The sequence below is a fragment of the Companilactobacillus paralimentarius genome, from assembly GCF_963227125.1.
In the GTDB taxonomy this organism is placed as follows: domain Bacteria; phylum Bacillota; class Bacilli; order Lactobacillales; family Lactobacillaceae; genus Companilactobacillus; species Companilactobacillus paralimentarius.
On sequence record NZ_OY724131.1, the window covers coordinates 2,076,174 to 2,130,478 of the forward strand.

A 54,305-nucleotide genomic window follows, 5' to 3' on the forward strand; every position below is an offset into this window, starting at 1 on the left:
TCAAAAGGAACAGTTAGTTCTAAATAAATAATCAGAGGGACTTCAACCTTGTAAACCTTGGTCGGGGTTCTTTTTGTATATACAGGAGTGATTCCCTTATGGATAAAATTCAAAAGAAACTACAAACGAAATCCAAAGCCACTTTTCAAGACTACTTTGGCAAGGGAATTTGTTATCTATGCATCGGTTTAATCATTTTACTAGTTACATGTATCCTCTATTTTATTGCTTCTAAGGGTTTAGCCACCTTTACCAAGGATAAGGTTAATGTTTTTGATTTTTTAACAAAGACCAATTGGAATCCTGGTGCTTTGGATAACAAAGGACGACCTGATATTGGTGCTTTACCAATGATTGTTACCTCATTCAGCGTGACACTTTTGGCCGCCCTAATTGCTACCCCTTTCGCCATTGGTGTAGCAATCTTTATGTCAGAATTTTCTAGTAAGAACGGTAGTAAAATTTTACAACCCGTCATTGAATTATTGGTCGGTATTCCTTCAGTTGTTTATGGTTTCATCGGTCTATCTGTCATTGTTCCTTTTATTAGAAGAATTTTTGGAGGAACTGGATTTGGTATTTTCTCAGGTACATTGGTTTTATTCGTAATGATTCTGCCAACGATTACTTCCTTATCCGTAGATAGTCTCAAGTCGGTTCCTATGTATTATCGTCAAGCCTCTTTGGCCTTAGGAGCTACTAGATGGCAAACCATTTACAAAGTAGTACTACGTGCTGCTATTCCTGGATTATTGGCAGCTATCATCTTTGGAATAGCTCGTGCTTTTGGTGAAGCTTTAGCCGTTCAAATGGTTATTGGTAATGCGGCTTTAATGCCCAAAAATTTAATTTCACCTGCTTCTACCCTGACAAGTAAATTGACCACTGATATTGGCAATACTGTTATGGGAACTCTTCCCAACAATGCTTTGTGGTCATTAGCTTTGATTCTTCTATTAATGTCGTTGATTCTTAATTTGATTGTCAAATTCATTGGAAAGAGAGGTCGTTTCTAAATGAATGCTAAAAAAATCGACCGTATCGCCAGTTTTATTATTTACACCATCGTTGCTGCCGTAATTTTATTGTTGATTGCCATTCTAGGATATATTCTTTTTAATGGTGTTCCCGACATCTCTTGGCACTTCTTAACTTCGTCTGCTCAATCTTTTAGTGCTGGTGGTGGTATTCGCGATCAGTTATTCAATTCCCTCTATCTATTAGTATTAACAATTATTGTTTCTTTACCTATTGGTTTAGGCGCCGGTATTTACTTATCTGAATATGCCTCTGACAATTGGTTTACCGATTTAATCAGAACTAGTGTCGAAGTTTTAAGTTCACTGCCTTCAGTTGTTGTTGGTTTGTTTGGATATTTACTATTCGTTATCAAATTAAAGCTAGGATTCTCCATCCTATCTGGTGCCATTGCGTTAACCTTCTTTAATCTACCTTTATTGACTAGAAATATTGAAGAATCGCTACATAATGTTCCTAATTTACAAAGAGAGGCCGGTATGTCACTAGGTTTATCTAATTGGAAAACTACTACTAAAATCATTTTGCCTGCCGCATTACCTGGAATCCTTACTGGATTGATTTTGAGTGCCGGTAGAATTTTCGGTGAAGCCGCTGCTTTAATTTATACTGCTGGTCAAAGTGCTCCGACTGTCGATTACAGTAATTGGAATATTTTCTCCACTAATAGTTTTTTAAACCCAATGCGTCCCGCTGAAACCTTAGCTGTCCATATTTGGAAAGTTAACACCGAAAGCGTCACGCCAGATGCAAATTTAATTTCTAGTGCTTCATCTGCCGTACTGATCATCGTTATTCTTCTTTTTAACCTAGGGGCTCGTTTCTTGGGTAATAAATTGTACAAAAAAATTACTGCCACGAAATGAGGTACCAAATATGAATGAATATAACTTAAACGAATCTTATATAACAGATATTAAGGAAAAACTGGCCCTCTCTACGCAGAACGTTCAAGTCTATTATGGTAAGAGTCAAGCAATCTTTGACGCAAATCTAAATTTTCCAAGATACAAAATCACAGCTTTGATCGGAGCTTCTGGTTCAGGAAAATCAACTTTTCTACGTTGTTTAAATCGCATGAATGACAAAATTGCTACGGTTGATGGAGAAATCTCTTATCGTGGAGTCAATATAAATTCACCGTCAACTAATGTTTATGAAGTACGTAAACATATTGGAATGGTTTTTCAAAGACCTAATCCTTTTGCCAAGTCAATTAGTGAAAACATTACTTTTGCTCTAAAGAATGCTGGAATGAAGAAAAAACAAGATTTAGAGGAGCGTTTGGAGCAAAGTTTGAAGGGAGCCGCCCTTTGGGATGAAGTTAAAGATGATCTCGATAAAAGTGCCCTAGCTCTTTCAGGTGGTCAACAACAGCGTCTCTGCATTGCTAGATCAATTGCCATGCATCCAGACATCTTACTTCTAGATGAACCAGCCAGTGCACTAGATCCCATTTCAACTTCTAAGATTGAAGAAACTTTAAAAAATTTAAGTAAAGACTATTCCATTATTATCGTTACTCATAATCTCCAACAAGCATCACGTATTAGTGATTACACTGCTTTCTTACATTTAGGACATGTAATTGAATATAACTCAACCGTCAATATTTTTACTAACCCTCAAATGCAGGCAACCGAAGATTATGTTTCCGGTAATTTTGGTTAAAAAAAAACGATCATTCTATAAAATGGTCGTTTTTTATTTTTTTAGAATTAACTGATATTTTTCAGCCTGTTCAGTTTTTTTTATAACATACTGTGTAGAAATCAAATGTTGAAGATCTTCACGTTCTTTTTTATCCTGACTCATAAATAGGCGGTGTATCTTATGATTAAATCCAGTAACTAGTGCCATCCAACCGTTGGTTGCTGCTATCGACCAATCAGAACCGCTGCCAAATACCTGCGCCTGATGTACTTGATCACAGAATTCAAAGGCTGAGCCTGTAACTTCAAACCCATCTCCCTTAGATTGAACTAATTTTTTTAAATCCCTTAAATTATCAACTGACATACAATTCCCTCATTTTAATAAAAATAAAAAGACGAGATAAATTTTATCCCGTCTTTTATTTTACTTGTTTATCAAATAATTATATAGACCGTACATTGTAGAATCTTTCAAAGGTAATTTTCGATTATCTTCGGTTGCCTGAATAATTTTGACATAATCTTCAAAGTCAGGTACTTCCAATTGCTGAATGGCTACGAACTGATCACCATTTTTATACTCCTTTGTCTTCTCCACCTTGCCATCTAAATAATCTATTTTTAACATTACTGATTGTCTCCTTGAGCTCTCAAAATTTCTCCGAGTGAAGGTTGTTCCTTAACATCGATATGATACTTCTTTGCATAGGCATCAACTGCATCTTGACCATACAATTTAGGATCCAAAGGCATAAAGGCCGTTGCTATTGGATCATCTTGTTTAATCACTGCATTAACGACGATTGGTTTCTTGTTTCCAGAAGCCTGTAGCTCTTTAATCTTATCGAATGTTTCATTAACATCCTTAATTGATTTAACAGTAAATCCAATTCCGCCAAGGCCTTCGGCCACTTTAGCCCAGTCAGCACCTGTCAAATCAACTCCGTACAAGTGTTGTTTTGATGCAACTTGTTCATAGTAGATAAAGCCTAATCTTTCATTTGAAAGAATGACATTAACAACTGGCAATCCATATCTAGCTTCGGTAATTAAATCAGGCGCTACCATTGAGAAACCACCATCACCTGAAAGCGTCCAAGCTTGACCTTCAGGAACACTCAAAGCACCAGCTAATCCGGCTGGTAATCCAAAGCCCATTGTTGCAAACAAGCCTGACAAGGCAAAACGTTGATTGTGATTCATTGGTAATCCACGAACACCAAATTCGGTTACATTACCAGTATCAACACCATATGTATCATTAGGACCCGCCATTTCGGCAATCTTACTTGTAACTGTTTCTGGATTCAATCCTTCACTGTCATCTTTAGCAAGTTTATCTAACCATTTGTCCCAGTTAGCTTTATTTTCTTGGTTAGCTTTCAACCAAACACCAGCTGGTAAAGTTTCTTTGGTGTCGATCAAAGCTTGCAAATAACTCTTCGCATCGGCTATAACTGCATAATCAACATCAACTGTTTTACCAATATCGTAAGGATTATTGTTTACATCGATAATCTTGACATTTTCTGGCCAGAATCTAGCAAATGGAAATTCCGATCCAATGAATAAAATTAAATCAGTATGCTGTAACGCTTCAAATCCTGACTTGCTTCCTAAACGCCCAAATGTACCAATGAAATTAGGATGATCAGTGCTGATAACACCAGATGCTGGAACTGTATTCATGACTGGAATATTAAATTGTTCTGAAAACTTAGTCAAAACATCTCTTGCTCCCAATAAACCACGTCCAGCATATACAAGTGGATGTTTAGCTTCTTTTAACATCTTCAAAGTATTTTGAACATCGTCTGGATTGATTGTTTGAGAATAAGTATTCTTTACAATCTTTGGAGTTTTAGCAGGTGTATAATCAATTTCTTTAGTTGTTAAATCTTCTGGCAAAATAACAACTGCTACACCATTTTGACGATATGCTTCACGAATAGCTTGATTAATTACATAAGGGATTTGTTCAGCTGTTGTAACAGTACGATTATAAACTGCCACATCACTAAACATTGGTCCCTCATCCATTTCTTGGAAGTAATTAGTATTCATATTTTCTTGTGGTACTTGACCTACTAAAGCCAAAACAGGAACGTGATCCATCTTGGCATCATACAATCCATTGAATAAATGTGTAGCACCAGGGCCGGCAGAACCAAAAGCGACACCAATCTTACCAGTAAACTTAGCATCAGCTGAAGCAGCAATGGCACCTACTTCTTCATGACGTACTTGAATATATTTAACTTTATCTTTTTCTAAATAAAGCCCCTCAACTGTATGATTGATTGAACCACCAGGTACTCCATAAATGTGGTCAACACCCCAATCCTCAAGAACTTTTACTAAAGCTTGTCCAGCTATCATTTTTGTCATATTTACACTTTCCTTTCGAAAACCTCAACTAACATTTATGCATAACTATATAAGTTGCCTGCAAACGCTATCATCGAATACTTTAGTAAAAAAATCAAATAATTAATCTCGATACATTTTTAATTTATGGTAGATTGCAACAATTAATCGAATTTTTCGGACAAGTCACCAAAGAAGACTTGGAGTGGCGTTTTCCACCCTAAACATTTCCGGGGACGCCAGTTTAAGTACTTTGAGATCATAGTCAGCTCTTCGTCCGTAACGTTCTCAATTGGCTGGTTCTTTGGAATGTGTAGCCGAATCTCGCGGTTCAACCGTTCGTTGGTTCCGCGTTCATGTGGCGCATACGGGTGGGCAAAATAATGGGCAATTCCGCAGGCTTCAATTTCCTTGAAGCCTGCGAATTCCTTACCGTGATCACTGGTGATTGACTTGACCAAGCCGCGCAACTCCTCGTTAAGCTCTAGGATTGCCTTAGTCATAGCTTTACTATCACGTCCCGGTAAACGACGAATAATCATTAGTCGGGACTTACGATCAGTAAAGGTAGCTAGGACCTCGCCCCTGGTTTTTCCTGATAGGATGGTATCGACTTCAAAATGACCAATCTCTTGACGCAGGTTAGCCTCGTCCGGGCGTTGGTTGATAAACTTCGCCCCACGTGTGTACTGACCACGACCGTCGTGGCTCTTTCGGTACCGCACACCGTGGTCTGGAAGGACCTCGCGTTTGATGTCCAACCAGCCCTTGTCCAGCCAGTTATAGAGGGTTTTGAATGGCATTTGGAGAATATGCGCGATGACTTCAAAACTCCACCGCTGTTCGAGAATGATCCCACGGACGAATTCTCTTAAATTCTCTGTTAGAAGAGTTTTCCGCCCCCGGTGAGTTAGCTTCTTTTCGCGGTCTTCCTGAGCTTGATCAGCGTCATAGTATCCCTTAGGACAGCGCTTTAGTTCATAGTTGATGGTTGAAGGAACTACACCAACTTCTTCAGCAATTTGTTTTTGTGAGTAACCAACCTTAAGCAGCGTTTGGATGACAGTTCTATCCGATAATGTTAAAATGTGACTCATGGGTAATGGACTCCTATTGTTTATAGTTTTGTCACTTAAAACAATACCGGGTCCATTGCCCTTTTTCTATCCAAATTTTTCGTCTGGGTAGAATTCTATTTAATCTTACAATCTACCTTATATAAAAACTTTTAATCCATAAAAAAAGCAGGGTAAGCACCCTGCTTTGTAATTTCATTAATTGTTGAAAAATTGTGATATAACTAGGAAAACTATTCCACCAACAATTACCCCAATACCAATAATAAGATAATTCCACAATCCCAATACCCCTAACAGAATTAGGATAATACCAATTATTGGATGATGTAACAATGCAATTCCCGTCTTGATAAATAACCAAATAATTACAAGAATTGCCACCCCAATAGCAATCAATATCGGTGCCGAGCTACTAGTCGTGCTGGCTGCCATTAATGTAAGCATTTTAAGCCTCCTTTTGTAGATTAGATTATATCATTAATGGCTTTAGATAGTGTATTATTTTGTATAATTAAATATCTTTTAAAAAAGTATGGAATTTACTGTAAATATTATGAAAATAATATTACAATCAAAGCTTAAAGCAATTACGGGTGCGTATATTTATCTTTTTGATCCAAAGGAGTTTTATTTTGATATTTAAATCAAATAATCACAGAAAATGGCTTTCTTTAGTCTATATAATTATCTTCTTTTTACTAGAGATCATGATTGTTAGCAATAATTCATTCATTTTAGAATTTGATCACTCTATTCAAAATATTCTAGGTAGTATGGTCTCGCCTATTAATACTAAAGTATTTTCTACAATCACATTTTTAGGTAGCCCTATGATGGACATTATTTATCTATTATTAATTATGTTTATTCTTTTCAAAAGGGGTAAAAAGGATTCTAGTTTGTGGATTGGCTTTGTTCTGATTAGTGGGAATATTATTGCTTTCCTTGTAAAAATGACTGTCAGACGTCAAAGACCTTTAGGAAAAATCATTCCTGCTTCTGGATACAGTTTTCCAAGTGGACATGTCTTCGGAACTACCCTAGTTATTCTGACATTGATTTTTCTGATTCTACCGACTATCAAAAATATAGCTACTAGAAAAACTATTACAGTATTACTAATAACCTGGCTTATCATTGTTGCCATCTCAAGAGTATATTTAAGAGGACATTTTCCTAGTGATGCAATTGGAAGTGCTTTACTGGCTGGCACCTGGTGGGAATGTTGTGAATTATTATATTTAAGATACTATGATTCAATCACTCATCTATTTGATCATAGAAACTAAAAAACACTCAATCGACTCTAACAGTCGACTGAGTGTTTTTTTATCTATCAACGATTTCTTTAACAGCTAATAATAATTTTGTAATGTCCTCATCGTAAACTTCTCCAATATTACCAATTCTAAATGTCGGTACTTGAGAAATTTTTCCAGGATAAATAACAAAACCATCTTCCTTTAATTCTTGATAAAACTTATGAAAATCAAAATCATCACTTGGATAAATAAATGATGTGATAATTGGTGATTGGAATTTTCTATCTATTAAAACCTTAAAACCAAGTTCTTCCATACCAGCAGCTAAATGCTTTTGATTATTCACATAACGTTGATGACGGGCCACTACGCCGCCTTCTTCATTCAACTCTTTTAGAGCTTCTGCAAAAGCATGAACAACATGAGTAGGTGAAGTAAATCTCCACTTACCATTATTGCGTTCCATTTCAGCATATTGATCATATAGATCAAGTGACAGTGTTCTAGCAATTCCTTTAGCGGCTTCTAAAATACTTCTTCTAGCAATAACAAATGAGAATCCAGGTACACCTTGAATACATTTATTAGAGCTACTAATCAAGAAATCAATTTTATTAGCTTTCATGTCAATTGGAACTCCACCAAAACTACTCATTGCATCGACAATTGTAATTACTCCACGATCACTAACTTTGGGAATAATTTCTTCAATTGGATTTAGAATTCCAGTTGTTGTTTCACAATGAATCATTGCAAAATGAGTTACATCTGGATTTTCATCCAAAACTTTTGTGACCTGTTCCAAAGTAATTGGTTGTCTTTCATCAACAACTAAATCAACATGCTTAATACCATAAACGTCAGCCATTTCACTGATACGTTTACCATAAGCGCCATTAATAGCAATAAACAATTTATCGTTGTCAGAAATAGTCGAACTAATTACCGATTCAACCCCATATGTCCCACTACCTTGAATCGGTACAGCTGAATATTCTTTTTCACTGACTTGTGCTAAATCTAATAACGAATGACGAAATGACTGTGTTATTCGTTTATAATCATCATCCCAAGTACAGTAGTCAAAATCCATTGCACCTTTTACTTTTTCACTGGTGGTTAATGGTCCGGGTGTTAGAAGCAAATATTTTTTTACCATTTTTTATCCATCGATTCATTTAAATATTCAATAATTTGAACCAAGTCATAAATACTGTCAATTATAAAATCAGCATTAACAGATTCAAATTTGCGTTTCACTTCATTACGTTTAGCAATTTGTTGCTCGTTATCCAATTCATCAAATTCAACCTGTGATAATCCCATTAAACTACTGCCTTCGACTATCCCAACTGTTTTGACACCAGCATTACGACCTTCTTCAATATCTACTAAAGTATCCCCTACTTTAAGTACCTTCTTGGAATCATCAATATTAAATTTTCTCATAATCAATTGGATCATTGCTGGAGAAGGACGCCCTTGATTATTAACATCTTCTGATGTCACAACCAGATCAGGGGTATAACCATATTCTGCAGCTTTATATTCAACAATTTTCATCATTTCCGCAGTATAACCAGTAGTAGTTGCAACTTTAATGCCGTAATCCTTCAAATAATTAAAAGTCTTCAATACGCCTGATTTCAACTCTGTATATTCTTTCAAATAATGAATCAATGATTGTTGAAAACCGGCGTAGATTTTCTTACGGTCATCATTGTTGGGTAATGCTGAATATTTTTCTTGCCACTGCTGCTTAACATCATCAAGATTAAGAATTTTGCCAATGTGATCCCACTTAGCCATTCCCATATCTCGACGAATTTCTTCATCACTTAATTCTATTCCGGCATCCTTAAATGCTTTTTTGAATGCGATGACTGGTGCTAAACTTCCATAGTCAACGGTTGTTCCCGCCCAGTCGAAAATAACTGCTTCAATCATAAAAATTCTCTCCCTAACTTAACGATCTAAATAGAAATGTCTTATTTTGACCGCAATAAACTCAAGCAAAAATGTTACTAAAATAATTAAGTAAACGATAAATCCTACTTCGTGGAAATCAAAACTCATACCACTAGCAACGAATAATTGATATCCAATTCCTCCGGCACCAGCGGCTGCACCAACGGCAATTGCATTAGCAAAGTTAATCTCTAAACGAATAAATGTCCATGAGACAAACGAGGCCATGATGGTTGGCCAAATAGCTTGAAATACAATCACCCAAAATTTACTTCCCGTAACTTCCAGCGATTCAATAGTAGATTTATCAATTCCTTCAATACTCTCTGAATAAGCTTTTGTTAAGTAGGCCACACTGTGGAAACTTAAGCCTAAAATAGCTGCAGTTGATCCTAATCCGCAGACAATGGAAAAGATCAAAGCCCAGATAATTGTTGGAATAGCTCTTACAACGGCCATAACAACTCTAATTATTGTTCCTAGATAAACATTGGTTAGATTCTTGGAAGCCAGAACAGCAAAGAAGAATCCAAATACAGCTCCAATAATGGTTGTCATAATTGAAATGAGTAAACTCATCCCTAAACCTTGTAATAATTCTCCTAATCCATCACTACCAGTACTAGGTTGTAAAAACATTTGGTGGAGTGTTGATGTTAACTCTTTAACTGCTGCATTTAACTGCACGTTAGCAGTATCCAAATGCGTCAGTGTAAAACCTGTGATCAACAATAATGAGACAAATACTAGTAAAATCATTACTCGGGATAAACTAGTCTCATGTAGTTTAATGTTGGGTGAACTTGGTAACTGAGGTTTTTTAATAACCCTATCTTCGCTATCTATCATAAGATCACCTTTCTAATTTGATTTGAAATTAATTCCAGTCCAATTACCACAATAATAATGGACAAGACAGTCATTCCAGCAGCATCAAATCTAAAACTCTTGTAATACAAATCGAAAATGAATCCAATTCCTGTACCTGTCAAAATCCCAACCAACGTAGCATCACGAACATTATTTTCTATCATATAAAGAATCCAACTTAGAACACTTGGCAAGATTTGTGGCAAAACAGCTTGAAAGATAACTTGGAAGTAGCTTGCTCCTGTAGCCTTCAAAGCCAACATTGTCTCACTCGCCTCATCTTCAATAATCTCCATAAAAGCACGAATTAAAAACCCAATGGACATTAATAGCAAAGCTAAGAATCCAGTAAAATCACTTTGTTTAAATGAAAATAATAAAATCATTGACCAAGCAACTAATGGAATATTTCTAAAGAAAGAAGCTATTCCACGTACAATCAATTGAACAAAGCCATTTATACCAGTGACTTTAGAACCAATTAGAGCTACAAAGATGGAAATAATGGCAGCCACTACTGTTGAAGAAATGGCCAACAACACCGTTTGCATCAATTTTTGCCAAATTTTGGGTAGATACTCTACTGACTTAGCTGTAGGTTGAAAGTTTATGCCTAGCCACCCAAAGGCTCTGGGAACTGCCATTAGTCCGCTTAAATTATCAAAGTTTAGAATCCAACTACCTAATATATAGGTACCGCCAATAATTGCGATTATCGCGGTTTGATACCAACCTTTGCGTGTTAAATATTTTGCAGAAGATTGCATTATTCAAGCTCCTTTGTAATGTCTTGATCATAGAGCGTCCTCAAAATATCTTCTGATAACAAATCAGCGGCCTCATCAAAGACCAGTTGTCCTTTACGAATGCCAATAATTTGATCAGCATATTTTTTTGCCATATTTATTTGATGTAAATTAGCAACACAAATCAAATTGTATTCTTCAGTTAAATCTTTAAGTAATTGCATTACAGTTTGTGCAGATGCTGGATCAAGTGAGGCAATCGGTTCATCACACAAAATGACTTTTGGATGTTGAATCAAAGAACGGGCAATCCCAACTCGTTGTTTTTGACCACCGCTTAATTCAGAACATCTTTGTAATGCAAAGTCTTCCAAACCAACCTTTTTCAATAAAGACATGGCCTCTTCTTTTTCAGCTTGAGTATATCGGCCGAAAACACCTGCCAAAGTTGATTTATAGCCTAAACGTCCATGTAAAACATTTTCAATAACAGTCAATCGCTCAACCAAATTGTAATTTTGGAAAACCATTCCAATCTGACGACGATATTTTCTTAATTGAGCTTTATTAGCTGAACGAATATTACTACCATCAAGAAGAATTTCTCCATTGTCATCTTTAATCAATTGATTCAAGCTTCTCAAAATTGTAGTTTTACCTGCACCAGATGGTCCAATAATAGCCACAAATGTCCCTGGCTTAACACTGAAGGATATGTTTGTTAGAGCTGGATGATCTTTTTGGTAACTTTTGTCTAAATTCTTAACTTCTAACATAGGCCGCCTCTTTATTTACCAACTAGTTCATGAGTAGGTTTGTACCATTCATCATCAACTTTTAGAAGAACAGTTTTGTCTGTTTTCTTTTGCCATAGAGTTGGTGTTTTACCTTTTCCGTCAGAAAATAGGTCTTTATTATTTGTAATATCTTTTGATGTAAAGTGTTTTGCGATTGCGTCAATATCATCTTTACTTAGAGCTTTTGAATTTACAACGAAAGGTCCATTTTGTACTGGCAATACTGAAAGGTTAACTAATTCCTTACCTTTGAATTCTGCGAATGGTGCATCAGCATCACTTCTTACAGTAAATGTTGAACCAACCTTGTCATAACTACCGGATATAACTTTTAGGAATGGTGTAAGATCACCATCGTCAAATGCAGCAACGTCGGCATCACCTTTTAGTAAGTTAATAGCTGAACCTGGGTGAGTACTACCGTAAAGAACTTTATCGAAGAATTTGCCACCTTCTGATAATTGGTCTTTGTTTTTTAATTTAAAATGCTTTTGAATTTCATCTGTTGGTACGGCGAAACCTGAAGTTGAACTTGTTGAAACAAATGATGCTTTCTTACCTTTAATGTTATCAATACTGTACTTGCCGTCTTTTTTGTATTGGTCTGCTTTATCTTTTTGAACCATCAAATATGAACGGTAACTGGCACCCTTAGTTGTACCATCAGGACCTGATTGGAGAAGCAATGGAACAACTTTTTCATTCTTAGCATGTGCTTGAATATAACCATCCGCACCCATAAATGCTAATTGAGCCTTACCTGAAGCAATAGCTTCAATGGCAATATTGTAATCTGTAGTTGTTTGAATATTAATTTTCTTACCAGTTGCCTTGTGTAATTCTTCCTTCAATGCTTTTCTTGAAGCACTGAAGTTTTTAGCTGATTCATTTGGATAGAAAACCATTGTGATTTCCTTGCTGCTGTTACTACCAGCTTTTGGTGAAGCTGAACTCTTTGAAGAACAACCAGCTAAGACACCGGTTAATAATAAAAATACCCCTAGAAAAGCGGTTAATAATCGCCCTTTTTTCATAACTAACTCCCAACTTTCTATTTCATTTTTTCGAACAATCTTAGATTAACAAAGCAATGTAAATTAACGATTAACTTTCTGTAAAATATACTTTTATAAAATTTACATGTTTTAAACAATTTATATACAAATGAAGAACTTCCGCTGTTACCAAGTCAGCGCTATAATGAATTTGAAAAATGGGAGGTAAATTTATGGCAACAAATATTCCTTATATTGAATTAACAAATGGTGTTACAATCCCTCAAGTCGGCCTAGGTGTATTCCAAATGAGCGACGATGAAGTTCTTAATAGTGTTAAGTGGGCTATTGAGAGTGGCTACAGACATATTGATACCGCAAGTTTTTATGACAACGAAGAAGCTGTTGGCAAGGCAATTAAGACAACAGGAATTGATCGTAAATATCTTTTTATAACTACTAAAGTTTGGAATGATGTCCGCGGATATGATGAAACTATTGCTCAATTCAATAAGTCATTGAAAAAGTTAGATATGGACTATCTAGATTTATACTTAATTCATTGGCCAGCACCTGGTTTTGAAGAAAACTGGCGGGCTATGGAAGACTTATATAAACAAGGCAAGATTAAGGCTATTGGTGTTTCAAACTTCAAGGCTCATCATATTGAACAGTTAATGAAGACGGCCACGATTGCTCCAATGGTTGATCAGATTGAAACTCATCCTTATTTCCAAGAAAATGAACTTCATAAATACTTAAAGGATCATCACATTGCCCATGAATCATGGAGTCCACTTGGTGGTGGCGTCAACAAGGTTATTGCCGATCCAGTTATTAAACAAATTGCTGAGAATCATCAAAAATCACCAGCACAAGTAGTCTTACGTTGGCATATTCAACGTGGTGAGATCATCATCCCTAAATCAATTCATGAGAATCGTATTAAAGAAAATATTCAATTATTTGACTATCATTTCAATTTAACCCCTGAAGAAATGGAACAAATTTCTCAATTGGACAGTAATAAACGTGTTGGATCCGATCCTGATGATACTGAATTCTTAAAAAAATCATCAACCTATTCAACTCAAAATCACTAATAAGCATAAAAAAAAAGACCATCCTTCCGGATGATCTTTTTTATATCCTAACGAACCGTCTCAATCCAACGTTTCATCAAATAAATATTAATAACACTAAAGAGTACTATCCAAACACAGGCAATGCCTGAACCAATCCACAAAGTTGAATTCAATTGTCTAACGGTATCAATTTGGAAACCATTTTGATAGAACGCTGTAAAAATATTGAACATAACATAATTAAAAGCCCATAGTGATAAGCCAATGACAACTAAATAAACTAAGAACAAAACAAATTTTTGTCGACCAAATGGTAAAAAGCCACTGACCAAATTAACAATAAAATGAATCAAAGTAATACCAGACCAAATTACGATAGTAGCTAAAGCCATAAATAATAAAAATTGAATTGCTGCCATAATATCTTGGGAACTTACGTTGCCATTTAACTGTTTATATTTAGAGTATTTAATTGTTATAGCGATTAAATCTACTAAACCGTTTATAACAGTTTCCACAATCCATAGATAAACAGTTGCCAAAAATGTTGTCAATATATTGCTTAAATATAATTTCGTATCAGAAATAGGGATCAAACGATAATTACTACTTGTCAGGACACGTTCATTAACACGTGCCAACATAACAACACTAACAAGATTAACGATCATTATGCTTGAAACAAATAATACTGGAATAAGTTCAAAGCTACTATATCCCATTTTAAAAAGATTGATGAAAAAAATAACTACAATGGCTATTGCGTCAATTACTAAAATCCAATTCATCAATTTGAATTTATTCCACATTAGGTTTTTGCTTACTCCCCAAAAATTACTCATCGGGCTAATCCCCCTTCATAAACCTTTTCGTAATATTCTTCGATTCCTAAATGATATTTCATTTGAATATTTTCTACAGAATCGACTTCATAAACCGTCTGATCCTTGATGATCACAATATCATCCAACAAACTAGCGATTTCGGTCACATAGTGATCACTGATAATAATTGTTGAATCTTCAGTCTTCCAACGAATGATACTACTGATGATCTTCTTACGTGACATACTATCGATACCATTTAAAGGTTCGTCCAAAAGATACAACTTAGTTTCTCTTGATAAAGCTAAAGCTATTACTAACTTCCCTCGAGTACCTGTTGACAATGATGACAAACGCTTAGAAGCGTCTAAATTCAAATACTCAGAAATTTCTTTATATTTTTCATCGGAGAAGTCGCTATAAGCATTACGATAAAATCTAACGATATCATCAATTCTTGAACTTCTAGCGAAACCATCTAAATAATCACTCAAACTAACTTGAGATTTAATTTTAGATTTCTGTGTCATGCCATTAACCGCAATATTCTTTTCACTACTAGCATTAACTCCCGCAATCAAACGCATTAAAGTAGTTTTACCAGATCCATTCTCACCTAATAAACCAATAATCTTTCCACTATCTAGGCTCAAATTAATATGATTGAGAATTGTCTTACTATTTTTTCGATAACTAAGATTATCAATCTCCAGAATTTTACTCATGGTCATCATCCCTCTGTTTAACATAGTTGATAAAACTATCGATTATTTCGTCATTACTCATTTTTAAAGCGTGTAATTTATCATATGTTTCATCCAATGTACTCTTCACAATACGATCCCTCAATTCCCCAATAATTATCTCGTCGCTCGTTATGAAATTACCTTTACCTCGTTGAGCTGCAATAATATGCTCTTCAGTCATTTCCTTTAAAGCTTTTTGAACGGTATTAGAATTAGCTGTAAACTGAACTGCCAATTGTCGTACCGACGGTAATTGCGAACCTGGTTCATACTCATGTGCAATAATCTTATGATATAAAGTTTCTTTGATCTGCAAATATATCGGAATGTTATCAATATATTCCATTGTTTCTCCTCCATGCTGTCCTGCTACACTAATACGGTACATCCTAAATAAATAAAAATCAACTATTTTATTTATTTGGTAGATTGTAAGATTAAATAGAATTCTACCCAGACGAAAAATTTGGATAGAAAAAGGGCAATGGACCCGGTATTGTTTTAAGTGACAAAACTATAAACAATAGGAGTCCATTACCCATGAGTCACATTTTAACATTATCGGATAGAACTGTCATCCAAACGCTGCTTAAGGTTGGTTACTCACAAAAACAAATTGCTGAAGAAGTTGGTGTAGTTCCTTCAACCATCAACTATGAACTAAAGCGCTGTCCTAAGGGATACTATGACGCTGATCAAGCTCAGGAAGACTGCGAAAAGAAGCTAACTCACCGGGGGCGGAAAACTCTTCTAACAGAGAATTTAAGAGAATTCGTCCGTGGGATCATTCTCGAACAGCGGTGGAGTTTTGAAGTCATCGCGCATATTCTCCAAATGCCATTCAAAACCCTCTATAACTGGCTGGACAAGGGCTGGTTGGACATCAAACGCGAGGTCCTTCCAGACCACGGTGTGCGGTACCGAAAGAGCCACGACGGTCGTGGTCAGTACACACGTGGGGCGAAGTTTATCAACCAACGCCCGGACGAGGCTAACCTGCGTCAAGAGATTGGTCATTTTGAAGTCGATACCATCCTATCAGGAAAAACCAGGGGCGAGGTCCTAGCTACCTTTACTGATCGTAAGTCCCGACTAATGATTATTCGTCGTTTACCGGGACGTGATAGTAAAGCTATGACTAAGGCAATCCTAGAGCTTAACGAGGAGTTGCGCGGCTTGGTCAAGTCAATCACCAGTGATCACGGTAAGGAATTCGCAGGCTTCAAGGAAATTGAAGCCTGCGGAATTGCCCATTATTTTGCACACCCGTATGCGCCACATGAACGCGGAACCAACGAACGGTTGAACCGCGAGATTCGGCTACACATTCCAAAGAACCAGCCAATTGAGAGCGTTACGGACGAAGAGCTGACTATGATCTCAAAGTACTTAAACTGGCGTCCCCGGAAATGTTTAGGGTGGAAAACGCCACTCCAAGTCTTCTTTGGTGACTTGTCCGAAAAATTCGATTAATTGTTGCAATCTACCATTTACATAAAAAAATAGATACCTGTTTAAAATAACTGATATCTAAAATTCTAATCTTGAGCCAATGATTTTTTCAAAGTTTGCTTCAATAACAACGGTGAAATCAAAGTCACTAAAATAATAACTAAGATAATGGCTGAATAATCGGTATTATTCAATAAACCGGCTTGGTGCCCAATTTGTGCGGTAATCAAGCCCATCTCACCACGAGCTATCATCCCCGTTCCAATGACTGAGCTACTCAAGTTATCAAAACCACTGAACTTAGCGCCTAATCCACAACCAAGCCACTTGGTTAAAGCAGCTAAAATAACTAATACGATGACCAACATCAAATTTCTCAAAAAATGATTTAAAGTCATATTCAAACCAACACTTACAAAGAAAACAGGTATAAAAATCGAATTTCCTAGGGGCTCAACATGATCGGCCAAAATACTCTTATATGGTGTATTAGCCACGGCGATTCCGGCAAAGAAAGCACCAATAGCACCACTCAAACCGACTATATTAGCTAACCAAGCCATACTCAAACAGATAATCATCGACATGATTGTAACGCTTGATGGCACAATTAGACGTTCACCCAAATGCATCAAATATGGCGCAATCCATTTTACCAGTAAAAAGGTTCCACAGAAGAAAGCTAACTGTTCCAAAAGAATAATCAAAATTCCCGGCTGATGTCCACCCGCATGAATCCCTTGACTAGCCAACAAACTGATCATCAATGACAATAATAAAACACCAATAATATCATCTGCTACCGCAGCACCTAAAATAGTAGCTCCCTCACGAGTCGACAAAGCCTTATATTGTTTTAGTACAGCTACTGAAATGGAGACAGAAGTAGCCGAGAAGACAACTCCGATAAATAGAGATTCGAGGAAGGAAAAACCGAACAAATAAGTCACGCCACCCATGATTAAAACTGGCAAGATGACCCCAGAAATGGCCACAATAATGGCAGGACGCAAATATTTCCGTAATAATTTCAAATCACTTTCTAATCCACCTAAAAACATCAGAATAACAACCCCAATGTCGGAGAAAGCATTAACTAGCCCATCTAATTTTATCCAGTCAAGTATCGCTGGTCCTAATGCGATTCCTACCAACAGTTCACCAATAACAGCAGGTATCCCAATACGATTGGCAAAATGGCCGGCTATTGTAGTTGTAATTAAAATTAAACATAACGGCCCTATAAAATCCATTTAATCCCCCCTTGTTAAACACTAAATATAATTTTATTAAATTTGTTAATATCCATTCTACTACATCATTAAATCAAAAAAAATGTAACAAAAATTGTTTACTTAGATTTTGATTCTTCTCCACACTTTTTGTTATCACAACATATCAATAGAAAAAGAACACACATATCAACCAAGGTATTCCATACGGTTGATATGTGTGTTCTTCTTTAATTTAAGTATTTAAAAACTTGTTGTCCTGCTTGCCGACCAAAGACTACTGTTTCTGCAATCGAATTACCACCAATTCGATTATTTCCATGTAAACCACCGACTACTTCTCCTGCTGCAAACAAGCCTTCAATGACCTGATTATCAGTATTCAAAACTTGTGTATTATGATTAATTGCTACACCACCCATTGTGTAATGAACAGCCGGTGCAATATGGATTGCAAAGAACGGTCCTTGAGAAATGGTTCTTTCCATTCCTGTACTACGATTGAATTCACTATCTTTATTAGCTTCAACGGCTTTATTCCATTTTTCTACTGTTGCCTGCAAATTCTCTGGATTCAAATTCGTCTTCTCTGCCAATTCAGTTAAATCTTTTCCGCTTTCTACTAAACCGACATGATCATAAAACTCAATGGCTTTAACTCGTTGACGGATACTTGTATCTAAAATTAAATAGGCTCCGGTCCCACCTAAGTCATCAATAGCTTGGGTGACATTTTTACGTGTGTCCAGTTCATTAACAAAGCGTCTGCCCTCATTGTTAACTAGAATTGCTCCTTCACCACGAACAGCCTCACCGATTAAAAAGGCATGCGGTGTATCTTGTTGAACAGTCGGATGAACTTGAACTTGATCCATATCAACTAATTTAGCACCAATATTTTGAGCTAATTTAATTCCATCACCAGTAGCCCCCGGTTGATTAGTTGTCTTTAAACTGGTCAAATCTTTACGATACTTAGCTAAAAGATCCTTACCTGCACCGAATCCACCAGTAGCCAAAATAACAGCCTTCGCATGAATTTCAATTTTCTTATCTGCTGATGCCTTCACACCAACAATTCGATCATTCTTCATCAATAATTGATCAACTTTAATATTATCAAACAAAGGAATTTGATATTTATCCACTAACTTCAACAATTCTGTTACTAAGTAACCACCAATTGGTGCCAAGGAACTAGGACGGTGTGTACGCATCGTTTTCATCCCACCAGTAATTGTTAGATCATCCAGCTCAATTCCATGTTGTGCCAACCAATCAATTGCTAAAGCTCCATGCTCAGTGAAAAATTTTAACAGTTCAGGATTATTTTGTTTTCCCCCACCGATAAAGGTCTCGTCGTAGAAATCTTGAAAACTATCCACAATTTTATGATTCAACTGAACAAAAGTTTCGGCAGCGTTCATACCTGAAGAAGCACGAGTCGTGTTACCACCAAGCTTATCCATTTTTTCTAAGATAACCGGAGAAAGTCCCAACTCATAAGCTTGAATAGCACTTGTCAGACCAGCGCCACCAGAACCAATAATTATCACATCATAACTATCTTTCAATTGGTCGATTTTAGTTGGTGTAAAAATAAATTTTTCTGCCATTTTATTTCTCCTCGATATTAGTCATGTCAATCGGTACAACCCATTTATCAAATTGTTCTTCTGTCACTAGACCTGACTTAATAGCGGCCTCTTTCAAAGTTGTACCATCAGTTTGAGCTTTTTGAGCAATTTCTGCACTTTGGTGATAACCAATATGTGGAGATAAAGCCGTAACTGTCATAAGCGAGCGGTCAACCAATTCTGTCATACGCTCTTTATTAACAGTCAAACCAGCAATCATTTTATCAGCAAAACCATACATTGTTCCTGTCAATAATTCAGCGGACTCTAAGAAGGTACTGATCAAAACTGGTTTATAGACATTCATTTCAAAGTTACCTTGACTAGAAGCCATTGTAACAACAACATCATTTCCCATCACACGTACAGCAGCCATCGTGATAGCTTCAGCCTGGGTAGGATTAACTTTTCCTGGCATGATTGATGATCCCGGTTCATTAGCAGGAATATTTAATTCACCATAACCCGATCTAGGGCCACTTGCTAAAAATCTAACATCATTAGCTATTTTCATTAAATCACTAGCCAAGGTCTTAATAGCACCGTGCACGACATTCAAGCCAGAATGAGCAGCTAAGCCATAAAATTTATTGGTATCAGCGGTAAACGGATGATTGTAAACTTGACTCATCTGTTCAGCAATTTTATCAGCAAATCCTGGTGCTGCGTTTAATCCTGTTCCAACGGCAGTTCCGCCCATTGCCAATTCACTAAGTGTTTGATTGAGATTCTTTAAATATGAGAGATCATGTTCCAACATACTGACCCAACCACTAACTTCCTGACCAAAAGTTAACGGAGTAGCATCTTGTAAATGTGTACGACCAATCTTAACTACTTTCCAATATTTTTCTTGTTTTTGTTTCAATTCATCAATTAAATGTTCTGTTGATTCTTCTAATTTATCCACAGCCAAAGCTGCCGTGATATTCATTGCTGTAGGAAAAATATCATTTGAACTTTGACCATGGTTAACATCGTCATTTGGTAAAATTTCTAATTTGGCATCAATTTTTTGAGCAACATGTGAAACTACTTCATTCACATTCATATTAGTTTGTGTACCAGAGCCTGTTTGGTATACCACCAATGGAAAATCTTTTTGAAGATCTTCATCATTTAAACTCAATAGTTGATCAATACTCTTCACAATCAAATTAGCTTTTTCCGTACTGATTGCATGAGCTTCTTTATTGGCAATTGCGGCAGCCTTCTTAATCTGTAAAAGGGCCTTAATGATTTCCAAAGGCATCTTTGCACCTGTGGAAAAGTTATTACGGCTACGCTCTGTTTGTGGTCCCCAGAGAGCTTTTTGAGGTATCTTTACTGCACCTAAAGTGTCTTCTTCAATTCTATAGTCTGCCATCAAATTCCTCCAAATAATTTAATACACCAATTATAACGAAGTTATCTTTAGATAAAAATAAATCCGATTATGAAGTGCAATAAAAAAGTTAGACATTTTTATAAGTTTTAAAAAATCATGGATTGTTCCCTGTATTCTACAGGGGACAATCCATTTTTGTTTAAAGAAATACGTTTATTGTTGTACCAATTGATATATTTAGCGACTATGTTCTTTAATTCGGTTAGGTCATCGATATTATACCTATAAAGACATTCTCTTTTGAGCAGATTAAAAAAACTCTCAATTGGGGCGTTGTCGTGACAATTGCCTTTTCGAGACATACTTTGTTCAATACCCATTGTTTTTAGGGTATCTCGATAATATTTGAGCTGATAATGCCATCCTTGATCAGAGTGAAGGATTGGTTTTAAAGAGGGAACTATATTTTGCTTCAATTTTTCTAGAGTATCTAATATTAGTAATTTATTAGGGCTCAAACTTATTGAATAAGATAATATTTCGCCGCTGGCCTGGTCCAGCACGGCGGATATATAGCCCCATTTGTCTTTACGCAAACGTATTTGAGTTACATCTGTATGTAATACTTTTAAAGGTTCTGTCTCAGTAAATTTCTGTTTGATTGTATTAGGAACTATTTTTCCAAGGTTACCTCTATAGGAACAGTAACCGGATGTGTGTTTTGAAAAAATAACTACTTTTAATTTAAGTTTGGTCATTAAATGCCGAATTGTTTCTGGAGAATTTTTGAATCCGACCTTGAGAGACTCTTTCCAGATTCGACGATAACCGTAGGTTGAGTTTGAATCGTGATATGTTTTAACAATAAAATCTTTTAGTTGAGCGTATTTATCTGTTTTATCAGTTTTACTAAGGCGTTCATAATAAGTTGATCTTGGTAGATCGACCTTAGTTAATAACTCATTCAACTTGTATTTTTTAAGTAATGATTTGACTAATTTTGCTTTTTCGAGTTGTGATCGTTTTCTCGCAAGGTCTTTAGTGCTTTTAAAATATCACGGTCCATTTCGGCATCATGTAGTTTAGCTTTTAGATCAAGAATTTCCTGTTTATATTTCTCTTCTTTTGTGGAATTTAAACGTGTTTGTTTCTTCTTTTTCTTGGCCATTAACGGTCGTCTCCCTCTGGGACGACGCCTTAATCCAATAACACCATATTGATTATATTTATAGATCCATGAATCAACTTGACTAGGTGATATCTTGAAATAAATTGCAGTATCAAGGCGACTGATCTCATGTAATTTATAATATTCTATCACGGATAATTTGAAATCTTGAGAATATTCTTTATGGGATTTCTTACTTATCAAATAATCAAGTCCATTCGCCTCCGCTTGATGGATCCAGCGATAAATCGGTGATTTACTGGGCATTCCATATTTTTTCGATAATCCAAGTATAGAAATTTGTCCATCAAGGTATTCATTTACTAATTTAGCTTTGAAATCTGAAGAGTATTTGGTCATAAAAAAAGTGCTCCTAAAGTTGTTAGATTATGTCTAACAATTTTAGGGCACTTCATTAAAAATACCTTTTATTATTTAACTTAAAAAACTAAAACAGCGACTATTCAGGATGTTTATTCTGAATAGTCGCTGTTCATTTTTATCTCTTTTTACTATCTTTAATCACACGCAAAGCACGCTTACGTGTCTTGATATTAGGACTCTTTAATTGTCTATACGCTGTAGCAGTTTTTACTTGTTCCATAATTTCTCCTTACCAGCTAGCTTTTTGAACACCAGGGATTTTACCCTCATGTGCTAACTTACGAAAATTCAAACGTGACATTCCAAATTTACGCATATAAGCGTGTGGACGTCCGTCTAGTGAATCACGGTTCTTAATTCTGACAGGACTTGAATCTCTAGGTAACTTAGACAAGGCAATATAGTCACCTTGAGCCTTTAATTGCTTACGAATTTCAGCATATCTTGCTACCAATTCTGCTTGTCTCTTATTCTTTTCAATCTTTGATTTTTTAGCCATTATTTTACCTCTTTAAAAATTTCTCTTTGTTTTTATTTTGGTGAATATTTTTTTAATTCTAAACGTTCTGGGTTATTTTGTTTATTCTTGCTTGTTAGATAGAGTCGTTCGTTAGTCCTACTACACTCTAATATAATATTCTGACGCATATTTCCCTCACATATATAAATGATAATTTTTACTGTTTGTATTCTAGAGATTTTAATTATTAAAGTCAACTATTTTGTTTCAATCGAAAATTTCAATAACAAGTTAGCCACTTGGACAAAATAAATTGAATCCAAGTGATATCAGTATTTGAAGTTTATAAATATGTCTTTAAGCGCCACAGGAACTAGCAAAGAGTTCTTGTGGCGTTTTATAGTTCAATAACTTTCTAGGCATATTGTTGAGCTTAAATTCTATGTCTCTTATTACTTTTGGGCTGACTGTATCCAGTGACAGCCCTTTGGGCAAGTCACGACGTATCATTCGATTATGTACTTCATTTGTTCCACGTTCACAAGATGTATATGGGTGTGTGAAGTAAACATCCGCAACGCCAGCCATATCAGATGATAGATTAGAGAACTCAGGGCCATTGTCTGCAGTGATTGAATTGATAAGATCACCATAGTTCTTTATGATCTCTTTCATAGCATAATCTACAGAGTCGGCATCTCTACCGTCAATAAGTCTCATTATTTCAAAGCGTGTCTTACGCTCTATGAGCGTTAAGACGACACTCTCATGGCCATTTCTTTTGCCCACAATCGTGTCTATCTCAAAGTCCCCAAAGGATTCTCTGCTATCAACACTTTTAGGGCGTTTCTCAATACTACGACCAAGTAGACGCTTATGCTTTTTTGAAGTATGTTGCTTAGTCGGTCTAGTTGACTTTTCTACCAGATCAATATTCCGGATTTCAAGTCGTTGTTCATCAATATATTTGTAAAGTGTAGTAGTACAAACCATTTCATCTACTAAGAATAATTCTTCGTTCTTAGCTCGTCCAACGGCCGTATCAGGTGACCATCCATTATCTATGAACTGGCTTACAAAGAAGCCTAAAAAGGCTGTGACTTGGTCGAATTTAGAAGGACGATGGCAAAGCTTACGGTTCTTTACATACTTTTGATGTGCAGTGTCAGGAAAGTAGCAATTCAAGTGTTGAACTTTACCATTAACTTTCTTGATCTGCTCAACAGTACCTCTGTTAATTTCATTATTAATAGTCTGAGGTGAAACGCCGATAGCTTTAGCTATCTGGCGATTCGAGTAGCCAATTGAATGAAAGGAAGCAATCTTTCCACGTTCAATTTCAGTTAAATGATGTCCTTTAGGACGATTTATGATATTCTGTTCTAGCACCAAGACGAAAAACCTCTTTCATTGTTTGTGTGAGAACTCCAATGATACCTGATTTTTACGTCTTGGTGTTTTTATTTTGTCATTTTTCTAAAGTGGCTAACTTGATTATAAAATTCGCCATTTTGTTTCAATATAATTTTTAGAAATAAATCGTTGACAATGATTCGGTACCGAACTATAATTCATCCTCGTAATAAAGTTCGGTACCGAATCAATTGAAAAAGAAATGAGGAATATAAATTATGAGCAAACTTACAGATGATTTAATGAAACAATTACGTTTTATTGGAGAAGCAGGAAACTACTTCATGAGCCAAAAGAAACAAAAATTAACTGGTCAACAACGCGTTTTGGCCATTTTGAAGCTAGAGGATGGCTTAACTCAAAATTATTTGGCCAATGTTCTAGATCTTAGACCTAGTTCTCTAGCTGAATTGATGAAGAAAATGGAAACTAAAGGTCTCATCAATCGTCAAGAAGATCCTGAAGATAAGCGTAGCAAACATGTCTACTTAACTGATGAAGGACGTCAAAAAGCCGAAGAAAACGCGGCTTTGAAGAACGAAAGTTATAGTGAGACTTTCTTAGCCGGTCTAACTGATGATGAGAAACAACAATTTAGTACTTACCTTCAAAAGATTTCTGATGGTTGGGACGATGATTTCAAAAAGAACTCCGAAAAGTTTGTCGATCCAACTGATCGTTTTAAGGCTATGTTGAACATGCGTGATCAAATGATGGAGATGCATCAGAACATGGATCCTGAAGAAATTGATCGTATGCGTGATGAAATGAGAAAAAATATGCACAACATGCCATTTGACAGACGTCATATGTCGGGATTTGATTTTAGACGTGATCACAACAATCATGATAACCACGGTCACAGACCAGACTTTCATAATAACTTTTGGCGTGGCAACGAATTTTAATTTAGTGAGGATATAAAGATATACGTGATGGAACAATGATGAGACGCGATTTACCTAAAAGAACTGGTACCTTCAAATTCAAAGATTTTCTACAGTTGATTAACAGCGTCAATCCGAAAAAGGCTCTTTTCCTGTTAGGAATGCTTTTAAGTTTAGTAACTAGTGGTGCCAGTTTGGTTGTACCCCAATTAACCAAAAAGTTGGTTGATACCAGTGGCCTATCAAAGATAGATAGTAAAATGTTAGTCGTTTTAATCCTAGCATTTGTGATTCAATTAGGTTTTGGAACAATTGGCGGTTACATTCTGAGATATGTCGGCGAAAGTTCAGTCAAAACTTTACGTGAGAAACTCTGGGCTCATCTTTTAAGATTACCCGTTGACTACTTCGATGATCACAAGTCAGGTGAAAGCAGTTCCCGTCTAGTTAACGATACTAGCGTTATCAAAGATTTAATTACTGCTCAATTCCCTAACTTCATAACCGGAGCCATTCAATTAATTGGTTCAATGGTCATTCTTTTCTTTATGGATTGGAAAATAGCTTCATTAATGTTTGGCGTTGTTCCAATTATTGTTTTGATCTTACTTCCTATTGGAAAGATAATGTCTCGTTTAGGCCGCAAACTTCAAGCCGCAACAGCTGATTTCAATGCCGATGCCAGCGAAAAACTTTCCGAAGTTCGTTTGATCAAGTCAAGTAACGGTGAAATATTTGAAAAAGAGACCGGCGGAACTTTGATTGATCGTATCTTCAAAGTCGGTATTAAAGATGCAAAAGTTGAAGCTGTTTTGCAGCCAATCATGACAACCGTTATGTTAGGAATCTTTGTCGGCATTCTTGGCTATGGTGCTGTTAGAATTCAACAAGGTACACTAACAAGTGGTTCATTAGTTGCTTTTCTACTATATTTATTTAACATCATTACTCCTGTAGCCAGCTTTGCTACTTTCTTCTCCCAAGTTCAAAAAGCCATGGGTTCAACTGAAAGAATTCAAGAAATCCTAAGTACCAAGCCTGAAACAACTACTGGTCAAGATATTGATGTTGAAGGAAAAACAATTACAGCTGATCACTTGAATTTCAGCTATGACAAAGATCATCCCATTTTGCATGATGTTTCCTTCGAAGCAAAACCCAATACAGTCATTGCTTTTGCTGGACCTTCTGGTGGTGGTAAATCAACTATCTTCGCTCTATTAGAAAGATTCTACCAACCTGATTCTGGTACGATCAAAGTAGATCAGCAAGAAATCAGCGATATCAGTCTAGCTAATTGGCGTTCTCAAATTGGTTACGTATCTCAAGATAGTGCCGTTTTTGCTGGCAGTATTCGTGACAATCTTCAATACGGTTTAAATCATCAATTGACTGACAAAGAACTTTGGCACGGACTTCAATTGGCTTATGCAGATGAATTCGTAAAGAATTTTCCAGAACAATTAGAAACCCAAATTGGCGAACGTGGTGTCAAACTATCTGGTGGTCAAAAACAAAGAATTGCCATTGCTAGAGCTTTCCTACGTGATCCAAAAATTCTAATGTTAGATGAAGCTACTGCCAGCCTCGATTCTGAGTCCGAAGAAAAGGTTCAACGAGCTTTAGATCAATTAATGATTGGCCGTACTACTTTAGTAATAGCACATCGACTTTCAACCATCGTTGATGCAGATCAAATTTACTTTATCGAAAAAGGTACAGTAACTGGTCACGGGAGTCACCAAGAATTAATGAAAGATCATAAACTTTATGCCCAATATGTTAACGAACAGATGGTTAACTAAAAAAGCGACCCGAAGGTCGTTTTTTTTATGCAAATGGATACCAACCTGCCAAAGCAAATCCCAAGAGAGCTACTACAATGCAGAAAACTAATACTGCCCAAATTAATGGACGATTTAAACTCTTTTGAGCCTTTCGGGCAAAGGCTATTTCAACTAAAGCGATAAAAATCAAAGCCACAATAATTTTAACAATCAATAAGGTTGGTTCTACTGACCAAGCCCTAATTGCTAACTTTATTCCCGTCGCAATGATGACTATATAACCAACTCTTGTAACCATTTCATAAATTTTAGTATGTGTATTAGTAAATAACGCCAACAGGATCATAATTGCCATAACAATCCATGTTATCAAATGAGTCCATAACCAAATCATAATCTTTCCTCCTAATGCTTTCCATCATAGCATTAAGTTTAGAAAATGGTTGGAACTAGACCACCATCAACACGTAATGCTTCACCTGAAAATGACGAAGCATCTGGACTAGCGACAAAGGCTGTAAAACGACCAATCTCTTCAGGTCTGATTAGACGTTGAATTTGTGAACGAGAACGATGATTCTTCATGAAATCCTTTTCCCACTTATCTTTAGGTAAATCACTATCCTTGTACATGTCGTCTAACATCTTTTGTACGCCTTCAGTCAAAGTAGAACCAGGCATAATTGTATTAACCGTAACATGTGTATCAACTGTCAACATTGATAAACTCTTTGCTAAAGATAAATTCATTGATTTAGTCATACTGTATTGAGGCATTTCACCTGATGGCATAACTGCTTCTTCACTAGCAATGAAGATAATTCTGCCAAAATCTTGCTCCAACATTTTAGGTAAATAAAATTTAGCCAAAGCATTTCCAGCCAAAACATTTACTCTATAAAATTTTTCCCAAGTGGCATCATCAATATCAAAATAATCCATTGGTTGAAAAATTCCCATATTGTTAACTAGAATATCAATCACAGGAATTTCTTGAAATAACTTCTCACGATCAGTTTCATTAGCTAGATCTGCTGCTATTCCTTGTGGTTGTGTTTTAGGAAAATTATCCTTAATTTCCGCTACAACTTTATCAACTTCTGGTTGTTTTCTACCATTAATAATGACATTGGTTCCTTCTTTTGCCATTTCCATTGCAATTGCTTTACCGATTCCCTTAGTAGAACCTGTAATTAAAGCTTTTTTATTTGTTAAATGAAGATCCATAATGTTCCTCCGTTAATTATCGTTTAATTTGTATTCTTAATATAGAACGAAATGATCTTTTTGCCTAGTACGCACTTTAAAGTCTGGTAGGCACTTTTTAGTACCTGCCACAAAAAAAGTCTGAATAGAATTTTGAATATATTTAAATTTTCATCTTCGATAGTGTTATAACTTTTTGTTGAATTACATTCTTAACTAACCCAAGAAGATACTAATCCTCTTCTAAAATACTCTTTGCTATTTTCTCAGTTCGATCATCAAAGGCTACCAAAAAAGCCTCTGTATCGACTTGAGATTCCTGAATTGTTTTGATAGCAATCCAAATTGCTTCATACAAAGGATATCCATATACACCGGTACTTAAGAAGGGGACAGCAATCGTCCATAAATGTAACTTTTGAGTCAATAACATTACTGATTTATAGGCACTAGTTAGCAACGCTTCCTCTCCTGAGTGTCCGTCAACATATCTTGGACCAACTGCATGAATGACGTAATCAGCATTCAAATTATAAGCTCTTGTATAAACCGCTGTTCCGGTAGGAGTGCCTTTAAAAGCCAACATATCTTTTTTTAAACTAGATCCCGCTTTGGCATTTAATGCACCATCAACTCCACCACCAGGAATTAGAGCACTATTAGCCGCATTGACTATCCCACCAACACGAAATGGTAAATTGGCAATATCCGCTTTAATAACTGTAACCTTAGACATTTTTTTACCTCTTTAATACGTACTTTTCAATTGCATATGAGACTCCATTCTCATTATTACTTTTAGTCACAAAATTGGCATGAGTTTTAACATCGACTGGTGCATTATCCATAGCTACTCCGACTTCAGCCAAATTTAGCATAGGTACATCATTGAAGTTGTCACCCAAAGTCATAGTGTTATTCAACTTTATATGATAATAATCAGCTAATTCTCGTAAAACATGTTCTTTAGATACCCTACTAGCAGTTATTTCTAAATAATTATCCTTCGATAGGTAAAAAGAACTATTTTCAAGGTTTACATTCTGTAAATACTTCATTGCTTTACTTATTTCTGATGATTCACCAATCAGAAGTAACTTATGAATTGGAATCTCAAGTTTATCCACCAATTGATTCAAGTCAGTAGCAATTGGTGTCATATTAGTAATATCTGCTTCAATCTTAACCCATTTATCAAGATTTTCCACATACCAATCTGCTCCTGAATACAAATTAATTGAAATTTCAGGAAATTTTTTTTGCAAAATTTGAAATATTTGTTTTACCTCTAGTAAATTCAATCCATGACTCAAAATAGTCGTATAATCACTGTCTTGTAGGTCCTTTACTACCAAGGCACCATTATAACAAGCAATCGGATTATCCATTACACCTAATTCTTTAGCCAAAGTTATCATCCCTCTAGGAGACCGAGCCGAAGCCAAAATGAACGGTATCTTGCGATGATTCAATTTGACAATATTCTCTTTCAAGTCACTATCAACAACGTTCTTATCATTCAAAATCGTTCCATCAATATCACTCAAGATCAGTTTTATATCAGCCATACTCCACCTCTAATTTCAGAATAACATCTCTCTACATTTTATTCGACTCAAAATTTTTATAATTGTGAATGCTTATCCACAAAACAAATTTCCGGCTATGATAAAATTAATTTGATTGTATGGGAATATATATCATTCATAAATCTAAGAGAGGTGATTTTATGAATAGCTTAGAACCGTACGTCAACGTTTTGCAAAAAATTTCAGTTTACTGGGGATTAGCTACTTTAATTATGTTAGGAATCTTTTTATTCCTTTGGTTAAGAGAACCACGACGCTTAATCAACGGAATTACTTTTTCTATCTTTTTCTTTAGCTTTTTAGCCGAATTGGCGGTTTTAATATTCAGTACTGGTAATTTACCATTCGTTGTCGTTATGGGAACGCTCTTCTTACTTATTATCGGTTTAATCTTTATTACCATGATTTCGATGTGGCTTCTACTACTGTGGAACGCTTTTATCGTTTGGAAACGAGAGAGTCATACATTATCTAATATGCTGACTTTGTTGTTGGGGATCTTCCTCGTTGTACTCTGGTTTGCCAATATTTTCTTATCAGCCCACGCTAAATTCCTACCGGACTGGCTAGATGTCTTGATTTCCGGTCTACCAATTGTTGGTGCTTACTTGATCTTGTGTTCATACAATTTTTTGGTCAACGTTTTGCTCTATCAATTCTTCCCTAAACAATATAAAGCCAATTATTTAATCGTTTTGGGAGCTGGATTAATCAATGGCGATACTGTTTCTCGCTTACTTGGCAACCGAATCGATGCCGCTATCAAATTTGCTAACAAGCAGATTAAAAAGGGTCGTCCTACTCCAAAAATTGTTTTTTCTGGTGGTCAAGGTAATGATGAGAAATTATCTGAGGCTCAAGCAATGGCTAATTATGCTATTGAGCATGGTTGGGATAAGGACCAAATCATTTTAGAAGATCAATCGAAGAATACTTTGCAGAATATGCAGTTTTCGAAGAAGATTATTCAAGATGATTATGGCAGTAATAAAGCATATATCAAATTTTTCAGTAATAATTATCACATTTTTAGAGCTGGCCTCTATGCAAGAATGGCCGGCTTAGCAGCCAATGGTGTTGGTGCTCCAACAAGATTCTATTTTCTACCCAACGCTTTGATCCGTGAATTTGTCGCTATTCTGATCATGAACAAGAAACGTCATATTATTATGATTTCCATTATTGGATTCTTCGTTTTATTATCAATGCTAGTGACGCTTTACGTCGATTTTAAAACCAAATAAATAAAAGGTGTTCATATTTTGCAGAATATGAACACCTTTTTATTATTGATTACTTTTTAGTATAAACATTCAGATTTCGATCAAGATATTTTTCAATCCAATCGTGACGCTTCTTTTCTCGTTCAGCCACAACATCAACAACTGTTTTTATAGTGGCCTCTTTTGTATCATCCTGTGCCATAGTAAATTCTCTCTTTTTATTTTATTCTAACAATTATATTTTTAAATCAAAAATTTATATGCACACATAATACACAACGTCTATTACAATAATCGTCCCATCACAATAGCTGTATATCCGGGTTCTTGGGCCTCATTACCAGTTTCAAAGAAGCCATTCTTTACCCAGAAATGTTTACTCTGTTTATTACCTTTAGCATAAGCTAATTCAATCTGTTTCAAGCCTGATTTCTTTAAAGCTGACATAATATCATTAAAGATTTCTGTTCCAATACCCTTCCCCTGATATTGGCTATCAACCATAAATAATCCGACCCATGCTGTTATTTCATCTGGATATTTTACAATCAAATCTAACATGGCAATCAATTTATCACCGTCAAAGAAACCAACATAATACTTATCATCCGTCGTTTTATGTGGTGGTACGACAGTCATATCGTGACGAATAACTGGACGTGTAATCACAGGTGGACAATATTTATAAAATATAGGATTGCTTAAACTTAATTTGAGAATCTCCTCAGTGTCACTAGTCACTAACCGTCTAACTTTATATTTACTAGAAAGATCCGCTAAATCCATAATTCTTCCTCCACTTAAATCTTTCGAATCAAATAATCCCGTAATTTTTGATTATTTCCATTCTCTATTACGTAATTTAATACATCTTGTTTCTGCCAAATCGGCTTCAAAACTTCTTCATCTAACTTTTCCATTATATCAATCGTATTTATAGATTCGGACCTTTTGATCTCAAGCAGTAACTTTGCATCCCGTTGTTTTCGAAGTGCTTCCCCCTGTGGATAACCAGTATTCATTGGACCATCGAATAACTTTGCCAGTGTATAACTTATATTTAATTCTCCAGCCCAGCCAAAATTCAATCCTAAGGGTAATGAAACACAGTTGCCATAGTTTATTCGTCCAAACAAATAAGCGTCACTAGGCGTTGGTATATAGCCACTGAGGACATTTGGCATTGTATTACATGCTACATTCATCCCATTCCCAGAACTACACCCCGTTATCACAAAATCAATCGCATCAGAATTAATTAACAATCCTACGAGTAAAGCTACCCGAAAATACGACAAAGTTTCTTCTTGTGGATAAACTCCAAAATTAATTACCTCATCATCCTTTTCCACAGCCGACCTAGTTAGCATCATACAAAAGTTGGTTTCTCTTAATCTGACTACTGGCTTGAATGACTGCTACCTTCATAATATTATCTCATCCCATCAATGAACTTTTTTGATCATAAATAATTTTGCCTGTTGATAATTATAATATTGTTTTGAAAAGGCCAATAATTCACCATTAGCCAAATATGATTCATCTCTAATCAACAAGCTCGGTGATCCCGCTGGCATCTCCATAAATTCACTGGCTTCATCTGGTAGAGGTTCGCTCATAATCGTTTGATCAATAAAACCAATCTGGGTCTTACGACTTTGCTCAAAATACTTAAATAGTGATCCATACAACGCTTCTTCCGGAATACTATCAATCACTGACTGCAAATAATAAGACTGTTCCATCAAATAGGGTTTATCATCCAATAATCGAAAGCGACGAACTTGAATCAATTTGTCGTCATTCTGAAAATGATGAGTCTTTGGTAAAAAGAGTGCCTCTGATACGGGAATAATTTTTTCACTAGCAGTTTTAGTCGTTAACTTACGACCGATTCGCTCCATTTCAGCAGACAATCCACCTTCATGTTCTAAAGCCACTGAATCCACAGTCTGTTGGTGACGAACAAACGTCCCTACTCCATGGACTTGATAAGTATAACCCATAACACTCAACTGTTTTAATGCTTGGCGCAAGGTGTAGCGGGTTACTTCGTAGCGTGACATCAGATTAGGCTCTGCTGGAAGTTTTAAATCTTGATCAACTAATTCACCAGACTGAATTTCAGTAATAATCTTCTTAACCAAAACATTTGTATCCATTTTTTTTGGCATTTCTAGATTCTCCTCCAAAACAAAAACGTATTCCATTATCAAGCGCTAGGAATACGTTTTCTAATCATTTATTATCATACCTCATTAAGAAAGGTCTGTACCATTTGTTTCGATCACTTTATGGAACCATTCAAAAGAATCCTTCTTAGAACGATCCAAAGTACCCTCTCCAGCATCATTCTTATCTACATAAATCATACCGTAACGCTTGTCCATTTGACCAGTTCCAGCTGAAACTAAGTCAATAAAGCCCCATGGAGTGTAACCCATTAAGTCAACACCATCGACATCAACTGCTAAACGCATCTGTTCAATATGTTTTCTCAAATAATCAATACGGTAATCATCATGAATCTTACCATCCTCAGTCACTTTATCAAAAGCTCCTAGTCCATTTTCTACAATAAACAATGGTAAATCATAACGGTCACTGAACCAATTTAAGGCATATCTCAAACCGATTGGATCAATTTCCCATCCCCAATCAGAACGTACTAACGCTGGATTCTTAACCTCATGGTTCTTTGTTGGTGTCATGTAATCATCCGGTTCATTCTTATCTGCTTTAATAACATGAGAAGCGTAATAGGAGAAACCAATATAATCAACAACACCTGCCTTGATAACATCTAAGTCAGCTAATGTGATATCCAAATTAAAGTCTTTACGCTCAAAGTAACGTTTCAACCAATTTGGATACTTACCCTTACATTGAACATCGGCAAACCAATAGTTTGCTTCCATTGCACGTTGAGCTTTCAAAACATCTTTAGGATCTGGTGAAGCTGGATAAGTTGGCCCCATAGCTAACATACAACCAATTTCAAATTTAGGATTGATTGCATGACCAATTTGCACTGCCATTGCACTGGCAACTGACTCATAGTGTCCAGCTTGATACATAACCTTTTCAGCATCTTCGCCTGGCTTTACTAGGATACCCGAATTAGTGAATAATCCCCATTCATTCAACCCAGTTTGATTATTGATTTCATTGAAAGTCATCCAATACTTAACTTTATCTTTATAACGTTTAAAGACCACCTCAGCAAATTTTACGAAGAAGTCGATCAATTTACGATTACGCCAACCACCATATTCTTTAACTAAATGGTAAGGCATTTCAAAATGAGACAAAGTAATTACTGGTTCAATATTATATTTAAGCAATTCATCAAAAAGATCATCATAAAACTTTAATCCTGCCTCATTAGGTTCATCTTCATCGCCATTCGGAAAAATTCTTGTCCAAGCGATACTAGTTCTGAAACACTTTAAACCTAACTCAGAAAACAACTTAACATCCTCTTTATAATGACCATAAAAATCAATTGCTTCATGATTAGGATAGTTTTTACCGGGAATTATTCCATCAGTAATTTCACGAGCTGTCTCGTTATCACCAGCTGTCATCACATCAGCAATACTAACACCTTTATTGCCGGCGTCCCAACCACCTTCTAGTTGATGAGCAGCCACAGCACCGCCCCATAAAAATCCCTTTGGAAATCCAGTCATAAATATATCCTCCTACATTTTAAGTTTTCCACTCATTCGAACGAGTTAATAATATCAAAGAAGTAGAATTTTGTAAACGTTTTCGAATACTTAAATATAAATAAATTTTCCACAACAAAAAAACACCCCTCGAAATGAGAGATGTTTTTTGATCCAAAACTGAAAATATAAATATTAACGTTTTGAGAATTGTGAAGCCTTACGGGCTTTCTTAAGACCTGGTTTCTTACGTTCCTTCATACGAGGGTCACGTGTTAAGAAGCCGGCTGACTTAAGTGTAGGTCTAAAATCAGGATCTACGTCAAGTAAAGCTCTAGCAATACCATGTCTAATTGCTCCAGCTTGTCCTGAGAAGCCTCCACCGTTAACGTTAGCAATAACGTCATAGCTTTCTGCTGTTTCAGTTACATCTAGAGGTTGTTTCATATCAGCAATCAAATTGTCAAAAGGAATGTAATCTTTGACATCACGTTTGTTGATAGTAATCTTTCCGTTTCCAGGAACTAAGCGTACACGAGCAACTGAATCCTTGCGACGACCTGTTCCGGCGTATGATACTTGTGCCAAATTCTTTTCCTCCTTAAATTAGTTTGTTGATATCCAATTTTTCTGGATTTTGTGCTTGGTGGTTGTGTTCTGAACCTGCATAAACATGCAATTTCTTGATTTCTAGACGACCAAGAGTGTTCTTAGGTAGCATACCGCGAACAGAATCTTCAATGAATCTGTCAGGCTTTTCAGCTTGTTTTTGACCGGCACTAATGCTCTTCAACCCACCTGGGTGATCTGAATGAGAATAGTAAATCTTATTCTTTGCTTTTCTACCTGTTAATCTAACTTTATCTGCATTGATGACAATAACATTATCACCTGTATCAACGTTAGGTGTGTAAGTAGGTTTGTTTTTACCTCTAAGAATAGAAGCAACAACAGATGAAAGTCTACCTAAGACAACATCTTCACCATCAATTACATACCATTTACGTTCAACTTCACTTGCTTTTGCTAATGGTGTTGTACGCACTTTAAATTCCTCCAGTTTCTACGTCTGTTTGACAACTCAATAAGTTTCCGGGGCTTATCGTGGGGCAAACAATACCAGCTACAATGATACTTTGATTCTCACATTAAGTCAATATTTATCCACAGATTTTTTAATAAAAAACCTCTTTCAAATATAGACCACTCGCTTGTGCTGTCCCTCTAGCTTCCTGGCGATCCTTTACTTCATATAAGCGTAAAAAGTCATGAACATCTCTGCGACCATTACCGATCTCTAACAGAGTTGCCACAAGAATTCTAACCATATTATATAAGAATCCATTACCTGTAAACTCAAAAACTAATTCATTGTTCTCTTTATTATACTCAACTGTAGCCGAATAGATAGTTCTAACTTTATTTTCAATCACGCCACCAGCTGCTGCAAAGCTAGTAAAATCATGTTCTCCAATTAAATCCTTAATTGCAATTTTTATTTTATCTACATCCAAAGGATAAGGATAGTGACCTGTATAAAAACGCTTGAACGGATCAGTATAATGACCTAAATCTACACGGTACATATATGTTTTCTTTTTAACATTAAAACGTGCATGAAAGTTTTCATCCACGATCTCTGATTTCTTAACTAATACATCCAAAGGCATCAACGTATTAATAGCTCTCATCATACTATCAGCCGGGATAAATCTTGGATAATCAAAATGCACAACTTGTGCTAAAGCGTGAACTCCAGCATCCGTCCTACCCGAAGCAAAGACTTTGATCTCCTCTCCGTTAGCAATTCTTGAAATGGCTTTTTCTAATACACCTTCGACCGTTCTTAATTGTTTTTGTTTTTGAAAGCCATGAAACTTGGTTCCATCATAGGCGATAGTTAATTTGTATCTTATTGTCATAAATTAATAACTCCGAATAAATAATAATATGATAGTTACAGCCAACATAACCAAAAACGTAACATTATCACGCTTGCTCCATTTTAGTACCCGATACTTGCTGCGGCCTTCGCCATCTTTGTAGCCACGTGATTCCATAGCAATTGCCAAATCATACGCAATTGAAAAACTACTGACAAAAAGTGGAATTAGGATTGGCACAAACGACTTGATACGTTTAATCAAACCACCTTCACCAAAATCCACTCCACGTGCCCTTTGCGCGTCCATGATTTTAGTGGTTTCATCAACCAACAACGGCACAAATCTTAAAGCAATCGACAACATTAAAGCTACTTGAGTAACTGGGAAATTCACTTTCTTTAATGGTTTCAGAATGCTCTCGATTGAATCGGAAATTTCGATTGGTGTCGTTGTCAAAGTTAATAGTGTTGAAATAAAAATAATCAATACGAATCTTACAAAGATATAACTAGCAATAACCATACTCTCTTTGGATAAAGTTAAAAAGCCCCAGTGCCAAATTGGATGTGAACTAGGCGTAAAGAACAATTGCAATAAAACTGTGAATAAAATCAGCCAAAATATCGGCCGTAATCCCTTTATAAAGAAGCCAAAGTTGATTTTAGATAAATAGACAGCAAATAAAACAAACGCCATGAGAAATACATATGATGCCACATTATTGGCCAAAAAAACTATACCAACAAAATAGAATGTTAATAAAAATTTACCACGCGGATCTAACTGATAAATCAATGAATCCCCGGGTAAATATCGTCCCATAATTAATTTATTCATTTAATCACCATTTACCTGTTGTTTTATTTCTGCACTCAATTCATCAATTGTAATAGGTAATTTATCAAATTGGAAATATTTTTTCGCCAATGATTGTGCAAACTGCGCACTTTGAGGCAAAGTTAATAAATCATCCTCTAATAATTTCTGACTATTAAACACGTCACTTGGCAAACCACTAGCTACTAATTTTCCTTGACTCATGACAGCCATTTCATCTGCATAATTAGCTACATCGTCCATATTATGTGTAATTAGGATGATTGTTTTTCCCTTTGTCTGCAAGCTCTTAAACAAATCCATAATCTCATGTCGACCAACTGGATCCAATCCAGCCGTCGGCTCATCTAAAATAATAGTCTCTGGATTACTGGCCAAAACTCCAGCAATAGCTACACGACGCATTTGACCACCAGACAAATCAAATGGCGATTTTTGTAAATAGTCTTGATTCAAGCCGATTAATTCAATCATCTTATGTGCCGCATCTTTTGCTTCAGACTCACTGAAACCAAAATTCATTGGTCCAAACATAATATCTTTCTCTACAGTCTCTTCAAATAACTGACTCTCGGGAAATTGAAAAACCATACCAACTTTTTTACGCAATGGTTTTAAATTTTTATTATTGGTTTCAGATGTAATAACACGATCACCAACAATGATTTTTCCCGCAGTTGGCTTTAACAAAGCATTAATATGACGCACCAAAGTCGATTTACCACTACCAGTTTGACCAACAATTGCGGTAAATTTTTTGTCATTTATTTTTAGAGAAACATCATCTAAACCAAGGTTTGCCATGGGACTATTAGCATCATAAGAATGTGTCACATTTTCGAACGTAATTTCCATAATCGCTTCATTAGCTCCTCTTCATTTAGATAACTCTCAGGCAATTCCACCGAATTTCTTAGTGTTGACATTAGTTCGTCAGAAAATGGTTCCTCAAGGCCATATTTACTCAAATCAGTCCCCATATCATAAATATTCCTGGGAATATCATCGCGCACAATCTGTCCGTCATTCAGAACAACAATTCTTTGTGATAACTCTGTTTCTGAAATATCATGAGTAATTGAAATAATTGTTAAATCCTGTTGTTGACGTAGCTCTTGAATTAAATTCAAAACTGTCCTACGTCCTTCAGGGTCCAACATACTTGTCGATTCATCCATAATAATAATCTGTGGTCTAGTTGCTAAAACACCAGCAATCGCTACCCTTTGTTTTTGTCCACCAGACAACGTTTGAGGATCACGTTTCTTAAATTTGTGCATTCCTACCAATTCTAAAGCATGGTCTACTTCCTTGACCATTTGCTCTCTTGGCATACCTTGATTCTCTAAACCAAAAGCAACATCATCTTCAACTGTTGCTCCAACAAATTGATGATCTGGATTTTGAAAGACAATTCCAATTTTAGTTCTAACTTCCCAAATATTCTTCTCATTAATTTCTTGTCCATCGATTTCGATTGTACCAGAGTCGGCGTCAATTAACCCATCGATTAGTTTAGTCAGCGTTGATTTACCACTACCATTTTTACCGACAATTGATAACCACTCGTTTTTATAGATATCCACAGTTAAATTATTAATTGCAGGTTTCTTAGAATCGGGATAAGTATAATTTAAGTTTTTAATTGAAATGATTTTTTCCAAAGTTATCTCCTTGAACCGTATTACATATATAATAACTAACTTCAATAATCAAGAAAACAAAAAAGGGCAAAAAAAAATCATTCGACAAGTTAGTGTCCCCGATTAAAGGGATCTCAGAGATAGACTTGGTTGCTAACAACCATCATCTTAACACTCACTAACTTATCAGAATGACTGATTTTTTAATGATTAATAAACAATTATTATTAAACTAATTCAATAATAACCATTGGAGCTGCGTCTCCACGACGTGGAGTTGTCTTCAAAATACGTGTGTATCCACCATTACGTTCTTTGTAACGAGGTGCAATATCACTGAATAATTTTTGAAGAGCTGATTGAACAACAACTGCATCATCTTCTTCTGAAATGTTAGCAACTTCGTTTCTAACATAAGCAGCAGCTTGACGACGAGCATGTAAATCGCCGCGTTTACCTAAGGTTATCATTTTTTCTGTTGTACGACTGATTTCTTTTGCACGTGTTTCAGTTGTAACAATATGTTCATTAATGATTAAATCAGTAGTTAAATCGCGTAACATTGCTTTTCTTTGAGAACTGTTACGTCCTAATTTACGGTAGCCCATGTCTATACCTCCTGTTTGAATTTGATATGATTAGTCTTCTTGCTTTAATGATAATCCAAGATCAGCAAGCTTTTCTTTAACCTCAACAAGTGATTTACGCCCAAGATTACGGACACGCATCATATCTGCTTCGGATTTTTCAGTAAGCTCTTGCACAGTATTAATACCGGCACGCTTCAAACAATTATATGAACGAACTGACAAGTCAAGTTCTTCAATAGTCATTTCAAGTTTCTTCTCTTTTTGAGTTTCCTCTTTTTCGATCATCATGTCAGCGCTCTTAGCTTCTTCAGTAAGATTTACAAAACTTGTTAAATGTTCTGTAAGAATCTTGGCTGACAAACTAATAGCTTCGCGTGGTCCAATTGAACCATTTGTCCAGATATCGATTGTTAATTTGTCGAAGTCGTTTCTCTTACCCACACGAGTGTTTTCAACTTGATAATTGACTTTTTCTACGGGTGTAAAAATTGAGTCAACTGGAAGAACACCGATAGGTGTTTCGTCCGTCTTATTTTGTTCTGCAGGAGTATATCCACGACCATTAATAACTGTCATTTGCATGTGGAAGTGTCCACCCTCAGCAACAGTACAAATAAATTGTTCTGGATCGAGGATTTCCAAGTCATCATCAGCCTTGATATCATTTGCTGTAACAGTGGCTGGACCAACAACGTCGATTTCAGCCTTTAAACTGTCATCAGCATATGATTTAAGCTTTAATTTCTTCACGTTTAACACAATTTGTGTAACGTCTTCAATTACGCCATCAACAGCTGAAAATTCATGCAATACACCATCTATTTGAATATCAGATACCGCTGTACCAGGTAATGATGCTAATAAAACTCTACGTAATGAATTACCTAAAGTTGTACCATAACCTCTTTCAAGCGGTTCGATAATATATTTGCCATAGTCTTTACTTTCTTCAACAGAAGTAATGGTTGGCTTTTCAAATTCGATCATTCGGTTAGTTCCCCTTTCAAAACGAAATGTGTGTAGCTTAGTTCATATGGGTATACAACCATTCTATACACGACGACGCTTTGGAGGACGAGAACCATTGTGAGGAACTGGTGTAACATCACGAATAGCAGTAATTTCCAAACCAGTAGCTTGTAATGAACGGATTGCAGCTTCACGACCAGAGCCTGGACCCTTAACAGCTACTTCAACTGTTTTCATACCATGTTCCATTGATTCCTTAGCAGCAGCCTCACCAGCCATTTGTGCAGCAAATGGTGTTGATTTACGACTACCCTTGAATCCTAATGCACCAGCTGATGACCATGAAACGGCATTACCGTTAACATCAGTGATCATAACTAGTGTATTGTTGAATGTGGAGTGGATATGTGCAACACCAGATTCAATATGCTTCTTAGTACGGCGCTTACGACCTTTAGTTTGTGCCATGATTAACCTCCTATCTTTATCTTATTACTTCTTCTTACCTGCAATGGCAGTCTTCTTGCCCTTACGAGTTCTTGCATTGTTCTTTGTGTTTTGACCACGAACTGGTAAACCACGACGATGTCTCATGCCACGATATGATCCAATTTCTTGTAGTCTCTTGATGTTCATACTTACTTCACGACGTAAGTCACCTTCGACACGAACTTTATCAACTTCTGCACGAATTTTTTCTTCTTGATCAGGAGTTAAGTCTCTTGTACGAATATCCTCTGATACGCCAGCATCTTTCAATACTTTTTGAGCTGTTGTTTCGCCAATACCAAAAATGTATGTTAGGGCGATAACGATTCTCTTATCACGAGGTAAATCTACACCTGCTATACGAGCCATTAATCAATACACCTCCTATTAAATATTATCCTTGTCTTTGTTTGTGCTTTGGATCTGCAGAGCAAATAACCATGACGCGACCGCGTCTCTTAATTACCTTACAGTGTTCGCACATAGGTTTAACGGATGGTCTTACTTTCATGTTGTGGAACCTCCATTCCATTAAAAAACTTATTATCTATATCTATATGTAATTCTTCCCTTGGTTAAATCATAAGGGGATAATTCCACGGTAACCTTGTCACCGGGTAAAATTCTGATATAGTGCATACGGATTTTACCTGACACATGAGCTAAAATTGTAGCTCCGTTTTCAAGCTTTACCTTAAACATTGCATTAGGCAATGTTTCTGAAATTGTACCTTCTACTTCAATGACATCTTCTTTTGCCAAAGATATTAACCTCCATCGGGATGAAATTATTCTGCATATACTGGCGAATTATACAATAATTTTCCGTACATGTAAACATTCAAAGCAAAAAGTTTTACAAACTTTGTAAAACTTTCTTTACTTCGTTATAAACTTCATCTATTTCTTGTTCACCATTGATCTTATGTAGCAAGTTCAACTTGTCATAAAAATCAATTAATGGTGTATTCATTTCAATATTAACTTTCAATCTATTCTTTACAGTTTCTGGTTTATCGTCCTCACGTTGATAGAAATCATGGCCGCCACAGACGTCGCATGTTCCTTCAACCTTTGTAGGATTGTAAATTTTATGATAAGTTGCTCCACAATTAGAACAAATATATCTTCCAGATAAGCGATCAACTAATGTTTCAGGCTTAACATCAATATAGATGACAGCATCTATTGGTTTGTTTACATTCTTTGCAATTGTCTGTAAAGCGTTAGCCTGTTCAAGAGTTCTCGGAAATCCATCTAACATATATCCGTCTTTTTGAACATCATCTTCAGATAAACGTTCTTGAACGATACCTTCGGTAACATCATCTGGAACAAGTTCACCTTTGTCGATGAACCCTTTAGCTTTTAGACCAATTTCTGTCTTATTGGCCATAGCTGCTCTAAACATGTCACCAGTTGAAATATGAACAACTTTAAAATCTTCAACAATCTTTTCAGCTTGAGTACCTTTACCAGCACCAGGTAATCCCATCAATACAATATTCATTGTCTGTAACATCTCCAATTATCTAATAAATCCAACGTATTCACGTTTCATCAAAAGACCACGTAATTGACGATCCATTTCCAAAGCAACACCAACGATAATCAATAAACTTGTACCACCTAATCCGATGGATTGAGGTAAATTGAACAAGTTAGCGGCTAACAATGGAAGTAATGAAACTAAACCAAGGAACATAGCTCCAACGGTTGATAATTTCATCAATACACCTGACATGAACTTGATTGTTTCATTACCAGGCCAAATACCAGGGATATAAGCCCCTTGTTTTTGTAGGTTTTCTGCAAGCTTTTCAGGATTTACTTGAACAAATGCATAGAAGAATGTAAATAATACAATCAACAATGTATAGAGAAGAGAACCTGTTGTAGTCTGCATACTGAATATTTCTGTTAATACTTGATACCATTGATCTCCACTATGACTTTGGAACGCCATCAAAATTGTTTGAGGCGTAACAATAAATGAACTAGCAAAGATAACAGGAATAACACCAGCAACGTTAACCTTTAATGGTAGGAAACTTTCGCTACCACTACCAGCAGCACGTCTTGTATATTGAATAGGAATTCTTCTACTTGCTTGTTGAACATATGTAACAAATTGCACAACAATCAAAATGATGATCACAAGACCAACGAGGAATGCGATATTCTTTGCAAGATCTGCTGAACTGGAATTAGTAATATAATCACGGTAAATTTCCTTAATTCCACTAGGGAATCTAGCAATAATACCAGCGAAGATAATTACTGAAACTCCATTACCTAGACCTTTATCAGTGATTTGCTCACCGATCCATGTAAGAAGCATCGTACCACCGGTTAAAATGATACCAATTGTAACGAAAGCTCTTATATTAGGAGATTTAACTAATCCTAAACCACTTAAAGTGTTAAAACCGGCTGTTATACCGATTGACTGAACAAAACCTAAAACAATCGTCAAATATCTCGTTACTTGATTTAACTTTCTACGACCAACTTCACCTTGTTTACTCCACTCAACAAATTTAGGAACAATGTCCATTTGTAAAAGTTGAACAACAATTTGGGCCGTAATGAATGGTGAAACACCCATTGAGAAAATAGAGTAGTTTGAAAGACCACCACCGGTTACAGTATCCAATAGGGGAACTAACCCTGTAGAACCAACTTTATCCATTGCGGCGGCATTAACACCGGGCACTGTAATTTGTGATCCCAAACGATATATAACAAGTAACATCAAGGTAAATAGGATCTTTTTACGTATCTCCTTTACCTTTAGAGCATCTCTGATAGTTCCAAGCATTAGATCACCTCTACAGTGCCACCAGCGGCTTCGATTGCTTTAGTAGCTGCGGCAGAAGCCTTAGCAACTTTAACAGTTAACTTAGCGCTAACCTCACCGTTAGCAAGCAACTTAACACCATTAAATTCTTTTTTAACGATACCTGCTGCCTTCAATGTTTCAACATTTACTTCAGCACCATCGTTAAACTTACTTAGATCACTTAGGTTAACAATAGCATATTCTTTACGGTTGATGTTATTGAAACCACGTTTTGGCATACGACGGAATAAAGGCATTTGTCCACCTTCAAAACCGATACGTGTCTTACCACCTGATCTGGCTAATTGACCTTTTTGACCACGACCAGCAGTTTTACCTGTACCACTTGAAGTACCACGACCTAGACGCTTTCTAGCATGTCTTGAGCCTGCACTTGGCTTAAGTTCGTTTAGTTCCATTATTGCACCTCCTAATCTTTGAATATTTTATTAATCTTTAACTTCTTCAACGCTAACTAAATGAGCGATTTTTAATACAGCACCACGAATAGCAGGATCATCCGGCTTAACAACAGAACTTGAAACTCTTGCGAGTCCTAGTTCCTTAACAATCTTACGTTGAGCAGGAAGGCGGTGAGCTGCACTTCTAATTAGAGTAATTTTAAGTTTAGCCATTATTACGCACCTTTCTTCTAGTTAAGCAATTCTTGGGCTGAGATGCCGCGCATGTCAGCAACGCTTTCAGCAGTTTTAAGTTGTTTTAATCCTTCGATTGTTGCACGAATTACGTTAATTGGTGTATTTCTACCAAGTGACTTACTTGTAACATCACCAACACCGGCTAATTCGATAACGGCACGAACAGCACCACCAGCAGCAATACCTGAACCTTCTTCAGCAGGCTTCAACATGATCTTACCAGCACCGAAAGTACCGATTACTTCATGAGGAATTGTTGAACCAACCATAGGAACGTTGATAAGGTTCTTTTTAGCATCTTCAACAGCTTTACGAATAGCTTCTGGAACTTCTTGAGCTTTACCAGTACCGAAACCTACGTGACCATTCTTGTCACCAACGATTACGATAGCAGCGAAACGTAGACGGCGTCCACCTTTAACAACCTTAGTAACACGGTTGATTGAGACAACGCGATCTTCTAATTCTAATTGAGATGGATCGATATATGTCATAAATTTGGTTTCCTCCTTCTAGAATTTTAGTCCATTTTCACGAGCTGCTTCAGCAAGACTTTGAACACGTCCGTGATATAAGTAACCACCACGATCAAAGATTACGTTGCTAATTTTAGCTTCTTGAGCTCTTTGTGCTACTAAAGCACCAACAGCTTCAGCTTGTTCAACTTTTGAACCGTCTTTAATGTCTTTATCAAGAGTTGAGGCACTTGCTAGCGTTACACCCTTTACGTCATCAATAATTTGAGCGTAAATGTTTTTATTCGAACGGAATACGTTTAAGCGTGGGCGCTCAGCAGTACCAGAGATTTTTGCACGGATACGTTTTTGACGCTTTTGACGTGCTTTGTTTTTGTCTGGTTTTGTAATCACAATTTTCACCTCATAGATTTATTTACTATTTACCAGTTTTACCTTCTTTACGACGTACATATTCGCCAACATAACGAATACCTTTACCTTTATAAGGTTCTGGAGAACGTACATCGCGGATTTCAGCAGCAAATTGACCAACCTTTTGCTTTGAAATACCTAAAACGTTGATTTCTGTGTTAGAAGGTGATTCCAACTTGATACCTTTTGGTGCATCCATAACAACTGGATGTGAATATCCAACTGAAAGTGTTAGTGTGTCACCTTTAACTTGTGCACGGTAACCAACACCTCTTAGTTCAAGTTTCTTTTCGTAACCTTCTGTAACACCAATAATCATGTTGTTAAGGTTTGAACGCATTGTTCCATGAAGAGCTTTGTCATTTTCACTTTCACGTGTGAACTTAGCTTCTGTACCTTCAATAGTCAACTTGATTTTTGGATTAAATGATCTTGTTAATTCACCCTTAGGGCCTTTAACTGTGATGTTTTCATCTTTTTGAGTAACTGTTACTCCTGCGGGAATTTCAATTACTTTATAACCGATACGACTCAAATTAGTGCACCTCCTTACTTTTTAAGATTATTACCAGATATAAGCGATTACTTCTCCACCCACGTGTTGTGCGCGAGCTTCTTTGTCAGTAATAACACCTTTTGAAGTTGAAAGAATAGCGATACCTAGACCGTTAAGAACCTTAGGTACGTTATCTGAATCAACATAACTACGTAGACCTGGTCTTGAAATACGTTTCAAGCCTGAAATTACGCGTTGTTGATCTTTACCATATTTTAAGAAAATACGAAGTACGTTTTGCTTGTTGTCTTCAACAACTTCGTAATCCTTGATAAATCCTTCATTTTTAAGAATCTCTGTCATGCTCTTCTTGATGTTTGAAGCAGGAATTTCTAGAGATTCATGTTTAACCATATTAGCGTTACGAATACGTGTTAGGTAATCCGCAATAGGATCTGTCATGACCATTTAATTTACCTCCTTTATTAATTAAAATCTTACCAGCTAGCTTTTTTCATACCAGGGATTTGACCTTCATGAGCCAATTGACGAAGGCAAAGTCGGCAAAGCTTGAACTTACGATATACAGAATGTGGACGACCACAGCGTTCGCAACGTGTATAAGCTTGAGAAGAGAACTTTGCGGGTCTATGATTACGTACGATTTGAGATTTCTTAGCCAATGAATTTACCTCCTAAATTATTTTGTGAATGGCATACCGATTTGTGTTAATAGTTCACGTGATTCTTCATCAGTATTTGCTGTTGTAACAATAACGATGTCCAATCCACGAATTTTATTAACCTTATCGTAGTCAATTTCTGGGAAAACCAATTGTTCTTTAATACCTAGTGTATAGTTACCACGACCATCGAATGAGCGAGTACTTACACCACGGAAATCACGAACACGTGGCAAAGCAATGTTGATTAGTTTGTCAAGGAAGTCATACATACGGTCACCACGAAGTGTAACCTTAGCACCGATTGACATACCTTCACGAAGTCTGAAACCAGCGATTGATTTCTTAGCCTTTGTGATTAATGGCTTTTGACCAGCAATTAGGCCAAGTTCTTCAACGGCTTCGTCTAGGTTCTTTGAGTTAGCAATAGCATCACCAACACCCATGTTTAGAACGATCTTGTCTAATTTTGGTGCTTCCATGATTGATGAGTAGTTGAACTTCTTCATCATTGATGGTGTGATGTCATTAACATACTTTTCTTTTAAAGCGTTAACCATTTAGTTTTCTCCTTTCTTATTTATCTTCTTTATCAGTTGTTTTACTTACAACTTTAACGTTAGTTGCGCTAATAGGTCTTTCAACGTCAACAATTCCACCTTGGGGTTGAGCGTTGCTTGGCTTAGAGTGTTTCTTGACAACGTTAACGCCTTCGATGATTACTTTGTTAGCTGCAGGGATAGCCTTTTTAACTACACCTGTCTTGCCTTTAGCATCACCAGCAATAACTTTGACATTGTCTCCAGTTTTTACAAACACTATTCAGCACCTCCTGAATTTAATTGTTCTTTTTATAGCACTTCTGGTGCTAGAGATACGATCTTCATAAAATCGTTATCACGTAGTTCACGAGCAACGGGTCCGAAGATACGTGTTCCTCTAGGTGTTTTATCAGCATTAATAATAACTGCGGCATTTTCATCAAATCTGATGTAAGAACCATCTGTACGGTGAGCACCTGATACAGTTCTTACGATGACAGCTTTAACAACGTCACCCTTTTTAACAACGCCACCTGGTGTTGCTTGTTTGACAGTAGCAACAATAATATCACCGATATTAGCTGTCTTACGGTTTGAACCACCAAGAACTTTAATAGTTAGAATTTCACGAGCTCCAGAATTATCTGCAACTTTTAGACGACTTTCTTGTTGAATCACGTTTTGGCCCTCCTCTCATCAGTTATAGTCTAGATTTTGACTGCTTTTTCGACGATTTCTAATAAACGGAAGCGCTTTGTCTTTGACAAAGGTCGAGTTTCCATGATACGTACAATATCGTTAACTTTAGCTTCGTTGTTATCGTCTTGAACGTAATATTTCTTAGAATATCTAACACGCTTGCCGTAGACTGGGTGTGTTTTGTAAGTTTCAACAACAACAACGATTGTCTTATCCATTTTATCTGAAACGACGCGTCCTTGATATACTTTACGATGGTTACGAGTTTGTGTTTCGCTCAACTTGATATCCCCTTCCTGTTTATTATTTTTCGTTATTCTTTTGGTTTTGAGCTGTTCTTAATCTTGCGATGTTCTTTCTTACGGCCTTAAGACGGGCTGTATTTTCCAATTGGCCAGTAGCTTGTTGGAAACGCAAGTTGAATAGTTCTTCTTTGTATTCTTTAACTTTATCTTGTAATTGAGCAGCAGTAAGCTCTTTGATTTCACTAGCCTTCATCAGCGCCACCTACTTCCTCACGTTTTACAAACTTAGTTCTAACGGGTAGTTTGTTTGATGCAAGTCTAAGAGCTTCACGAGCAACTTCTTCAGATACTCCACCGATTTCGAAGAGAACCTTTTCACGTTTAACTGGAGCTACCCAACCTGCAGGTGCACCTTTACCAGAACCCATACGAACTCCGACACCTTTAGCTGTGTATGATTTGTGAGGGAAGATTTTAATCCAAACCTTACCACCACGCTTCATATAACGAGTCATAGCAACACGAGCTGCTTCGATCTGTCTATTAGTGATCCAGCTTGATTGTAATGCTTTCAAACCATATTCACCAAATGTAACTTCTTTACCACCTTTAGCTTCTCCGCGCATCTTTCCACGGAATTCACGACGGTGTTTTACACGTTTTGGTACTAGCATAGATTATTCTCCTTTCCCTTCAGTTTTTTTGTCATTATGTTGTGGCTTTGCTGGAAGAATTTCACCACGATAAATCCAAGTTTTAACACCTAAATTACCATAAGTTGTCTTAGCTTCAACCCAAGCATAATCGATATCAGCACGCAATGTGTGCAAAGGAACAGTTCCTTCTGTATGCCATTCACGACGAGCCATATCGGCACCGTTTAAACGACCAGAAATTTGTACCTTGATACCTTTAGCACCGGCACGTCTTGAACGTTGAACTGCTTGACGTTGTGCACGTCTGAAAGCAATACGAGCTTCAAGTTGACGAGCGATACTTTCACCAACAAGTTTTGCATCCAAATCAGGTTTCTTGATTTCGATGATGTTGATGTGAATGTTTCTCTTAGTTAAATTATTTAGTTCATTACGTAATTTTTCAACTTCAGAACCACCTTTACCGATAACCATACCAGGTTTAGCAGTATGAATTGAAACAGTAACGTTCTTTGCAGTACGTTCGATTTCGATTCTTGAAACGGAAGCATTTGAAAGTTTTTCTTCAATATACTTGCGAATTCTAAGGTCTTCATGTAAAAATGTTGAAAAGTCTTTATTGTTTGCATACCATTTGGCATCCCAGTCACGGATAACACCGACACGGAATCCGACTGGATTAATCTTTTGACCCACTCAAGTTACCTCCAATACTATTCTTTTTCACTTACTACGACTGTAATGTGACTTGTTCTCTTGTTAATTGGTGATGCTGAGCCCTTAGCTCTAGGACGGAAACGTTTTAAAGTTGGTCCTTCGTCAACGAAAGCTTCACTGACGAATAGGTTTTGTGCATCTAAATCAAAGTTATGTTCTGCATTTGCAATTGCTGACTTAAGAGCTTTAGCAATAATTGGAGAGCCTGCTCTTGGTGTGAATTGCAAAATTGCAAGTGCCTCAGCAGCATTTTTGCCTCTGATTAGATCAATAACAAGGCGAGCCTTACGAGGTGCAATACGCACGTTAGTAACTCTAGCTGTTGCAGATGTAATTTCTTGTTCTGCCATCATTTAAGTCTCCCTTCTTATTTCTTAGCTGGTGCTGTCTTTTTGTCATCAGTACCATGACCATGGAAAGTACGTGTAGGTACGAATTCACCTAACTTATGTCCAACCATATCTTCTTGAATATAAACTGGAACATGCTTACGACCATCATGAACTGCGATTGTGTATCCTACGAAACTAGGAAAAATTGTTGAACGTCTTGACCATGTCTTGATAACTGACTTCTTGTCAGAATCTGCTTGTGCATCGATCTTCTTTAGAAGATGTGCATCAGCGAATGGTCCCTTTTTTAAACTACGACTCATCTTATGTCCTCCTTATATTATTCTAATGAATAGTTTACTTACCTTTTCTATGGCGAATGATAAGTCTTTCAGATTTGGCATGTGATGAACGAGTCTTCTTACCCAAGGTCTTCTTACCCCATGGTGACATTGGTGATGGATGACCGATAGGAGCTTTACCTTCACCACCACCATGTGGGTGATCGTTAGGGTTCATAACTGAACCACGAACTGTAGGTCTCATACCTAACCAGCGCTTACGTCCAGCCTTACCAATCTTAATAAGTTCATGTTGTTCATTACCAATTGAACCAACAGTAGCACGGCAAGTTGAAAGAATCATACGAACTTCACCAGAAGGTAAACGTAATAGTGAGTATTTACCATCTCTACCTAACAATTGAACTGAAGTACCAGCAGAACGGCCTAGTTGACCACCCTTACCAGGTTTTAATTCAACGTTATGAAGAACTGTACCAACAGGGATATCTGCAAGTGCAAGTGCATTGCCTGGCTTGATATCTGCATCTTTACCAGATTCAATAATTTGCCCTACTTCAAGGCCCTTAGGAGCTAAAATATATGACTTAACACCATCAGAATAGTGAATTAGTGCAATATTAGCTGTACGATTTGGATCGTATTCAATAGATTTAACTGTAGCTTTAACACCGTCTTTGATACGTTTGAAATCAATAACACGGTATTTTTGTTTGTGTCCACCACCACGGTGACGAACTGTAATATGACCGTATGAGTTACGACCAGCAGTATGGCTTTGTGATTCTAGAAGTGTCTTTTCAGGAGTAGTTTTAGTAATCTCAGAAAAGTCAGAACCTGTCATATTACGACGACCGTTTGTGGTTGGTTTATACTTGATAATCGCCATTATTTGACCTCCTTATTTATTTCTCGTCTTCAAAAATCTTAATTTCATCAGAATCTGCAGTAAGTGTAACAATTGCCTTACGACGTTTGTTAGTAAAACCAACATAACGACCTTGGCGCTTCTTCTTACCAGAAACATTCATGATGTTTACTTGTTTAACCTTTACACCGAAAATTTCTTCAACGGCTTGTCTAACAAGAACCTTGTTAGCATCCAAAGCAACTTCGAAAGTATATTTCTTGTCACTCATTGCATCCATTGAGCTTTCAGTGATAATAGGGCGAATAATTACGTCTCTTGCGCTCATTATCCAAGCACCTCCTCAATTTTAGAAAGTGCTGCTTGTGTAACAACTAACTTATTAGCGTTAATAACGTCAAGAACGTTAACACCTTCTGGTGCAACAACTTTAACTTTATCAATGTTTCTAGCTGATAAAGCAACGTTGTCGTTACCATCTTCAACAACTACAAGAGCTTTGTTGTCAGCACCTACTTTGTTTAGTAATTGTGCGAAAGCTTTTGTACTTGGTTTGTCGTATGAAATTGAGTCAATAACGATTAGGTTACTGTCAGCAGCCTTTTGTGAAAGAACAGACTTCAATGCCAAACGGCTAACCTTCTTAGGAAGGTGATATGCATAAGATCTTGGTGTTGGGCCGAATACGACACCACCACCTACCCATTGAGGTGATCTAATTGAACCTTGACGAGCACGTCCAGTACCTTTTTGACGCCATGGTTTTCTACCACCACCACGAACCTCAGAACGGTTCTTAACATCATGAGTACCTTGTCTCATTGATGCACGTTGCATGATAACTGCATCTGTAACAACGTTGTTATTTGGTTCAACACCAAAAACTTCATCCTTTACATCAACACTACCGTTTTCAGCACCGTTATCTTTGTAAGCTGTGATTTTTGTCATAACTCATTTTCCTCCTTCCTATTTTTGATTAGCTTTAACAGCTGTTTGGATTTTAACTAATGACTTGTTTGCACCGGGTACATTACCCTTGATCATAATTGCATTATGTTCAGTATCAACTTTGACGATTTCTAGGTTTTGTGTAGTAACACGGTTGTTACCCATACGTCCTGGAAGCATCTTACCCTTGAATACACGGTTAATGATAGCACCCATTGAACCAGGAATACGGTGATATCTTGAACCGTGAGTTTCAGGTCCTCTAGCTTGACCGAATCTCTTGATATTACCTTGCATTCCATGTCCCTTTGTTGTTCCTGTAACGTCGACAACATCACCAGAATTAAATGCGTCTACTGTAACTTCAGCACCTAATTCGTAGTCTCCCATTTCAACATCGCGGAATTCGCGAATGTAACGTTTAGGAGTTGTATTTGCCTTTTCTGCATGACCCTTGGCAGGTTTGTTTGATAATACTTCGCGCATATCTCCCAAGCCTAGTTGAACGGCCTCATAACCATCATTTTCAACTGTTTTAAGTTGCATAACAACGTTAGGTGTTGCTTCAACAACTGTAATGGGAACTAATTCACCGTTGTCAGTAAAAATTTGAGTCATTCCGACTTTTTTACCAAGAATTCCTTTTCTGGCCATGTTTGCACCTCCAATAATTTATTTTTAATAATTATAATTTAATTTCAATGTCAACACCAGATGGTAGATCCAACTTCATAAGTGAATCAACCGTCTTCTTTGTTGGGTTAACAACGTCGATAAGTCTTTTATGTGTACGCATTTCGAATTGTTCTCTAGAATCCTTATGCTTATGTGGTGAAGCTAACACTGTATATAGTGAACGCTCTGTTGGCAAAGGAATTGGTCCTGAAATTGTTGCACCAGTTCTTTTTGCAGTTTCCACAATCTTGTCAGCTGATTGATCTAGAATACGATGTTCGTAAGCCTTTAAGCGAATGCGAATTTTTTGACTTGCCATGGGGTTACCTCCTTTTTGTCTCTTTCAAGATGACCGGCTCCGTGAAAATATCCGCCAGCCCTGCCGTGGCAAAGCGGCCGGGTGTGTCGCAACCTCTCACTTCTAAACCGTCGATATTATTTATAATATCTATTTAAGTACATACTTCTCCGCGAAATAAGCACTCTTATAATACTACACGATGAACTCCGCATTTTCAAGTTAAATCAGGGATTTTTTTAAATTAAAGTAGCTTTCTAAAAAAGTCAATTTAATCTATACTCTAATAAAAGTGGAGGTGTATATTGAACGATTACGAATTTAGATATAATAACAGGTTTCAACAAAATAATAAAGACAAACTTTATCTATATTTATTCCGTGGTCAGGTTATTCTGAATACGATTATCATATTCACTTACAGTGCCTTGACTCAGAATCTTTACCTGTTCATTCCAATTTTTTTAAATCTTTTAGCCTTAAAGGTTAAGTTACTTCCTACTAACTTTTCAGAACGGTTTAATTTTGTCTTTCAGATTTTTTTTCAAGCATTCATAATTGCAGAATCATACTTCTACTTAATAAGTTTTAGTACTCGTTATTATGATTGGACTTTACCTAGCTCGATTGGTTTGTTACTAGTCTCCATACTGGTAATGTACATTCCTTATACCGTCGTTTTCTTTACCCCATTTAGAAACAAGCTATTACAGTTGTTATTAGCAACTTTTGCATTTGCTGTAATTGCCATGGGAACTGTTAGCATCGTTACTTACGGAACTATTCTAGGTTTCAATCCTTTTATTAGCATCATGACTGATTCCAGATTCCTTGGAACACTCGTTTTTCTAATAATGGTTTTGATAATGATGAGAAAATGGGGTTATCCCTACCCTCATATGCGATTGGACCATCGTGCCAATTGGAATGTGTTAATCTTTCTACTATTATTATGTGCTTGGTTTACAATGTGGAATGCATTTGGTGGAGGTAATAGTTTACTTAGTTCGCTTTATACGTTTAACTTCAAAGGCACCAACTTTAGCATCCGATATCTTTTAAGTGGATTAGAAGCAGGAATTGCTGAAGAGTTGTTATTTCGTTATGTTTTTCTAACGGTCCTATTAGTTGCCTTTAAAAATTTTCGTTTTAAAATTTTTTATGCAGC

General features: G+C 36.5%; 77 protein-coding genes and 1 pseudogene (2 of these 78 cut by a window edge). 11 read left to right on the plus strand and 67 right to left on the minus strand.

Features of this window, described 5'->3' with window-relative positions; genetic code table 11:
• The 4 genes from ACI6PB_RS10180 to pstB form a co-directional block, all read left to right on the plus strand.
• On the plus strand, positions 1-27 hold the 3' portion of the coding sequence (locus ACI6PB_RS10180) for a phosphate ABC transporter substrate-binding protein PstS family protein (RefSeq protein WP_404278188.1). 882 nt of this gene lie to the left of the window's left edge; 27 of the gene's 909 nt are visible here — the last part of the coding sequence; the start codon falls outside the window, past its left edge; it ends in the stop codon at positions 25-27.
• Between the two features lie 71 nt (positions 28-98).
• Positions 99-1,016: a phosphate ABC transporter permease subunit PstC gene (pstC, locus tag ACI6PB_RS10185; protein WP_404327383.1), complete on the plus strand. Its 918-nt coding sequence runs from the start codon at positions 99-101 to the stop codon at positions 1,014-1,016.
• Positions 1,017-1,904, plus strand: coding sequence for a phosphate ABC transporter permease PstA (gene pstA / locus ACI6PB_RS10190; protein ID WP_404327384.1), 888 nt, complete (start codon positions 1,017-1,019; stop codon positions 1,902-1,904).
• A gap of 10 nt (positions 1,905-1,914) precedes the next feature.
• Entirely contained in the window at positions 1,915-2,709 is a 795-nt protein-coding gene (pstB, locus tag ACI6PB_RS10195; protein ID WP_025086066.1) for a phosphate ABC transporter ATP-binding protein PstB, read from the plus strand.
• Between the two features lie 33 nt (positions 2,710-2,742).
• On the opposite strand, the gene ACI6PB_RS10200 is transcribed toward pstB, so the two are convergent.
• The 5 genes from ACI6PB_RS10200 to ACI6PB_RS10220 form a co-directional block, all read right to left on the minus strand.
• Entirely contained in the window at positions 2,743-3,057 is a 315-nt protein-coding gene (locus ACI6PB_RS10200; RefSeq protein WP_025086065.1) for a hypothetical protein, read from the minus strand.
• 60 nt (positions 3,058-3,117) lie between these two features.
• On the minus strand, positions 3,118-3,321 hold the full coding sequence (locus ACI6PB_RS10205) for a hypothetical protein (RefSeq protein WP_025086064.1): 204 nt from the start codon (positions 3,319-3,321) through the stop codon (positions 3,118-3,120).
• Positions 3,321-5,081 (minus strand): pyruvate oxidase, encoded by a 1,761-nt coding sequence (gene spxB / locus ACI6PB_RS10210; protein ID WP_025086063.1) that lies wholly within the window; start codon positions 5,079-5,081, stop codon positions 3,321-3,323. Before spxB ends, ACI6PB_RS10205 begins: the two co-directional genes overlap by 1 nt.
• Positions 5,082-5,224: 143 nt before the next feature.
• Complete coding sequence (locus tag ACI6PB_RS10215) at positions 5,225-6,157, minus strand: IS30 family transposase (RefSeq protein ID WP_404399115.1); 933 nt, start codon at positions 6,155-6,157, stop codon at positions 5,225-5,227.
• Positions 6,158-6,334: 177 nt separating this feature from the next.
• Positions 6,335-6,583 (minus strand): hypothetical protein, encoded by a 249-nt coding sequence (locus tag ACI6PB_RS10220; protein WP_025086062.1) that lies wholly within the window; start codon positions 6,581-6,583, stop codon positions 6,335-6,337.
• Between the two features lie 188 nt (positions 6,584-6,771).
• Here ACI6PB_RS10220 and ACI6PB_RS10225 point away from each other — a divergent pair, with 188 nt between their 5' ends.
• On the plus strand, positions 6,772-7,428 hold the full coding sequence (locus ACI6PB_RS10225) for a phosphatase PAP2 family protein (protein ID WP_025086061.1): 657 nt from the start codon (positions 6,772-6,774) through the stop codon (positions 7,426-7,428).
• Between the two features lie 40 nt (positions 7,429-7,468).
• Here ACI6PB_RS10225 and phnW read toward each other — a convergent pair whose 3' ends face one another.
• Genes phnW through phnD form a run of 6 tightly spaced genes read right to left on the minus strand, consistent with a single transcriptional unit; the run spans position 7,469 to position 12,816 of the window.
• Positions 7,469-8,560 (minus strand): 2-aminoethylphosphonate--pyruvate transaminase, encoded by a 1,092-nt coding sequence (gene phnW / locus ACI6PB_RS10230; protein WP_309510728.1) that lies wholly within the window; start codon positions 8,558-8,560, stop codon positions 7,469-7,471.
• On the minus strand, positions 8,554-9,348 hold the full coding sequence (gene phnX / locus ACI6PB_RS10235; protein WP_404278204.1) for a phosphonoacetaldehyde hydrolase: 795 nt from the start codon (positions 9,346-9,348) through the stop codon (positions 8,554-8,556). The genes phnW and phnX overlap by 7 nt, the downstream gene beginning before the upstream one ends.
• A gap of 18 nt (positions 9,349-9,366) precedes the next feature.
• Positions 9,367-10,218, minus strand: a complete 852-nt coding sequence (locus tag ACI6PB_RS10240; protein ID WP_025084455.1) for an ABC transporter permease — start codon at positions 10,216-10,218, stop codon at positions 9,367-9,369.
• Entirely contained in the window at positions 10,215-11,006 is a 792-nt protein-coding gene (locus ACI6PB_RS10245; RefSeq protein WP_025084454.1) for an ABC transporter permease, read from the minus strand. The genes ACI6PB_RS10240 and ACI6PB_RS10245 overlap by 4 nt, the downstream gene beginning before the upstream one ends.
• Complete coding sequence (phnC, locus tag ACI6PB_RS10250; RefSeq protein ID WP_054642474.1) at positions 11,006-11,761, minus strand: phosphonate ABC transporter ATP-binding protein; 756 nt, start codon at positions 11,759-11,761, stop codon at positions 11,006-11,008. Before phnC ends, ACI6PB_RS10245 begins: the two co-directional genes overlap by 1 nt.
• 11 nt (positions 11,762-11,772) lie before the next feature.
• On the minus strand, positions 11,773-12,816 hold the full coding sequence (gene phnD, locus ACI6PB_RS10255) for a phosphate/phosphite/phosphonate ABC transporter substrate-binding protein (protein ID WP_404327386.1): 1,044 nt from the start codon (positions 12,814-12,816) through the stop codon (positions 11,773-11,775).
• Between the two features lie 194 nt (positions 12,817-13,010).
• Here phnD and ACI6PB_RS10260 point away from each other — a divergent pair, with 194 nt between their 5' ends.
• Positions 13,011-13,880, plus strand: coding sequence for an aldo/keto reductase (locus ACI6PB_RS10260; RefSeq protein WP_309510727.1), 870 nt, complete (start codon positions 13,011-13,013; stop codon positions 13,878-13,880).
• Positions 13,881-13,927: 47 nt separating this feature from the next.
• Here the strand turns inward: ACI6PB_RS10260 and ACI6PB_RS10265 are convergent, their stop codons facing one another.
• From ACI6PB_RS10265 to ACI6PB_RS10275, 3 genes are read right to left on the minus strand one after another with little or no spacing between them, the layout of a single operon-like run.
• Positions 13,928-14,704, minus strand: coding sequence for a hypothetical protein (locus ACI6PB_RS10265; RefSeq protein WP_025084450.1), 777 nt, complete (start codon positions 14,702-14,704; stop codon positions 13,928-13,930).
• Positions 14,701-15,411 (minus strand): ABC transporter ATP-binding protein, encoded by a 711-nt coding sequence (locus ACI6PB_RS10270; protein ID WP_056955952.1) that lies wholly within the window; start codon positions 15,409-15,411, stop codon positions 14,701-14,703. The genes ACI6PB_RS10265 and ACI6PB_RS10270 overlap by 4 nt, the downstream gene beginning before the upstream one ends.
• Positions 15,404-15,778 carry a GntR family transcriptional regulator gene (locus ACI6PB_RS10275; protein ID WP_404327387.1) on the minus strand — a complete coding sequence of 125 codons (375 nt, stop codon included), beginning with the start codon at positions 15,776-15,778 and terminating at the stop codon, positions 15,404-15,406. Before ACI6PB_RS10275 ends, ACI6PB_RS10270 begins: the two co-directional genes overlap by 8 nt.
• Positions 15,779-15,972: 194 nt before the next feature.
• On the opposite strand from ACI6PB_RS10275, the gene ACI6PB_RS10280 reads away from it, so the two are divergent.
• Complete coding sequence (locus ACI6PB_RS10280) at positions 15,973-16,905, plus strand: IS30 family transposase (RefSeq protein WP_034544610.1); 933 nt, start codon at positions 15,973-15,975, stop codon at positions 16,903-16,905.
• Between the two features lie 65 nt (positions 16,906-16,970).
• Here the strand turns inward: ACI6PB_RS10280 and ACI6PB_RS10285 are convergent, their stop codons facing one another.
• The 9 genes and pseudogenes from ACI6PB_RS10285 to ACI6PB_RS10325 all read right to left on the minus strand — a co-directional run bounded on the left by ACI6PB_RS10285 (position 16,971) and on the right by ACI6PB_RS10325 (position 24,484).
• Positions 16,971-18,137, minus strand: coding sequence for a cation:proton antiporter (locus ACI6PB_RS10285; protein ID WP_404327388.1), 1,167 nt, complete (start codon positions 18,135-18,137; stop codon positions 16,971-16,973).
• A 209-nt stretch (positions 18,138-18,346) separates the two neighbouring features.
• Positions 18,347-19,732 carry a flavocytochrome c gene (locus tag ACI6PB_RS10290; protein ID WP_404327389.1) on the minus strand — a complete coding sequence of 462 codons (1,386 nt, stop codon included), beginning with the start codon at positions 19,730-19,732 and terminating at the stop codon, positions 18,347-18,349.
• 1 nt (position 19,733) lies between these two features.
• Positions 19,734-21,119, minus strand: coding sequence for a class II fumarate hydratase (locus tag ACI6PB_RS10295; protein ID WP_025084446.1), 1,386 nt, complete (start codon positions 21,117-21,119; stop codon positions 19,734-19,736).
• Positions 21,120-21,226: 107 nt separating this feature from the next.
• Positions 21,227-22,069 (minus strand): annotated as a pseudogene (locus ACI6PB_RS10300) (IS3 family transposase); the annotation flags it as partial.
• Positions 22,070-22,074: 5 nt separating this feature from the next.
• The gene (locus ACI6PB_RS10305; protein ID WP_025086434.1) at positions 22,075-22,608 is read right to left on the minus strand and encodes a helix-turn-helix domain-containing protein; all 534 of its coding nucleotides are present in this window, start codon (positions 22,606-22,608) and stop codon (positions 22,075-22,077) included.
• A 139-nt stretch (positions 22,609-22,747) separates the two neighbouring features.
• Positions 22,748-22,852 carry a putative metal homeostasis protein gene (locus tag ACI6PB_RS10310; protein ID WP_158136981.1) on the minus strand — a complete coding sequence of 35 codons (105 nt, stop codon included), beginning with the start codon at positions 22,850-22,852 and terminating at the stop codon, positions 22,748-22,750.
• Between the two features lie 9 nt (positions 22,853-22,861).
• Positions 22,862-23,131 (minus strand): 30S ribosomal protein S14, encoded by a 270-nt coding sequence (gene rpsN, locus ACI6PB_RS10315; protein ID WP_025084445.1) that lies wholly within the window; start codon positions 23,129-23,131, stop codon positions 22,862-22,864.
• Positions 23,132-23,163: 32 nt separating this feature from the next.
• Entirely contained in the window at positions 23,164-23,280 is a 117-nt protein-coding gene (gene rpmG / locus ACI6PB_RS10320; protein ID WP_404327390.1) for a 50S ribosomal protein L33, read from the minus strand.
• A 169-nt stretch (positions 23,281-23,449) separates the two neighbouring features.
• Positions 23,450-24,484 (minus strand): IS30 family transposase, encoded by a 1,035-nt coding sequence (locus ACI6PB_RS10325; protein WP_059075255.1) that lies wholly within the window; start codon positions 24,482-24,484, stop codon positions 23,450-23,452.
• Between the two features lie 239 nt (positions 24,485-24,723).
• Here ACI6PB_RS10325 and ACI6PB_RS10330 point away from each other — a divergent pair, with 239 nt between their 5' ends.
• Positions 24,724-25,413 (plus strand): MarR family winged helix-turn-helix transcriptional regulator, encoded by a 690-nt coding sequence (locus tag ACI6PB_RS10330; RefSeq protein ID WP_025084444.1) that lies wholly within the window; start codon positions 24,724-24,726, stop codon positions 25,411-25,413.
• Between the two features lie 35 nt (positions 25,414-25,448).
• The gene (locus tag ACI6PB_RS10335) at positions 25,449-27,197 is read left to right on the plus strand and encodes an ABC transporter ATP-binding protein (RefSeq protein ID WP_404327391.1); all 1,749 of its coding nucleotides are present in this window, start codon (positions 25,449-25,451) and stop codon (positions 27,195-27,197) included.
• Positions 27,198-27,222: 25 nt separating this feature from the next.
• Here ACI6PB_RS10335 and ACI6PB_RS10340 read toward each other — a convergent pair whose 3' ends face one another.
• The 4 genes from ACI6PB_RS10340 to ACI6PB_RS10355 form a co-directional block, all read right to left on the minus strand.
• Complete coding sequence (locus ACI6PB_RS10340; protein WP_034543773.1) at positions 27,223-27,573, minus strand: DUF1516 family protein; 351 nt, start codon at positions 27,571-27,573, stop codon at positions 27,223-27,225.
• 38 nt (positions 27,574-27,611) lie between these two features.
• Positions 27,612-28,406, minus strand: a complete 795-nt coding sequence (locus ACI6PB_RS10345; RefSeq protein WP_025084442.1) for an SDR family NAD(P)-dependent oxidoreductase — start codon at positions 28,404-28,406, stop codon at positions 27,612-27,614.
• A 211-nt stretch (positions 28,407-28,617) separates the two neighbouring features.
• Positions 28,618-29,121, minus strand: coding sequence for a macro domain-containing protein (locus tag ACI6PB_RS10350; RefSeq protein ID WP_025084441.1), 504 nt, complete (start codon positions 29,119-29,121; stop codon positions 28,618-28,620).
• Between the two features lie 4 nt (positions 29,122-29,125).
• The gene (locus tag ACI6PB_RS10355; RefSeq protein ID WP_025084440.1) at positions 29,126-29,953 is read right to left on the minus strand and encodes a Cof-type HAD-IIB family hydrolase; all 828 of its coding nucleotides are present in this window, start codon (positions 29,951-29,953) and stop codon (positions 29,126-29,128) included.
• Between the two features lie 161 nt (positions 29,954-30,114).
• Here ACI6PB_RS10355 and ACI6PB_RS10360 point away from each other — a divergent pair, with 161 nt between their 5' ends.
• Positions 30,115-31,218 (plus strand): YdcF family protein, encoded by a 1,104-nt coding sequence (locus ACI6PB_RS10360; RefSeq protein WP_056955951.1) that lies wholly within the window; start codon positions 30,115-30,117, stop codon positions 31,216-31,218.
• A gap of 49 nt (positions 31,219-31,267) precedes the next feature.
• On the opposite strand, the gene ACI6PB_RS10365 is transcribed toward ACI6PB_RS10360, so the two are convergent.
• The 40 genes from ACI6PB_RS10365 to rpsJ all read right to left on the minus strand — a co-directional run bounded on the left by ACI6PB_RS10365 (position 31,268) and on the right by rpsJ (position 53,158).
• A complete protein-coding gene (locus ACI6PB_RS10365) occupies positions 31,268-31,399 on the minus strand; it encodes a hypothetical protein (RefSeq protein WP_264372372.1) in 132 nt (43 codons plus the stop codon).
• A gap of 83 nt (positions 31,400-31,482) precedes the next feature.
• Positions 31,483-31,983: an N-acetyltransferase gene (locus ACI6PB_RS10370; RefSeq protein ID WP_025084439.1), complete on the minus strand. Its 501-nt coding sequence runs from the start codon at positions 31,981-31,983 to the stop codon at positions 31,483-31,485.
• Between the two features lie 14 nt (positions 31,984-31,997).
• On the minus strand, positions 31,998-32,570 hold the full coding sequence (locus tag ACI6PB_RS10375) for an RpiB/LacA/LacB family sugar-phosphate isomerase (RefSeq protein WP_404327392.1): 573 nt from the start codon (positions 32,568-32,570) through the stop codon (positions 31,998-32,000).
• 72 nt (positions 32,571-32,642) lie between these two features.
• Positions 32,643-33,371, minus strand: a complete 729-nt coding sequence (locus tag ACI6PB_RS10380; RefSeq protein WP_056955950.1) for a GntR family transcriptional regulator — start codon at positions 33,369-33,371, stop codon at positions 32,643-32,645.
• Between the two features lie 84 nt (positions 33,372-33,455).
• Complete coding sequence (locus tag ACI6PB_RS10385; RefSeq protein WP_025084438.1) at positions 33,456-34,889, minus strand: 6-phospho-beta-glucosidase; 1,434 nt, start codon at positions 34,887-34,889, stop codon at positions 33,456-33,458.
• A 174-nt stretch (positions 34,890-35,063) separates the two neighbouring features.
• A complete protein-coding gene (gene rpsI, locus ACI6PB_RS10390) occupies positions 35,064-35,456 on the minus strand; it encodes a 30S ribosomal protein S9 (RefSeq protein WP_025084437.1) in 393 nt (130 codons plus the stop codon).
• Positions 35,457-35,469: 13 nt separating this feature from the next.
• Entirely contained in the window at positions 35,470-35,913 is a 444-nt protein-coding gene (gene rplM, locus ACI6PB_RS10395; RefSeq protein WP_025084436.1) for a 50S ribosomal protein L13, read from the minus strand.
• A 130-nt stretch (positions 35,914-36,043) separates the two neighbouring features.
• Positions 36,044-36,790 carry a tRNA pseudouridine(38-40) synthase TruA gene (gene truA / locus ACI6PB_RS10400; RefSeq protein WP_054642455.1) on the minus strand — a complete coding sequence of 249 codons (747 nt, stop codon included), beginning with the start codon at positions 36,788-36,790 and terminating at the stop codon, positions 36,044-36,046.
• A gap of 3 nt (positions 36,791-36,793) precedes the next feature.
• Complete coding sequence (locus tag ACI6PB_RS10405; protein WP_404327393.1) at positions 36,794-37,591, minus strand: energy-coupling factor transporter transmembrane component T family protein; 798 nt, start codon at positions 37,589-37,591, stop codon at positions 36,794-36,796.
• A complete protein-coding gene (locus ACI6PB_RS10410; RefSeq protein WP_404327394.1) occupies positions 37,592-38,446 on the minus strand; it encodes an energy-coupling factor ABC transporter ATP-binding protein in 855 nt (284 codons plus the stop codon). It abuts the gene before it with no gap.
• Positions 38,422-39,255, minus strand: a complete 834-nt coding sequence (locus ACI6PB_RS10415; protein ID WP_404327395.1) for an energy-coupling factor transporter ATPase — start codon at positions 39,253-39,255, stop codon at positions 38,422-38,424. The genes ACI6PB_RS10410 and ACI6PB_RS10415 overlap by 25 nt, the downstream gene beginning before the upstream one ends.
• A gap of 206 nt (positions 39,256-39,461) precedes the next feature.
• Positions 39,462-39,842, minus strand: coding sequence for a 50S ribosomal protein L17 (rplQ, locus tag ACI6PB_RS10420; RefSeq protein ID WP_025084431.1), 381 nt, complete (start codon positions 39,840-39,842; stop codon positions 39,462-39,464).
• Positions 39,843-39,872: 30 nt separating this feature from the next.
• A complete protein-coding gene (locus ACI6PB_RS10425; RefSeq protein ID WP_054642452.1) occupies positions 39,873-40,811 on the minus strand; it encodes a DNA-directed RNA polymerase subunit alpha in 939 nt (312 codons plus the stop codon).
• A 63-nt stretch (positions 40,812-40,874) separates the two neighbouring features.
• Positions 40,875-41,261, minus strand: coding sequence for a 30S ribosomal protein S11 (rpsK, locus tag ACI6PB_RS10430; protein WP_025084429.1), 387 nt, complete (start codon positions 41,259-41,261; stop codon positions 40,875-40,877).
• 24 nt (positions 41,262-41,285) lie between these two features.
• A complete protein-coding gene (gene rpsM / locus ACI6PB_RS10435; RefSeq protein ID WP_025084428.1) occupies positions 41,286-41,651 on the minus strand; it encodes a 30S ribosomal protein S13 in 366 nt (121 codons plus the stop codon).
• Positions 41,652-41,676: 25 nt separating this feature from the next.
• The gene (rpmJ, locus tag ACI6PB_RS10440) at positions 41,677-41,793 is read right to left on the minus strand and encodes a 50S ribosomal protein L36 (RefSeq protein WP_010018546.1); all 117 of its coding nucleotides are present in this window, start codon (positions 41,791-41,793) and stop codon (positions 41,677-41,679) included.
• 32 nt (positions 41,794-41,825) lie between these two features.
• Entirely contained in the window at positions 41,826-42,044 is a 219-nt protein-coding gene (gene infA / locus ACI6PB_RS10445) for a translation initiation factor IF-1 (RefSeq protein WP_025084427.1), read from the minus strand.
• Between the two features lie 94 nt (positions 42,045-42,138).
• Positions 42,139-42,792 (minus strand): adenylate kinase, encoded by a 654-nt coding sequence (locus ACI6PB_RS10450; RefSeq protein ID WP_025084426.1) that lies wholly within the window; start codon positions 42,790-42,792, stop codon positions 42,139-42,141.
• A gap of 18 nt (positions 42,793-42,810) precedes the next feature.
• Positions 42,811-44,103 carry a preprotein translocase subunit SecY gene (gene secY, locus ACI6PB_RS10455; RefSeq protein WP_025084425.1) on the minus strand — a complete coding sequence of 431 codons (1,293 nt, stop codon included), beginning with the start codon at positions 44,101-44,103 and terminating at the stop codon, positions 42,811-42,813.
• A complete protein-coding gene (gene rplO / locus ACI6PB_RS10460; RefSeq protein WP_025084424.1) occupies positions 44,103-44,543 on the minus strand; it encodes a 50S ribosomal protein L15 in 441 nt (146 codons plus the stop codon). Before rplO ends, secY begins: the two co-directional genes overlap by 1 nt.
• A 30-nt stretch (positions 44,544-44,573) precedes the next feature.
• Positions 44,574-44,759 carry a 50S ribosomal protein L30 gene (rpmD, locus tag ACI6PB_RS10465; RefSeq protein WP_025084423.1) on the minus strand — a complete coding sequence of 62 codons (186 nt, stop codon included), beginning with the start codon at positions 44,757-44,759 and terminating at the stop codon, positions 44,574-44,576.
• A 17-nt stretch (positions 44,760-44,776) separates the two neighbouring features.
• Positions 44,777-45,277, minus strand: a complete 501-nt coding sequence (gene rpsE / locus ACI6PB_RS10470; protein ID WP_054642450.1) for a 30S ribosomal protein S5 — start codon at positions 45,275-45,277, stop codon at positions 44,777-44,779.
• An 18-nt stretch (positions 45,278-45,295) separates the two neighbouring features.
• Positions 45,296-45,661 (minus strand): 50S ribosomal protein L18, encoded by a 366-nt coding sequence (gene rplR, locus ACI6PB_RS10475; protein WP_034543770.1) that lies wholly within the window; start codon positions 45,659-45,661, stop codon positions 45,296-45,298.
• Between the two features lie 16 nt (positions 45,662-45,677).
• Positions 45,678-46,208 carry a 50S ribosomal protein L6 gene (gene rplF, locus ACI6PB_RS10480; protein WP_025084420.1) on the minus strand — a complete coding sequence of 177 codons (531 nt, stop codon included), beginning with the start codon at positions 46,206-46,208 and terminating at the stop codon, positions 45,678-45,680.
• Positions 46,209-46,238: 30 nt separating this feature from the next.
• Positions 46,239-46,637 (minus strand): 30S ribosomal protein S8, encoded by a 399-nt coding sequence (gene rpsH / locus ACI6PB_RS10485; protein WP_010018531.1) that lies wholly within the window; start codon positions 46,635-46,637, stop codon positions 46,239-46,241.
• Between the two features lie 29 nt (positions 46,638-46,666).
• Positions 46,667-46,852, minus strand: coding sequence for a type Z 30S ribosomal protein S14 (locus ACI6PB_RS10490; RefSeq protein ID WP_010018530.1), 186 nt, complete (start codon positions 46,850-46,852; stop codon positions 46,667-46,669).
• Positions 46,853-46,869: 17 nt separating this feature from the next.
• Positions 46,870-47,412, minus strand: coding sequence for a 50S ribosomal protein L5 (gene rplE, locus ACI6PB_RS10495; RefSeq protein ID WP_025084419.1), 543 nt, complete (start codon positions 47,410-47,412; stop codon positions 46,870-46,872).
• Positions 47,413-47,428: 16 nt separating this feature from the next.
• On the minus strand, positions 47,429-47,671 hold the full coding sequence (gene rplX, locus ACI6PB_RS10500) for a 50S ribosomal protein L24 (protein WP_025084418.1): 243 nt from the start codon (positions 47,669-47,671) through the stop codon (positions 47,429-47,431).
• A gap of 32 nt (positions 47,672-47,703) precedes the next feature.
• Positions 47,704-48,072, minus strand: coding sequence for a 50S ribosomal protein L14 (gene rplN / locus ACI6PB_RS10505; protein ID WP_025084417.1), 369 nt, complete (start codon positions 48,070-48,072; stop codon positions 47,704-47,706).
• Between the two features lie 29 nt (positions 48,073-48,101).
• Complete coding sequence (gene rpsQ, locus ACI6PB_RS10510) at positions 48,102-48,374, minus strand: 30S ribosomal protein S17 (RefSeq protein ID WP_025084416.1); 273 nt, start codon at positions 48,372-48,374, stop codon at positions 48,102-48,104.
• Positions 48,375-48,396: 22 nt separating this feature from the next.
• Positions 48,397-48,591 carry a 50S ribosomal protein L29 gene (gene rpmC, locus ACI6PB_RS10515; protein ID WP_010018524.1) on the minus strand — a complete coding sequence of 65 codons (195 nt, stop codon included), beginning with the start codon at positions 48,589-48,591 and terminating at the stop codon, positions 48,397-48,399.
• Entirely contained in the window at positions 48,581-49,012 is a 432-nt protein-coding gene (rplP, locus tag ACI6PB_RS10520; RefSeq protein ID WP_025084415.1) for a 50S ribosomal protein L16, read from the minus strand. The genes rpmC and rplP overlap by 11 nt, the downstream gene beginning before the upstream one ends.
• Positions 49,013-49,015: 3 nt before the next feature.
• Positions 49,016-49,690: a 30S ribosomal protein S3 gene (gene rpsC, locus ACI6PB_RS10525; RefSeq protein ID WP_025084414.1), complete on the minus strand. Its 675-nt coding sequence runs from the start codon at positions 49,688-49,690 to the stop codon at positions 49,016-49,018.
• A gap of 17 nt (positions 49,691-49,707) precedes the next feature.
• Positions 49,708-50,061, minus strand: a complete 354-nt coding sequence (rplV, locus tag ACI6PB_RS10530) for a 50S ribosomal protein L22 (RefSeq protein WP_010018520.1) — start codon at positions 50,059-50,061, stop codon at positions 49,708-49,710.
• A gap of 17 nt (positions 50,062-50,078) precedes the next feature.
• A complete protein-coding gene (gene rpsS, locus ACI6PB_RS10535; protein WP_025084413.1) occupies positions 50,079-50,366 on the minus strand; it encodes a 30S ribosomal protein S19 in 288 nt (95 codons plus the stop codon).
• Between the two features lie 34 nt (positions 50,367-50,400).
• Positions 50,401-51,234, minus strand: a complete 834-nt coding sequence (gene rplB, locus ACI6PB_RS10540) for a 50S ribosomal protein L2 (protein ID WP_025084412.1) — start codon at positions 51,232-51,234, stop codon at positions 50,401-50,403.
• A gap of 16 nt (positions 51,235-51,250) precedes the next feature.
• Entirely contained in the window at positions 51,251-51,541 is a 291-nt protein-coding gene (rplW, locus tag ACI6PB_RS10545; RefSeq protein ID WP_025084411.1) for a 50S ribosomal protein L23, read from the minus strand.
• The gene (gene rplD / locus ACI6PB_RS10550) at positions 51,541-52,164 is read right to left on the minus strand and encodes a 50S ribosomal protein L4 (protein ID WP_025084410.1); all 624 of its coding nucleotides are present in this window, start codon (positions 52,162-52,164) and stop codon (positions 51,541-51,543) included. The genes rplW and rplD overlap by 1 nt, the downstream gene beginning before the upstream one ends.
• Before the next feature lie 18 nt (positions 52,165-52,182).
• Positions 52,183-52,818 carry a 50S ribosomal protein L3 gene (gene rplC / locus ACI6PB_RS10555; protein ID WP_404327397.1) on the minus strand — a complete coding sequence of 212 codons (636 nt, stop codon included), beginning with the start codon at positions 52,816-52,818 and terminating at the stop codon, positions 52,183-52,185.
• A gap of 31 nt (positions 52,819-52,849) precedes the next feature.
• Positions 52,850-53,158: a 30S ribosomal protein S10 gene (gene rpsJ / locus ACI6PB_RS10560; RefSeq protein ID WP_025084408.1), complete on the minus strand. Its 309-nt coding sequence runs from the start codon at positions 53,156-53,158 to the stop codon at positions 52,850-52,852.
• A gap of 284 nt (positions 53,159-53,442) precedes the next feature.
• On the opposite strand from rpsJ, the gene ACI6PB_RS10565 reads away from it, so the two are divergent.
• A protein-coding gene (locus tag ACI6PB_RS10565) for a lysostaphin resistance A-like protein (protein WP_404327398.1) crosses the window boundary here: on the plus strand, positions 53,443-54,305 show its 5' portion. The gene runs 337 nt beyond the window's last position; only the first 863 of its 1,200 coding nucleotides appear in the window; the start codon lies at positions 53,443-53,445; its stop codon lies beyond the right edge, outside the window.

What these genes read in the sequence shown, in the direction of transcription:
- pstC (WP_404327383.1), top strand. Translation starts at nt 99, where the DNA reads ATGGATAAAATTCAAAAGAAACTACAAACGAAATCCAAAGCCACTTTT.
- pstA (WP_404327384.1), top strand. Translation starts at nt 1,017, where the DNA reads ATGAATGCTAAAAAAATCGACCGTATCGCCAGTTTTATTATTTACACC.
- pstB (WP_025086066.1), top strand. Translation starts at nt 1,915, where the DNA reads ATGAATGAATATAACTTAAACGAATCTTATATAACAGATATTAAGGAA.
- ACI6PB_RS10200 (WP_025086065.1), bottom strand. Translation starts at nt 3,057, where the DNA reads ATGTCAGTTGATAATTTAAGGGATTTAAAAAAATTAGTTCAATCTAAG.
- ACI6PB_RS10205 (WP_025086064.1), bottom strand. Translation starts at nt 3,321, where the DNA reads ATGTTAAAAATAGATTATTTAGATGGCAAGGTGGAGAAGACAAAGGAG.
- spxB (WP_025086063.1), bottom strand. Translation starts at nt 5,081, where the DNA reads ATGACAAAAATGATAGCTGGACAAGCTTTAGTAAAAGTTCTTGAGGAT.
- ACI6PB_RS10215 (WP_404399115.1), bottom strand. Translation starts at nt 6,157, where the DNA reads ATGAGTCACATTTTAACATTATCGGATAGAACTGTCATCCAAACGCTG.
- ACI6PB_RS10220 (WP_025086062.1), bottom strand. Translation starts at nt 6,583, where the DNA reads ATGCTTACATTAATGGCAGCCAGCACGACTAGTAGCTCGGCACCGATA.
- phnW (WP_309510728.1), bottom strand. Translation starts at nt 8,560, where the DNA reads ATGGTAAAAAAATATTTGCTTCTAACACCCGGACCATTAACCACCAGT.
- phnX (WP_404278204.1), bottom strand. Translation starts at nt 9,348, where the DNA reads ATGATTGAAGCAGTTATTTTCGACTGGGCGGGAACAACCGTTGACTAT.
- ACI6PB_RS10240 (WP_025084455.1), bottom strand. Translation starts at nt 10,218, where the DNA reads ATGATAGATAGCGAAGATAGGGTTATTAAAAAACCTCAGTTACCAAGT.
- ACI6PB_RS10245 (WP_025084454.1), bottom strand. Translation starts at nt 11,006, where the DNA reads ATGCAATCTTCTGCAAAATATTTAACACGCAAAGGTTGGTATCAAACC.
- phnC (WP_054642474.1), bottom strand. Translation starts at nt 11,761, where the DNA reads ATGTTAGAAGTTAAGAATTTAGACAAAAGTTACCAAAAAGATCATCCA.
- phnD (WP_404327386.1), bottom strand. Translation starts at nt 12,816, where the DNA reads ATGAAAAAAGGGCGATTATTAACCGCTTTTCTAGGGGTATTTTTATTA.
- ACI6PB_RS10260 (WP_309510727.1), top strand. Translation starts at nt 13,011, where the DNA reads ATGGCAACAAATATTCCTTATATTGAATTAACAAATGGTGTTACAATC.
- ACI6PB_RS10265 (WP_025084450.1), bottom strand. Translation starts at nt 14,704, where the DNA reads ATGAGTAATTTTTGGGGAGTAAGCAAAAACCTAATGTGGAATAAATTC.
- ACI6PB_RS10270 (WP_056955952.1), bottom strand. Translation starts at nt 15,411, where the DNA reads ATGAGTAAAATTCTGGAGATTGATAATCTTAGTTATCGAAAAAATAGT.
- ACI6PB_RS10275 (WP_404327387.1), bottom strand. Translation starts at nt 15,778, where the DNA reads ATGGAATATATTGATAACATTCCGATATATTTGCAGATCAAAGAAACT.
- ACI6PB_RS10280 (WP_034544610.1), top strand. Translation starts at nt 15,973, where the DNA reads ATGAGTCACATTTTAACATTATCGGATAGAACTGTCATCCAAACGCTG.
- ACI6PB_RS10285 (WP_404327388.1), bottom strand. Translation starts at nt 18,137, where the DNA reads ATGGATTTTATAGGGCCGTTATGTTTAATTTTAATTACAACTACAATA.
- ACI6PB_RS10290 (WP_404327389.1), bottom strand. Translation starts at nt 19,732, where the DNA reads ATGGCAGAAAAATTTATTTTTACACCAACTAAAATCGACCAATTGAAA.
- ACI6PB_RS10295 (WP_025084446.1), bottom strand. Translation starts at nt 21,119, where the DNA reads ATGGCAGACTATAGAATTGAAGAAGACACTTTAGGTGCAGTAAAGATA.
- ACI6PB_RS10305 (WP_025086434.1), bottom strand. Translation starts at nt 22,608, where the DNA reads ATGACCAAATACTCTTCAGATTTCAAAGCTAAATTAGTAAATGAATAC.
- ACI6PB_RS10310 (WP_158136981.1), bottom strand. Translation starts at nt 22,852, where the DNA reads ATGGAACAAGTAAAAACTGCTACAGCGTATAGACAATTAAAGAGTCCT.
- rpsN (WP_025084445.1), bottom strand. Translation starts at nt 23,131, where the DNA reads ATGGCTAAAAAATCAAAGATTGAAAAGAATAAGAGACAAGCAGAATTG.
- rpmG (WP_404327390.1), bottom strand. Translation starts at nt 23,280, where the DNA reads ATGCGTCAGAATATTATATTAGAGTGTAGTAGGACTAACGAACGACTC.
- ACI6PB_RS10330 (WP_025084444.1), top strand. Translation starts at nt 24,724, where the DNA reads ATGAGCAAACTTACAGATGATTTAATGAAACAATTACGTTTTATTGGA.
- ACI6PB_RS10335 (WP_404327391.1), top strand. Translation starts at nt 25,449, where the DNA reads ATGATGAGACGCGATTTACCTAAAAGAACTGGTACCTTCAAATTCAAA.
- ACI6PB_RS10340 (WP_034543773.1), bottom strand. Translation starts at nt 27,573, where the DNA reads ATGATTTGGTTATGGACTCATTTGATAACATGGATTGTTATGGCAATT.
- ACI6PB_RS10345 (WP_025084442.1), bottom strand. Translation starts at nt 28,406, where the DNA reads ATGGATCTTCATTTAACAAATAAAAAAGCTTTAATTACAGGTTCTACT.
- ACI6PB_RS10350 (WP_025084441.1), bottom strand. Translation starts at nt 29,121, where the DNA reads ATGTCTAAGGTTACAGTTATTAAAGCGGATATTGCCAATTTACCATTT.
- ACI6PB_RS10355 (WP_025084440.1), bottom strand. Translation starts at nt 29,953, where the DNA reads ATGGCTGATATAAAACTGATCTTGAGTGATATTGATGGAACGATTTTG.
- ACI6PB_RS10360 (WP_056955951.1), top strand. Translation starts at nt 30,115, where the DNA reads ATGAATAGCTTAGAACCGTACGTCAACGTTTTGCAAAAAATTTCAGTT.
- ACI6PB_RS10365 (WP_264372372.1), bottom strand. Translation starts at nt 31,399, where the DNA reads ATGGCACAGGATGATACAAAAGAGGCCACTATAAAAACAGTTGTTGAT.
- ACI6PB_RS10370 (WP_025084439.1), bottom strand. Translation starts at nt 31,983, where the DNA reads ATGGATTTAGCGGATCTTTCTAGTAAATATAAAGTTAGACGGTTAGTG.
- ACI6PB_RS10375 (WP_404327392.1), bottom strand. Translation starts at nt 32,570, where the DNA reads ATGATGCTAACTAGGTCGGCTGTGGAAAAGGATGATGAGGTAATTAAT.
- ACI6PB_RS10380 (WP_056955950.1), bottom strand. Translation starts at nt 33,371, where the DNA reads ATGCCAAAAAAAATGGATACAAATGTTTTGGTTAAGAAGATTATTACT.
- ACI6PB_RS10385 (WP_025084438.1), bottom strand. Translation starts at nt 34,889, where the DNA reads ATGACTGGATTTCCAAAGGGATTTTTATGGGGCGGTGCTGTGGCTGCT.
- truA (WP_054642455.1), bottom strand. Translation starts at nt 36,790, where the DNA reads ATGACAATAAGATACAAATTAACTATCGCCTATGATGGAACCAAGTTT.
- ACI6PB_RS10405 (WP_404327393.1), bottom strand. Translation starts at nt 37,591, where the DNA reads ATGAATAAATTAATTATGGGACGATATTTACCCGGGGATTCATTGATT.
- ACI6PB_RS10410 (WP_404327394.1), bottom strand. Translation starts at nt 38,446, where the DNA reads ATGGAAATTACGTTCGAAAATGTGACACATTCTTATGATGCTAATAGT.
- rplQ (WP_025084431.1), bottom strand. Translation starts at nt 39,842, where the DNA reads ATGGGCTACCGTAAATTAGGACGTAACAGTTCTCAAAGAAAAGCAATG.
- ACI6PB_RS10425 (WP_054642452.1), bottom strand. Translation starts at nt 40,811, where the DNA reads ATGATCGAATTTGAAAAGCCAACCATTACTTCTGTTGAAGAAAGTAAA.
- rpsK (WP_025084429.1), bottom strand. Translation starts at nt 41,261, where the DNA reads ATGGCACAAACTAAAGGTCGTAAGCGCCGTACTAAGAAGCATATTGAA.
- rpsM (WP_025084428.1), bottom strand. Translation starts at nt 41,651, where the DNA reads ATGGCTCGTATAGCAGGTGTAGATTTACCTCGTGATAAGAGAATCGTT.
- rpmJ (WP_010018546.1), bottom strand. Translation starts at nt 41,793, where the DNA reads ATGAAAGTAAGACCATCCGTTAAACCTATGTGCGAACACTGTAAGGTA.
- ACI6PB_RS10450 (WP_025084426.1), bottom strand. Translation starts at nt 42,792, where the DNA reads ATGAATATTGTATTGATGGGATTACCTGGTGCTGGTAAAGGTACTCAA.
- secY (WP_025084425.1), bottom strand. Translation starts at nt 44,103, where the DNA reads ATGCTTGGAACTATCAGAGATGCTCTAAAGGTAAAGGAGATACGTAAA.
- rplO (WP_025084424.1), bottom strand. Translation starts at nt 44,543, where the DNA reads ATGGAACTAAACGAACTTAAGCCAAGTGCAGGCTCAAGACATGCTAGA.
- rpmD (WP_025084423.1), bottom strand. Translation starts at nt 44,759, where the DNA reads ATGGCTAAACTTAAAATTACTCTAATTAGAAGTGCAGCTCACCGCCTT.
- rpsE (WP_054642450.1), bottom strand. Translation starts at nt 45,277, where the DNA reads ATGACATATATCGATCCATCTCAATTAGAATTAGAAGATCGCGTTGTC.
- rpsH (WP_010018531.1), bottom strand. Translation starts at nt 46,637, where the DNA reads ATGGTCATGACAGATCCTATTGCGGATTACCTAACACGTATTCGTAAC.
- rplE (WP_025084419.1), bottom strand. Translation starts at nt 47,412, where the DNA reads ATGGTTAACGCTTTAAAAGAAAAGTATGTTAATGACATCACACCATCA.
- rpmC (WP_010018524.1), bottom strand. Translation starts at nt 48,591, where the DNA reads ATGAAGGCTAGTGAAATCAAAGAGCTTACTGCTGCTCAATTACAAGAT.
- rplP (WP_025084415.1), bottom strand. Translation starts at nt 49,012, where the DNA reads ATGCTAGTACCAAAACGTGTAAAACACCGTCGTGAATTCCGTGGAAAG.
- rplV (WP_010018520.1), bottom strand. Translation starts at nt 50,061, where the DNA reads ATGGCAGAACAAGAAATTACATCTGCAACAGCTAGAGTTACTAACGTG.
- rpsS (WP_025084413.1), bottom strand. Translation starts at nt 50,366, where the DNA reads ATGAGTCGTAGTTTAAAAAAGGGACCATTCGCTGATGCACATCTTCTA.
- rplB (WP_025084412.1), bottom strand. Translation starts at nt 51,234, where the DNA reads ATGGCGATTATCAAGTATAAACCAACCACAAACGGTCGTCGTAATATG.
- rplW (WP_025084411.1), bottom strand. Translation starts at nt 51,541, where the DNA reads ATGAGCGCAAGAGACGTAATTATTCGCCCTATTATCACTGAAAGCTCA.
- rplD (WP_025084410.1), bottom strand. Translation starts at nt 52,164, where the DNA reads ATGACAAAAATCACAGCTTACAAAGATAACGGTGCTGAAAACGGTAGT.
- rplC (WP_404327397.1), bottom strand. Translation starts at nt 52,818, where the DNA reads ATGGCCAGAAAAGGAATTCTTGGTAAAAAAGTCGGAATGACTCAAATT.
- rpsJ (WP_025084408.1), bottom strand. Translation starts at nt 53,158, where the DNA reads ATGGCAAGTCAAAAAATTCGCATTCGCTTAAAGGCTTACGAACATCGT.